General features: G+C 42.6%; 67 protein-coding genes (2 of these 67 cut by a window edge). 23 read left to right on the top strand and 44 right to left on the bottom strand.

Annotated elements, in window-relative coordinates; translation table 11 throughout:
* From VA249_RS22065 to VA249_RS22010, 13 genes are all read right to left on the bottom strand, one after another.
* On the bottom strand, window positions 1-147 hold the start of the coding sequence (locus tag VA249_RS22065) for a hypothetical protein (RefSeq protein ID WP_221072353.1). Its footprint begins 189 nt before the window's first position; the window shows 147 of its 336 coding nt (coding positions 1-147); it begins with the start codon at window positions 145-147; its stop codon lies off the left edge, out of view.
* A 46-nt stretch (window positions 148-193) separates the two neighbouring features.
* Entirely contained in the window at window positions 194-319 is a 126-nt protein-coding gene (locus tag VA249_RS24235) for a hypothetical protein (RefSeq protein ID WP_256997343.1), read from the bottom strand.
* 149 nt (window positions 320-468) lie between these two features.
* Complete coding sequence (locus VA249_RS22060) at window positions 469-696, bottom strand: hypothetical protein (protein WP_176703771.1); 228 nt, start codon at window positions 694-696, stop codon at window positions 469-471.
* A 14-nt stretch (window positions 697-710) separates the two neighbouring features.
* On the bottom strand, window positions 711-1,952 hold the full coding sequence (locus tag VA249_RS22055) for a S8 family peptidase (protein WP_176703772.1): 1,242 nt from the start codon (window positions 1,950-1,952) through the stop codon (window positions 711-713).
* Window positions 1,953-2,027: 75 nt separating this feature from the next.
* Window positions 2,028-2,681, bottom strand: coding sequence for a hypothetical protein (locus tag VA249_RS22050; RefSeq protein ID WP_176703773.1), 654 nt, complete (start codon window positions 2,679-2,681; stop codon window positions 2,028-2,030).
* Complete coding sequence (locus VA249_RS22045) at window positions 2,671-3,894, bottom strand: DNA sulfur modification protein DndB (protein ID WP_176703774.1); 1,224 nt, start codon at window positions 3,892-3,894, stop codon at window positions 2,671-2,673. The genes VA249_RS22050 and VA249_RS22045 overlap by 11 nt, the downstream gene beginning before the upstream one ends.
* 55 nt (window positions 3,895-3,949) lie before the next feature.
* A complete protein-coding gene (locus VA249_RS22040; protein ID WP_176703775.1) occupies window positions 3,950-6,871 on the bottom strand; it encodes an adenine nucleotide alpha hydrolase family protein in 2,922 nt (973 codons plus the stop codon).
* A gap of 326 nt (window positions 6,872-7,197) precedes the next feature.
* On the bottom strand, window positions 7,198-7,650 hold the full coding sequence (locus VA249_RS22035; RefSeq protein WP_176703777.1) for a hypothetical protein: 453 nt from the start codon (window positions 7,648-7,650) through the stop codon (window positions 7,198-7,200).
* Between the two features lie 78 nt (window positions 7,651-7,728).
* Window positions 7,729-8,061, bottom strand: coding sequence for a hypothetical protein (locus tag VA249_RS22030; RefSeq protein ID WP_176703778.1), 333 nt, complete (start codon window positions 8,059-8,061; stop codon window positions 7,729-7,731).
* 67 nt (window positions 8,062-8,128) lie between these two features.
* A complete protein-coding gene (locus tag VA249_RS22025; RefSeq protein WP_176703779.1) occupies window positions 8,129-8,626 on the bottom strand; it encodes a hypothetical protein in 498 nt (165 codons plus the stop codon).
* Window positions 8,627-8,630: 4 nt separating this feature from the next.
* Window positions 8,631-8,867, bottom strand: coding sequence for a sulfurtransferase TusA family protein (locus tag VA249_RS22020; RefSeq protein WP_176703780.1), 237 nt, complete (start codon window positions 8,865-8,867; stop codon window positions 8,631-8,633).
* Window positions 8,867-9,232 (bottom strand): hypothetical protein, encoded by a 366-nt coding sequence (locus tag VA249_RS22015; protein ID WP_176703781.1) that lies wholly within the window; start codon window positions 9,230-9,232, stop codon window positions 8,867-8,869. Before VA249_RS22015 ends, VA249_RS22020 begins: the two co-directional genes overlap by 1 nt.
* Window positions 9,229-9,705, bottom strand: a complete 477-nt coding sequence (locus VA249_RS22010; RefSeq protein ID WP_176703782.1) for an EVE domain-containing protein — start codon at window positions 9,703-9,705, stop codon at window positions 9,229-9,231. The genes VA249_RS22015 and VA249_RS22010 overlap by 4 nt, the downstream gene beginning before the upstream one ends.
* 346 nt (window positions 9,706-10,051) lie before the next feature.
* On the opposite strand from VA249_RS22010, the gene VA249_RS22005 reads away from it, so the two are divergent.
* Entirely contained in the window at window positions 10,052-11,206 is a 1,155-nt protein-coding gene (locus VA249_RS22005) for a coiled-coil domain-containing protein (RefSeq protein ID WP_221072352.1), read from the top strand.
* 206 nt (window positions 11,207-11,412) lie between these two features.
* Here VA249_RS22005 and VA249_RS22000 read toward each other — a convergent pair whose 3' ends face one another.
* From VA249_RS22000 to VA249_RS21965, 8 genes are all read right to left on the bottom strand, one after another.
* A complete protein-coding gene (locus tag VA249_RS22000) occupies window positions 11,413-11,655 on the bottom strand; it encodes a hypothetical protein (protein WP_176703784.1) in 243 nt (80 codons plus the stop codon).
* A 336-nt stretch (window positions 11,656-11,991) separates the two neighbouring features.
* The gene (locus tag VA249_RS21995) at window positions 11,992-12,159 is read right to left on the bottom strand and encodes a hypothetical protein (protein WP_176703785.1); all 168 of its coding nucleotides are present in this window, start codon (window positions 12,157-12,159) and stop codon (window positions 11,992-11,994) included.
* Between the two features lie 328 nt (window positions 12,160-12,487).
* Entirely contained in the window at window positions 12,488-13,141 is a 654-nt protein-coding gene (locus VA249_RS21990) for a hypothetical protein (RefSeq protein WP_221072351.1), read from the bottom strand.
* Between the two features lie 124 nt (window positions 13,142-13,265).
* On the bottom strand, window positions 13,266-14,045 hold the full coding sequence (locus VA249_RS21985; protein ID WP_221072350.1) for a hypothetical protein: 780 nt from the start codon (window positions 14,043-14,045) through the stop codon (window positions 13,266-13,268).
* A gap of 81 nt (window positions 14,046-14,126) precedes the next feature.
* Complete coding sequence (locus tag VA249_RS21980; protein WP_176703789.1) at window positions 14,127-14,801, bottom strand: hypothetical protein; 675 nt, start codon at window positions 14,799-14,801, stop codon at window positions 14,127-14,129.
* A gap of 53 nt (window positions 14,802-14,854) precedes the next feature.
* Window positions 14,855-16,855, bottom strand: a complete 2,001-nt coding sequence (locus VA249_RS21975) for a hypothetical protein (RefSeq protein ID WP_176703790.1) — start codon at window positions 16,853-16,855, stop codon at window positions 14,855-14,857.
* A 25-nt stretch (window positions 16,856-16,880) separates the two neighbouring features.
* The gene (locus VA249_RS21970; RefSeq protein ID WP_221072349.1) at window positions 16,881-17,039 is read right to left on the bottom strand and encodes a hypothetical protein; all 159 of its coding nucleotides are present in this window, start codon (window positions 17,037-17,039) and stop codon (window positions 16,881-16,883) included.
* A gap of 1,268 nt (window positions 17,040-18,307) precedes the next feature.
* Entirely contained in the window at window positions 18,308-20,377 is a 2,070-nt protein-coding gene (locus VA249_RS21965; RefSeq protein WP_221072348.1) for an ATP-dependent DNA helicase, read from the bottom strand.
* 221 nt (window positions 20,378-20,598) lie between these two features.
* On the opposite strand from VA249_RS21965, the gene VA249_RS21960 reads away from it, so the two are divergent.
* Window positions 20,599-21,762 (top strand): hypothetical protein, encoded by a 1,164-nt coding sequence (locus VA249_RS21960; RefSeq protein WP_176703792.1) that lies wholly within the window; start codon window positions 20,599-20,601, stop codon window positions 21,760-21,762.
* Between the two features lie 12 nt (window positions 21,763-21,774).
* Here the strand turns inward: VA249_RS21960 and VA249_RS21955 are convergent, their stop codons facing one another.
* Entirely contained in the window at window positions 21,775-22,209 is a 435-nt protein-coding gene (locus VA249_RS21955; protein ID WP_176703793.1) for a hypothetical protein, read from the bottom strand.
* Between the two features lie 88 nt (window positions 22,210-22,297).
* Between VA249_RS21955 and VA249_RS21950 the strand changes: the two genes are divergently transcribed.
* The 4 genes from VA249_RS21950 to VA249_RS21935 all read left to right on the top strand — a co-directional run bounded on the left by VA249_RS21950 (window position 22,298) and on the right by VA249_RS21935 (window position 25,603).
* The gene (locus VA249_RS21950; protein ID WP_176703794.1) at window positions 22,298-22,975 is read left to right on the top strand and encodes a hypothetical protein; all 678 of its coding nucleotides are present in this window, start codon (window positions 22,298-22,300) and stop codon (window positions 22,973-22,975) included.
* Window positions 22,976-22,984: 9 nt separating this feature from the next.
* Entirely contained in the window at window positions 22,985-24,103 is a 1,119-nt protein-coding gene (locus VA249_RS21945) for a tetratricopeptide repeat protein (RefSeq protein ID WP_176703795.1), read from the top strand.
* The gene (locus VA249_RS21940; RefSeq protein WP_176703796.1) at window positions 24,090-24,761 is read left to right on the top strand and encodes a hypothetical protein; all 672 of its coding nucleotides are present in this window, start codon (window positions 24,090-24,092) and stop codon (window positions 24,759-24,761) included. Before VA249_RS21945 ends, VA249_RS21940 begins: the two co-directional genes overlap by 14 nt.
* A gap of 143 nt (window positions 24,762-24,904) precedes the next feature.
* A complete protein-coding gene (locus tag VA249_RS21935; RefSeq protein ID WP_176703797.1) occupies window positions 24,905-25,603 on the top strand; it encodes a hypothetical protein in 699 nt (232 codons plus the stop codon).
* Window positions 25,604-25,946: 343 nt separating this feature from the next.
* On the opposite strand, the gene VA249_RS21930 is transcribed toward VA249_RS21935, so the two are convergent.
* On the bottom strand, window positions 25,947-26,231 hold the full coding sequence (locus VA249_RS21930; RefSeq protein ID WP_176703798.1) for a hypothetical protein: 285 nt from the start codon (window positions 26,229-26,231) through the stop codon (window positions 25,947-25,949).
* Window positions 26,228-26,428 carry a DUF7220 family protein gene (locus tag VA249_RS24360; RefSeq protein ID WP_420864283.1) on the bottom strand — a complete coding sequence of 67 codons (201 nt, stop codon included), beginning with the start codon at window positions 26,426-26,428 and terminating at the stop codon, window positions 26,228-26,230. Before VA249_RS24360 ends, VA249_RS21930 begins: the two co-directional genes overlap by 4 nt.
* A gap of 165 nt (window positions 26,429-26,593) precedes the next feature.
* Here VA249_RS24360 and VA249_RS21925 point away from each other — a divergent pair, with 165 nt between their 5' ends.
* The 3 genes from VA249_RS21925 (at window position 26,594) to VA249_RS21915 (ending at window position 29,880) form a co-directional block, all read left to right on the top strand.
* Entirely contained in the window at window positions 26,594-27,070 is a 477-nt protein-coding gene (locus VA249_RS21925) for a hypothetical protein (RefSeq protein ID WP_176703799.1), read from the top strand.
* Between the two features lie 272 nt (window positions 27,071-27,342).
* On the top strand, window positions 27,343-28,635 hold the full coding sequence (locus tag VA249_RS21920) for a ParA family protein (protein WP_176703800.1): 1,293 nt from the start codon (window positions 27,343-27,345) through the stop codon (window positions 28,633-28,635).
* A gap of 3 nt (window positions 28,636-28,638) precedes the next feature.
* A complete protein-coding gene (locus VA249_RS21915) occupies window positions 28,639-29,880 on the top strand; it encodes a ParB N-terminal domain-containing protein (RefSeq protein WP_176703801.1) in 1,242 nt (413 codons plus the stop codon).
* Between the two features lie 41 nt (window positions 29,881-29,921).
* Here the strand turns inward: VA249_RS21915 and VA249_RS21910 are convergent, their stop codons facing one another.
* The 7 genes from VA249_RS21910 to VA249_RS21880 all read right to left on the bottom strand — a co-directional run bounded on the left by VA249_RS21910 (window position 29,922) and on the right by VA249_RS21880 (window position 34,727).
* A complete protein-coding gene (locus VA249_RS21910; protein ID WP_176703802.1) occupies window positions 29,922-30,248 on the bottom strand; it encodes a hypothetical protein in 327 nt (108 codons plus the stop codon).
* 58 nt (window positions 30,249-30,306) lie between these two features.
* Entirely contained in the window at window positions 30,307-31,431 is a 1,125-nt protein-coding gene (locus tag VA249_RS21905) for a beta clamp domain-containing protein (RefSeq protein ID WP_176703803.1), read from the bottom strand.
* Window positions 31,432-31,739: 308 nt separating this feature from the next.
* Entirely contained in the window at window positions 31,740-31,964 is a 225-nt protein-coding gene (locus VA249_RS21900) for a hypothetical protein (protein ID WP_176703804.1), read from the bottom strand.
* 16 nt (window positions 31,965-31,980) lie between these two features.
* Complete coding sequence (locus VA249_RS21895; RefSeq protein ID WP_176703805.1) at window positions 31,981-32,778, bottom strand: PRTRC system ThiF family protein; 798 nt, start codon at window positions 32,776-32,778, stop codon at window positions 31,981-31,983.
* Between the two features lie 2 nt (window positions 32,779-32,780).
* Entirely contained in the window at window positions 32,781-33,509 is a 729-nt protein-coding gene (locus VA249_RS21890) for a hypothetical protein (protein ID WP_176703806.1), read from the bottom strand.
* Between the two features lie 57 nt (window positions 33,510-33,566).
* Window positions 33,567-33,764 (bottom strand): hypothetical protein, encoded by a 198-nt coding sequence (locus tag VA249_RS21885; protein ID WP_176703807.1) that lies wholly within the window; start codon window positions 33,762-33,764, stop codon window positions 33,567-33,569.
* A gap of 6 nt (window positions 33,765-33,770) precedes the next feature.
* Complete coding sequence (locus tag VA249_RS21880; protein WP_176703808.1) at window positions 33,771-34,727, bottom strand: hypothetical protein; 957 nt, start codon at window positions 34,725-34,727, stop codon at window positions 33,771-33,773.
* A 119-nt stretch (window positions 34,728-34,846) separates the two neighbouring features.
* Here VA249_RS21880 and VA249_RS21875 point away from each other — a divergent pair, with 119 nt between their 5' ends.
* Both VA249_RS21875 and VA249_RS21870 read left to right on the top strand, forming a co-directional pair.
* Window positions 34,847-35,269 carry a DUF6559 family protein gene (locus VA249_RS21875; RefSeq protein WP_176703809.1) on the top strand — a complete coding sequence of 141 codons (423 nt, stop codon included), beginning with the start codon at window positions 34,847-34,849 and terminating at the stop codon, window positions 35,267-35,269.
* Window positions 35,262-35,444: a hypothetical protein gene (locus tag VA249_RS21870; RefSeq protein WP_176703810.1), complete on the top strand. Its 183-nt coding sequence runs from the start codon at window positions 35,262-35,264 to the stop codon at window positions 35,442-35,444. The genes VA249_RS21875 and VA249_RS21870 overlap by 8 nt, the downstream gene beginning before the upstream one ends.
* Here VA249_RS21870 and VA249_RS21865 read toward each other — a convergent pair.
* The 12 genes from VA249_RS21865 to VA249_RS21810 all read right to left on the bottom strand — a co-directional run bounded on the left by VA249_RS21865 (window position 35,441) and on the right by VA249_RS21810 (window position 43,397).
* A complete protein-coding gene (locus VA249_RS21865; protein WP_176703811.1) occupies window positions 35,441-36,226 on the bottom strand; it encodes a hypothetical protein in 786 nt (261 codons plus the stop codon). The two genes, VA249_RS21870 and VA249_RS21865, sit on opposite strands and share 4 nt — an antisense overlap.
* Window positions 36,227-36,277: 51 nt before the next feature.
* The gene (locus tag VA249_RS21860) at window positions 36,278-36,853 is read right to left on the bottom strand and encodes a hypothetical protein (protein WP_176703812.1); all 576 of its coding nucleotides are present in this window, start codon (window positions 36,851-36,853) and stop codon (window positions 36,278-36,280) included.
* Window positions 36,854-36,857: 4 nt separating this feature from the next.
* Window positions 36,858-37,586 (bottom strand): hypothetical protein, encoded by a 729-nt coding sequence (locus VA249_RS21855; RefSeq protein ID WP_176703813.1) that lies wholly within the window; start codon window positions 37,584-37,586, stop codon window positions 36,858-36,860.
* Window positions 37,577-38,617: a hypothetical protein gene (locus tag VA249_RS21850; protein WP_176703814.1), complete on the bottom strand. Its 1,041-nt coding sequence runs from the start codon at window positions 38,615-38,617 to the stop codon at window positions 37,577-37,579. The genes VA249_RS21855 and VA249_RS21850 overlap by 10 nt, the downstream gene beginning before the upstream one ends.
* A 17-nt stretch (window positions 38,618-38,634) precedes the next feature.
* Window positions 38,635-38,817: a hypothetical protein gene (locus VA249_RS21845; RefSeq protein ID WP_176703815.1), complete on the bottom strand. Its 183-nt coding sequence runs from the start codon at window positions 38,815-38,817 to the stop codon at window positions 38,635-38,637.
* A 3-nt stretch (window positions 38,818-38,820) separates the two neighbouring features.
* Window positions 38,821-39,039, bottom strand: a complete 219-nt coding sequence (locus VA249_RS21840) for a PRTRC system protein C (RefSeq protein WP_176703816.1) — start codon at window positions 39,037-39,039, stop codon at window positions 38,821-38,823.
* A gap of 12 nt (window positions 39,040-39,051) precedes the next feature.
* Entirely contained in the window at window positions 39,052-39,681 is a 630-nt protein-coding gene (locus VA249_RS21835; protein WP_176703817.1) for a hypothetical protein, read from the bottom strand.
* A gap of 459 nt (window positions 39,682-40,140) precedes the next feature.
* Window positions 40,141-40,671, bottom strand: coding sequence for a hypothetical protein (locus VA249_RS21830; protein WP_176703818.1), 531 nt, complete (start codon window positions 40,669-40,671; stop codon window positions 40,141-40,143).
* A gap of 4 nt (window positions 40,672-40,675) precedes the next feature.
* Window positions 40,676-41,080 carry a hypothetical protein gene (locus VA249_RS21825; RefSeq protein WP_176703819.1) on the bottom strand — a complete coding sequence of 135 codons (405 nt, stop codon included), beginning with the start codon at window positions 41,078-41,080 and terminating at the stop codon, window positions 40,676-40,678.
* A gap of 74 nt (window positions 41,081-41,154) precedes the next feature.
* Complete coding sequence (locus VA249_RS21820; protein ID WP_176703820.1) at window positions 41,155-41,478, bottom strand: hypothetical protein; 324 nt, start codon at window positions 41,476-41,478, stop codon at window positions 41,155-41,157.
* Window positions 41,479-41,496: 18 nt separating this feature from the next.
* Window positions 41,497-41,811 (bottom strand): hypothetical protein, encoded by a 315-nt coding sequence (locus VA249_RS21815; RefSeq protein ID WP_176703821.1) that lies wholly within the window; start codon window positions 41,809-41,811, stop codon window positions 41,497-41,499.
* A gap of 65 nt (window positions 41,812-41,876) precedes the next feature.
* Complete coding sequence (locus VA249_RS21810) at window positions 41,877-43,397, bottom strand: hypothetical protein (protein WP_221072347.1); 1,521 nt, start codon at window positions 43,395-43,397, stop codon at window positions 41,877-41,879.
* 329 nt (window positions 43,398-43,726) lie between these two features.
* Between VA249_RS21810 and VA249_RS21805 the strand changes: the two genes are divergently transcribed.
* From VA249_RS21805 to VA249_RS21750, 12 genes are all read left to right on the top strand, one after another.
* Window positions 43,727-44,317 (top strand): hypothetical protein, encoded by a 591-nt coding sequence (locus VA249_RS21805; RefSeq protein WP_176703823.1) that lies wholly within the window; start codon window positions 43,727-43,729, stop codon window positions 44,315-44,317.
* Window positions 44,314-45,222 carry an ABC transporter ATP-binding protein gene (locus VA249_RS21800; protein WP_176703824.1) on the top strand — a complete coding sequence of 303 codons (909 nt, stop codon included), beginning with the start codon at window positions 44,314-44,316 and terminating at the stop codon, window positions 45,220-45,222. The genes VA249_RS21805 and VA249_RS21800 overlap by 4 nt, the downstream gene beginning before the upstream one ends.
* Window positions 45,212-46,879, top strand: a complete 1,668-nt coding sequence (locus tag VA249_RS21795) for a nitrate ABC transporter substrate-binding protein (protein WP_176703825.1) — start codon at window positions 45,212-45,214, stop codon at window positions 46,877-46,879. The genes VA249_RS21800 and VA249_RS21795 overlap by 11 nt, the downstream gene beginning before the upstream one ends.
* Window positions 46,880-46,891: 12 nt before the next feature.
* Window positions 46,892-47,689 carry a vWA domain-containing protein gene (locus tag VA249_RS21790; RefSeq protein ID WP_176703826.1) on the top strand — a complete coding sequence of 266 codons (798 nt, stop codon included), beginning with the start codon at window positions 46,892-46,894 and terminating at the stop codon, window positions 47,687-47,689.
* Between the two features lie 3 nt (window positions 47,690-47,692).
* Window positions 47,693-49,216, top strand: coding sequence for an OmpA family protein (locus VA249_RS21785; protein WP_176703827.1), 1,524 nt, complete (start codon window positions 47,693-47,695; stop codon window positions 49,214-49,216).
* Between the two features lie 9 nt (window positions 49,217-49,225).
* On the top strand, window positions 49,226-49,999 hold the full coding sequence (locus VA249_RS21780) for a hypothetical protein (RefSeq protein ID WP_176703828.1): 774 nt from the start codon (window positions 49,226-49,228) through the stop codon (window positions 49,997-49,999).
* 5 nt (window positions 50,000-50,004) lie between these two features.
* A complete protein-coding gene (locus VA249_RS21775; RefSeq protein ID WP_176703829.1) occupies window positions 50,005-51,156 on the top strand; it encodes a toxic anion resistance protein in 1,152 nt (383 codons plus the stop codon).
* 67 nt (window positions 51,157-51,223) lie between these two features.
* A complete protein-coding gene (locus tag VA249_RS21770; protein ID WP_176703830.1) occupies window positions 51,224-52,252 on the top strand; it encodes a putative urea ABC transporter substrate-binding protein in 1,029 nt (342 codons plus the stop codon).
* A 15-nt stretch (window positions 52,253-52,267) separates the two neighbouring features.
* Window positions 52,268-53,089 (top strand): ABC transporter permease, encoded by an 822-nt coding sequence (locus tag VA249_RS21765; RefSeq protein ID WP_176703831.1) that lies wholly within the window; start codon window positions 52,268-52,270, stop codon window positions 53,087-53,089.
* On the top strand, window positions 53,082-53,483 hold the full coding sequence (locus tag VA249_RS21760) for a hypothetical protein (protein WP_176703832.1): 402 nt from the start codon (window positions 53,082-53,084) through the stop codon (window positions 53,481-53,483). The genes VA249_RS21765 and VA249_RS21760 overlap by 8 nt, the downstream gene beginning before the upstream one ends.
* Window positions 53,476-53,826 (top strand): hypothetical protein, encoded by a 351-nt coding sequence (locus VA249_RS21755; protein ID WP_176703833.1) that lies wholly within the window; start codon window positions 53,476-53,478, stop codon window positions 53,824-53,826. Before VA249_RS21760 ends, VA249_RS21755 begins: the two co-directional genes overlap by 8 nt.
* 51 nt (window positions 53,827-53,877) lie before the next feature.
* Window positions 53,878-54,612, top strand: a complete 735-nt coding sequence (locus VA249_RS21750) for a hypothetical protein (RefSeq protein ID WP_176703834.1) — start codon at window positions 53,878-53,880, stop codon at window positions 54,610-54,612.
* A gap of 50 nt (window positions 54,613-54,662) precedes the next feature.
* On the opposite strand, the gene VA249_RS21745 is transcribed toward VA249_RS21750, so the two are convergent.
* A protein-coding gene (locus VA249_RS21745) for a hypothetical protein (RefSeq protein WP_176703835.1) crosses the window boundary here: on the bottom strand, window positions 54,663-55,055 show its 3' portion. It continues 135 nt past the right edge of the window; only the last 393 of its 528 coding nucleotides appear in the window; its start codon lies off the right edge, out of view; its stop codon occupies window positions 54,663-54,665.

The following is a 55,055-nucleotide window of genomic DNA, read 5'->3' as shown; positions in this document are numbered from 1 at the left end:
GGCAGTTAGTTCCGTATTTACAGTCATTGGTGGGATCAATCTAAAACCATCAACCTTTGCTGTTACATGCGCTTTAGTCCCATCATAAGTGACCTTTACATCGATGTTTGCTTTTGACGTTCCCTCATATTCCACTTGCTTATTCAAAAATGTGCCAAGAGGGATAGGGTCAGAGTGGCTGTGGCGAAAAGTCTTAATGATGAGCCGTTTTGTAGTCAGCTGGGTCGATTTGACTCATTTTTTCTTTAATGGTGTCAGATGCGTCAATACACCCTGATAGAGCTGCAACTGTGGTGATGGCAAGTAAGGTAGGTTTCATAGTCATAGTCCGGTTGTGTAGGTTCACTACTACAAGCGAAAAACAAACAGGACTATTTTAATTGAAAATTTCCGTTTGAAAGGTGGTTGGATATGTCGGTAGGTATAGATTTATCTATAAAAAAGGGCTGGAAAATCCAGCCATCTCGTTTAAATAGCGACTCGTTTAGTATCAAGCGCCACTTCTAAAATTGCGGGTTCCGCCCTTAATCTTTCAAGATCATCCTCTTGAATGTCAGCGGTAAAAACCTTGAAGCGTTTCATCATCGCTTCATTTTTAGCTGTAACGCCTAGCTTGCAAACAAATTCAGGTAACTTTTCATCATCAATATTGCACTCTGAGAGCGTTTTTGTGTTGAGCGTTATATTCACTTGCATGGCAGCATACCTCATCAATTAGTCGGAGCGATAACCAGACCAGCACCATAGTCTACATGCTCACCAAGGGCTTTCGCTTTACTTTTAAGTATATTGGATAACTCACGGGGCGTCATGCTTGGATTTTGCTCAAGGTAGAGTGCGGCAACCCCTGCAACGTGTGGCGTCGCCATGGATGTGCCGGAAATCGACTTGTAGCCCCCGCCAGTCCAAGCGGAGTACACGTTTGAGCCCGGTGCAGAGATATCCAGCGTTCCAATATCGTCCATTTCGGCACAGCTGTAATAAGCAACGTGGTTTTCCTTATCAACTGCTGCGACCGCCATGATTGAATGACAAGCCGCTGGGTTACCCACAGGACTGACAAACTCAGGTCGTTCTGACTCATTTCCTGCAGCAGCAATGAATAGTGCACCTTGTGGGTCATCGAGCATGACTTTAGCGATTTGTTCATAGGCGCTTGGGTAAGGTTCACCAACGGCTCTTGTCGTCCCTAAGCTCATTGAAATAACGCGAGCACCCTGTTCTAGCGACCAATGGATAGCCTCCAGAATGTCTGAATCGTATCCACTACCACTGTCCGACAGCACTTTACCCACGATCAATTCCGCATCAGGGGCAACCGAATAGCGATATTTACCTTTGGAGTTAGCATGACCTGCGACAATCCCACAACAATGCGTGCCGTGTCCATTAAGGTCGTTAACCGATTCGCCATCAATAAACGATTGAGCATTGACGCCATCTTCTAGTTTTCCATAGAAATCAGGATGGTCTAGATAAACACCCGTATCAAGCACCGCCACTTTCACGCCTTTGCCTGATACATCGCCACTTACCCCAATGTTCTCTAGACACCAAGACCACGGCAGTGTTGGCGCACAAGGAGTATTTTTGGATTGATTGAGCTGTAATTGAAGCAGATTGGCTGTATCAATAACGCCTTGAAGATAGCCATGTAAGTAATCTTCACTGGTTTGAACAATAGTGCGTTTTTCGTTAGGAACAACGGCAATGACCTTGTCATTGTTTTTTAACGTTTCAACCAATGTTTTATCAGCAACGACGGTCGCCACCGATAGGCGCTTGTAATACTGACACACCGTATTGCCAGTGGCGTCTTGCACAGTCTTTTTTCCAGGCTGATGCTGAATGGTCTTTACGTCTTGATCACCGATTTGCTTAATGATCGCTTCATTTTCCTGCGACGGCTTATCAAAAATGACGATGTGCGTCGGCTTAGTTAACGTTGCCATAAGGCGTTTCTCCTTGAGTGGTTTAAGTAGTATTCAACCATTGGGGAGTAAGCCGACAAGTTTTGGTGGGAAAGCCTATTTCCAAGCGATAAATTTATCTTCATTTATCAGCATGAAAAATTCGTTCTTCTTCCTCTCGTAGATCATCTCTAATACACCAACAAATTCTTCACGATGGCGCTTAAGCACAATTCTTGCGAGATTTTTATGGATAGAGAATACTTTGCTATCGTAGGACTGGTGAGCCCGTATGTGATTTTTTAGGTCTTCCTGAGTGTCACTATCTAAACATGTTAATACTCTCTCGACAGTAATGACCTTGCCTGCGATGAACGTGTTTGAGCAAACACCATTCTTATAGATGTTACTGTCTTTATTGAGGTTTTTGCACTTGTGTATGAAGTCGTTGGTAAAGGTGGCTTGAGTGGCAAGTTGTTCGTATTTATTGAGCAGTTTTAATCGAATGACTTCTTTATGTATCTCGATGTCAGCGGCGCTAGGGATCGCGGATGCAATAACACCTACTGGCTTTTCTTTCATTGGTTTATTCGTCGTTTTGCAATACTCTTCATACACCAGCACGCCCTTAGAAGTGAGCTCTAAGCGAAGCCTCCGACCATCAGCAAAAACGAGGTGGTGAAGCTCGTACCTCTTGGCGAGTTCAGAGAGTTCATTAAAGATCCCTTTGAGGGTTTTGGCTACTATTGGTTGGACTTTCTTACGTAACATAGGTTTTCAGGCTCCCTGCGTTCTTTCTTAGTTCCGAAAATTCCGTTTCGACATCTTTTAGTTCATCAGGTAACTCTAATCCCAACTGATTGATAATGTAAGCCGCTACTGCTTTGCGATTAAAGGCTTTGTCTTCAAATTTACCTCTAAGTGTCAGGCAGCGACCAATGTACTCAGGATTGCTGACAGAAAAATCGACACGATTCACGTTCTGCACGAGATCGCCCCACTCCGCGCCATTAATACGGTAAAGAGCGAACACCTTAGCCACATAGCCTAGCGCCTTGAGACACACGGCGGTACATAGAATAGTTTGCTGTTTTGTCTGATTGAGTGAATCAATATCGCCAAATAACCCATTGAACTGTTTATTCAGGCGTAGATATCCAAAGAACGTACTGACGAAATCTAGCCAAATCGCTTGCTTATCGGTGTCTTTGAGCAATTTGTCGGCAGATTTGTTAGTTGTACCCGTTGTCAGCTTAAAGAATTCGACGGCTTGGTTAAGCGTCCAAATACAATCGCCTTGATCAAGCTTGGATTTATTGGTTACTGACGCCTTTGTGAAGTCGATAAGCGGGCTTAACCACTCAATATTATTGACCGTATTTTTCACAACCGTGTTCAGTGCGCTGCGATGATCCATTGCAGTGATGATGCTCTTATTGGGTTTGGAGAAAGCGCTGTTTAAGTCACAGAAAACCTGCATGTCTTGGTCGAGGCCTAGTGACTTCACAATTTTTAAATCGACAAAATCATGGCTTAAGTCCTTGCTGTCTGCTTCACAAGCCAGTTCAAATCCACGGTAGCGCCCCTGACCGTCTGTTAGGTAACGAAATAGGTTGGCATCAATGGTCAGTTTGACCACATTCTCTAAGTCAGTCGGCTGGGTTTTCAAGTCTTCGACAATCGCAACTAGCTGAGGGAAAAGGTACAGGTCGTTTTCTTGAATGTATGAGGAAATACCGTTCTCTCTCGCCTTAGTTAACTCTCGCTGCAGTCGAATGCCTGCGCCGTTATGCGGTAAAGTCGGTACTAACTTAAAGTGATGCAGCAGTTGTGGGACGGGCACTTTAGCCGCGTAGGTAATACGTCCGCCCTCTTTACCGACCAAACAGTTCAGCTCTAAAGGCTTATCAGACTTGAGTTGCTGGTACATGCCAAGTAGTTCTTGTAGTTGCGACTCTGTGTATTGCGTGTGCTCGGTGTTCATATAAATGCCCTCTTGATGTGATACCCTATCATCACTCAAGAGGGCAAGCCGACAATTACAGTCGTAACTGTCCCACATCAATAGAAGCGAGGTTGGCTGAAAAGGCAATGGTGGCTTTTTTCTTCGCCTGACCAGTCATCTTCTTGATTGATGCAATGGCATGGTCCAACTCTGCATTGATATCGGAACTGTAGCTTTCAATGAGCAGTCGGCTCAGTACAAGCGATGAGTGTGCGTTCTCGGGTAGACATTTCAGGCTTTGCACTTGAGCAAGACCGCTATTCACGCTTTGAGTAAAGAAGTCTCGTCCAGCCTGCTCAATCTTTGCTTCGGTTACTGGGCATTGGTATTCACTGTTCGAGCGGAAATACGAAGTAAACACTTGGCTTGATATGAAGTGTCGCTGAATCATTTTTAGATACGCATTACTGGTTTCATTGAGTAGGTCAAAGCGTTTGTGGTCAAACACTTTGATTCCGTTATTGAGCATGATTGTTGAAACAACCGAATTAAACACCGCTTCGCTGATATGGTCATGGTGGAGTTTGTGCATCTGCGCCATTAACTCAAGTTGGAATGCGCTCTCATCCGTTTCTCTTAACGCCTTTACTGCTAAGGCGTTGGTGCGGCTTTGATTTCGCTGAGCTTTTAATTTCAACAGGTTCTTGGCTTTCATGCTTCGGTAAGTGTTCATGTCGACCAGCTGTAGGATTTGGGTGTCTTTCGGTGCTTTTCTTTGATTGAACATTTCTACTAACTGCTGATTAGAGAAGCTATGCAGTCCTACGGAACGGAAGTAATTAGTGCGGGACATAATGCGCCGTGACGACACTTTGGCACTTTGACTGAGCATAAGAATGTTCGACTCAACTAACCAATTAAAAGCTTGCGTACTAGAGGGTATAAAAATCGTTAAGTGCAATTTTTCATTCATCGCACATTCCTCTTGCCACTGCTTCTTCAAACGTGGTAATTCAAACTGCATCAGCTCGTAATATTGATTAAGGTTTACGTCAAAGCGCTCGTTCTCGGTCATGGCTGAGAACTCAATAGCATCGAGACTTAACACTTTCTCATGTTGAGGAACGAAGCCGTAGACCACTTTATTGCTCGATTCCTCTAGCAGAGAAGTTTCGGGGCGAGATTTAAACGCATAGCTGTTGACTCGGTGACTGGTTCTTTCAATCTTCCCTTTTCTTCGCGCTACTCGGCGTTCAGAACGTTCGTTGCGCGCCTTACGCTTACGATTTGCTTCACCAGAAATGGTAAATAGCGGGGTCGGTTTTATACCCTGCACCGTCAAATACCCATCTTTCACTTGAGTGATGTACTCCGGCAATAGGCGTTTCACTTCACTCTCAGTAAAGCGAGTGCGCACATACGATTCGGTGATCTGACAGTTAAACTCACGGTCAAAGCCAAGTTGTGCCAGTTCAGAATTGAACTCCGCGTTGTAGCTCTCAAATGGCACTGATGGGATAGCCATGATTGGTGATGGGATTGGTGACTCTACCATCTCGTCAAGATTAACTTCTGGGTACTCGATGCGCTCACCTCCCTCAACCGCCAGATAGATCATCAAAGCATGAAATTTAGGTACCGCAATGCCATCTCTAGCGTGAATGGCACTGAGGTAGATTGCCAGTTCTAGGTTGATTGGCTCAATGAGAGGTTTAGTAGCAAACTCGGTATAAACCGCAATCAACTCTTCTTTCTCTTGGTCAGACAGAGTTTCATCGGATTGGATATCTGAAATGGTGTCATCTTCGTGTGCTCGACCCGCCTCCACCAGCGCCTTGAACGTTTCTGCTCGCTTCTTTTCATCGAACGTCAGCATCGACAGATACCAGATCATTTGAGACAGTACCTCGCCGCTAGGCGTGTTTGGTTGTAGGCATATAGCTTCGTCGTTCGAGTAGTCCAGCGCTTTAGAAAGGTAACTTCTATATTGAATGTCCCCACTAACAAACTGGAGCCAGTTCCTAACTTTATTTGAGTAAAGCGCATAAGCGCGGTGGCGTTTAGTGCTTGCTGCCGCTTCCCCTGATCTGTCTCGCGTTGATTTAAGGCAAACAAAGCAACCTGTTCTTGCTGAAGCGCCGCATGCGCCCGGGGCTTCACCTGCTGTTTTCTTGGCAGTCGTTGGGCACGAACTTTTTGAGGTTGAGTCTTTATAAAGGTGATAAAGAAATGTGTTTGAGCAATAACCCATCACATCATGTTCTGACTCAATCATAGGACGACCGCTCATTGGCTTAGCCATTTTGATAAGCGACCAAATATCATCATCACTCATGTGTTGAATTGGCGCATAAGTCAGCTGTTCCATATCAAGAAGTTCTTCCGCTGAGCGAGCTGGCGTCATTGTTGAGATGCTTTGGCTGCGACGTGTAGATTCTTGATGTCGTGAGCCGAGCAGCGTCACGATGTTTTGACTTGCGTACTTTTCTTGTATTTCTTTCTCAATGATTGCCGCTGTATCGACTTTCATAATCACGCTGCAATCTGAGTTCGCGCGCGCGCTGCAGAGTATTTTAAGCCCAGACGCGTACAGGGCTGCCCATTGACTAGCAAGTGGCGGTTTACCAATGGTTAGCTCTAAATTGATGCCTAGAGCCTTGCAGGTCTTCTTTAAGCCTCTTACTGAATGCCAGCAGTTCAAGGTAACAAGAGGATTTTCAACGCCAGTATCAATGCTATGACATAGGAACGGAGTCGATTTCTCGATAACGCCCTCATCAATAAGTTCTAAATGTGCCTGCAGAGCCGCCATTTTGGTCACGCAAGAATCTTTAGCAAACGAAGTAGCAACGGTGCACAGGAAGCGTGACTTGATCACTTTGATGTCATCCACAGCCTTTCTAAATAGCCGGTACGCTTCAGCGTGCATCGCTTTGCGTTCTTTGTTGGCATCAAAAACTTTAACCGTGATGTCGGTTTTAGTGATATCAATGAGTAGGTCGGCTGGTATATCCATGTTTGAAAGCCTCTGAGGTCTAGATGCATCTTATTACACAGTGACTTTGCATGCCGACAAACAACCTATCGTTCACAATATTTGGGTAGTTGAACTTAGAGCAGATAAACAGCAAACCTTAACCGCTTAATTGACTTTGACGTTGAATGCCTTTTTGAAACGAATCGACTCGGATATTTCACTCGATAATTCAGCGTAAAACTCCACGCCTAAATATTCGGGCTTTATGCATTGCAGAAAATGCTTATAAACGTCGACATTTGTTGGTTCCATGTGCGCAAGGAATGAAAAACTTGGTAGTCGCTTATTTAGAGCGGGTATTAATTTTAATTATATTTCATAACCTTACGCAGCCACCTCGTCATTTCAAGCTGCCAAAGCTTACCCTTGCGTGCTCGACGTCTTGATAATTCAGATGACATATTGCGTTTCAACATATCAATTTGACCTTGTGCCGTTGAGTCTGGGCATTCTTTGGCGATGAATTTTAGTACGCGAAACAGAAATGCAGTACCAATACGGTTTGAAAGGTAGGCATCATTTAAAATGCTTATTTGAGATTGATAGTCGATAGAATTGGAATAGCGTCGTCCTCGAATGTTTGATTGAAGAGCTCTTGGTAAGGTGACCAACCCCTGTTTATTGGCGAGATCACGAATTGGTCTAAGAATTTCTATGCCATGTTGAGATTGAAACTTATTATTGAAACTGAGCTGGTACCCCACCCCTAGATGATAGAAACGGTTACCAAGAGGATTTTTCGAGCGATGCGTATTCATAATATTTACCTTTGCGATTGGTGATGAGTCTTCTGAAGTATCTCTATCTGAACATAACAATTACAACCGACAATTTTGTTAGCCGTTCTTCCACACAAAGACGATGCCAAGATCAACGTTTAGGTACAACGTGACGTCGTTAATGGTCGCTTCAACGGCATTAAATGCAATATGGCTAAGTGCAGCATCTATCGCACCTACACAGTAGACAAGATCAGCCTCGACAAATGAGCTGTCGCCAGTGTTGGTATCGATCAATCTCACCTTTGCATCTTCAGTGTGCATCCAATCTCGCCAATCTTTACCTAGATAACTAAAAGCGGTGATGGCCTGTCCATTTTCTCCACTTGTCAGCATTGAGCCCTTAGCTTGGCACCGGCACTCGGTCTCTGTGCATAGATGGTCAAACATAATGTTGTCCTTGTCGTTGAATGAATTTTATTGTTTAGATTAAGTAGTCAAAGCAAGCCGACACGCGTTAGCTGATACCCAAGGCATTAACAAAAATGATGCCCAAGGCGTTCACAAAAATTCTGACCCAAGTAATCAATGAGCTGATAATAAAAATGCCTGAAAACAGAATGATGAATGTGGTTGATAGGTAGTTCAAATTGCGCATTAGATACCCAGGCGCCTCCCTCTCTTGAATGTCTGAAATTTCCTGACATCGAATGGAAAACCGATCACGTTTATCAACGTCTGTGATTAGAGGAGAGTATTGTACAAGCCACAATCTCGCCTTTTCATAACCACCTTTAGCAGCCTGGCGAATCATTGCGACGCCATCATCAAACGGATAGATACCTGTATGATTGCCAGCAACGATTGAAATGCCTAACAAGTAAGAGGCTCTGGTATCCCCAGTTCTCGCTGCAAGACCAATAAAAAATGCAGCCGTATGATTAGCTCTAATTGATAGGTAGCTATTCCCTATGGTAAGCAGTATGTATTGAATTAACGAGAGTAGTAATTTCATAGTCTTATTCCTCTGCTGATTTCTGGATTAAGAAATGGATGCCATCTTTTTGCTTAACTTCGTTTACCAGCTTCCAGTTCATTTGATGCACCAAGTGTTTCACTCGCTCGGGCGCTAAGGGTTCGTTAGTCACGACATGTGCCAGCTCGTTGTCGTCAATTTGTCGAAATAAGAATCGACGTATTACCACAGTCAGATCTGGACATCTCACGTCTCTAGCATCTAATTGCTTAAGCTCCATCACTTCATCTCCTCTGGTAAGTTTTCTAAAATAGCTCTTAATTCCTGCCCGTTTGGTGATTCTTTGCAATGTGACATTAAGGTGTAGATCGTCACATCTCGAGTTTCTTTCACCACTTCGCTTGCATAAGGTAAAGCGACGGTAATTCGACCAGTGCAGTAAATACCTAGATAACTGGCTAACATCCCGAGTGTTGAAAACTCTCGTTGTGAAACCACGCCTAGCTCCGGAGATAATCGGATATTTTTGAATCGATTGTGGTATCTGATAGGGATACGTTTCACTAGCGATTTCAAAGGGCAATCTGGCGCAAGAGCACTTGGCTTGGTGCGTTTCTTTTTTGAACGTAGGTAGTGAGTAATCATGTTGCACCTACCTGTTTTCTGTCAGTAAGTAGCTTAAAGTCGTGCTCAGTAAGTTGGAGTACCCCACCAACCAACACGGCTCCCCACTTGGTTCTATTCTTAGGAATCATGTCTAGGTGATCTAATAAGCGAAAAATGCTACAGGGACGTTTTAGGTTCTTAAAAGACTTGAGCTCAACAACTAACGATGGGATGTCATCCAGCATCAAAGGGTAGGTGTCTTTATCACGTTGAGACCACTCTCTGATTGCTGAGATTTGTGCCGTTGCCACGACGTTCTGAGACTTTTTCTCTTTACCACCGATGTAAATCGCTACCTCATCACCCACACCGACTTGTTTACGATTGCGTGTGTTTTGAAACAGAGTCCAGCCACCCCACTTGGATAGTGCTTCGACCGATTCTTCACCGGACATGAGCTCGCCTTTAGGACTGAAACCCTCTTTCTTTATAAAAATGAAATGTTTCTTCATGATAACTTGCTCCTTTGTTCAATTTCATAGTGACATTGCTTCTTAAGCCGACAAGCGAGCAGCCTTAACACAAGAGAGGTTTTGAGCAGAGATGTGTCGTTCTGACAAAACGACGAATGAGAGAAATAAAAAAGCTACAACCGGTTATCGTGAGAATCGGGTGTGGGTTTGTTGGTTAGGTGTGTTCGCGCATCAATTTAAACAGATTGGTAAAGACCAACCAAACCGAACAATTTGCGACCGAACAAACAAGAACGAACAAAAAACTTGTTTGTTCGGTCGCTTGTTCGGTCAATATGGTGATATAATTTTTCTCAATTTCGACAGAAACTTAGATACTGATGCTATGACCACGAACGCACAATTAAACTCCAATAGACCAGAAAGTTCTATTGAACAACGTCTGTTCAAGATTGCCGATCAGATGCTCTTGGACGGTGAGAAAGTTACGATAAGAGCCATTCTGGATAAGTTTCCTGATATTAGTAGCACCAGTACTCTAAGTTCCGCTTACACCAAATGGCGTCAACAACAAAAACAGCAACGAAATTCGATTGAATGCCGGTTGGCATTTTCAGGCACTTTTAATGCAGCCATTGCAGTAGAACTCTCTCGTCTGCTTGATCTCGAAAAGTCGCAACTTGATGATGAGCAATCTGATCTGCTAGAGCAAGTTGCTTTGCTGCAGCGTGAATTACACCATAAAGAAGATCTACTCAATGAGGCTGTTGAAACCATAACCGACCAGAAAAATGAGCTCTCTAATCTGAGAGCAGAATCTGGCTTGCTTACTCATCAGATAACAGATCTAAAACTTCAGAATCAAGCTGACTTGGAGGAATTAAAAACGCAGCAACAGCAAGCTTTAGATGATCAGAAGAGACATTATGAGGGTGTCGTTAAACAAAAGCAGGAAGACATCACGAAGCTAGAAACACGTAATGATACGCTTGCTGAATCAGCGAAAGAGAACGCAACTCTGGCGGCTAAGCATCAAGTATTAGAAGAGCAAGCGATCAACAAGTTGGAGGCTGCGGAACAGGCTATAGAAGATCTTAAAGAGCAACTCAAAGAGGTTCCCACGCTACGATCTGACTTGAATGTTGCAAATGCTTTACGAGAGTCGAAAGAGGTTGAGTTTACGACTCTTCAAGAGCGTTATGAAACTCTGCAGAAATCCAATACTCAACTAACCAGCCAAGTCGAAGTAAATCGCACCAAGCTTGAGGATTACGAGCAAAAAACGAAAGAGCTGTCTGAACAGTCTTCACGTCTGAATGATGCACGAACACAGTTAGCGACACTATCAGCCAGTGAGCGCGCGTTGACTCAAGAAGTCACACGACTAGAGAATATCGAACAAGAAGCTTCTGATTTGCGTGGCCAACTTACGGCGACTCGAGAGCAGCTTACGACTGCGGTGAACCAAGTCTCAAAATTGAGTGAAAGAATTGGTCTGCAAGCCTCAACAAAGATTGGTGATTCAGACAAGAAAGACTAATGCCTTTGGTTATTACTTTACCTTATTCTGAGAATAATACTGCCCCACTACCAAACCTAGTCTATTCTGCTCTTGATTCGAGGTCAGTGTGCGGGTTTGCGTCAAGTGGCGCGCCCAGTTCAAATTCATTTTGACCTTGCTTCATAATGGCAGCCTAAGCTTAATCTGGGTTTTGTCGGTATCTAGTTCAATTATGTCAATCCTGCCTAGTAATCGTTCTCAGTAGCTTTACGCAATCTTAGTAAAGTACCTGTTCCTACTATGTGAGTGATGCCGGAAATGACAAATGAGTGCACCGTTCGCTGTGTTACGGGCAGGATTTTTTTATATTTAGGCGAAACCTGAATGATGTCACCCTTATTTGCGGGTGAAGCTAGAGTGAGAACGTTGGTATCGAGATCGACAGTATGGCCTTTCTCGAAATAGAAGTCGTATTTATATCCTAACATTTGGAGCCCCTTTCATCATTTTTCAGGCGCGGAAACCTCGGTCTTCAGGCCGAGGAGCAAGCGCCCCTCCATATTTCTTTAGTGATAACTGTAGCCGTCTGAGGCATGTGCTAGACGGCAATGTTTACGGCGACTCGTCCTTGGTGTTTACCTTGCTTTGTGCCTGATGGTACAGTTGCCATTACGATGTCGCCGGTTTTGAATCCCTGCACCACGCTGCTTTGCTTGGCTTATGTGCGTGGGAAACCGTATTTGTCAACGCGACAATCTGGCGTGAGCCGTAAAGCTCAGCAGTGCCATTATTACAGTTAGACATATTTTCAACACTGTGCTCCTCTATTTGATATCTGGTAGATCAGCAAACTCACTACTTTCCATTATCCACCGTCCCTCTGTTCTTAGGTCAGAGCGGTTAAGTTGCTTACTTGAATCTAATTCACTCTGCTCCACGACCTCAAATCTCAATACTTCTACTTCAGTCAATTTACGAATCTCTACAGACATGATTTTGTACTCCGTGAGTTTAAGGAAGCAAAAGAAAAACCAGACCAATGCTTAAGAAAATTGCATCGAACGCCAAGACAACCCATTTTGCTTTCTCAAATTGATTAAGGCGCTGGTAGTGACATTTGCACCAAAAAGTAAGGTTGGTTCCGATAAAAAATCCTGTCATGGCTATAAAATAGATATTCCATTCCCACTCTAAATCCATCCCTCTAAGTGAGATATATATCACCCCTGTCATCGCTAAGGGGACGAAAATGAGCAGCATGTAGAATGGATACGCCAACTGCTTACGTATTAAGTTAATCGATTTTATGAACTCCATCTCTTATGCCCCCTTAATTTCATTCAGTTGCATACAGTCAAGCATTGCTTGTACATCGAAGTGTCTATCACTAAGTACCGGCAAGTAATGTTCAAGGATTCGATTAGCTCGGGTTTGTGTTTTTCGGTCTATCTTGTTTTGGTAATCATCATCCGTTTTAGCTAGCCCTTTAGACCATTCACTGCCCCCCCAATACAGTGCTTGCTCAATGAGCTTCTGATTGCATATTATCGACTCATGCAGGAAATTCAATTTCATATATTCAAAGCTGCGATGCTCGCCGTTGATGAAATCAACATGGCTTCCATTTCGAGTCGGAACGTTCATTCTTATCAAATTGCATGGAGAGTGATTAGCCTTTACTGGTAATCGTGCTAAAGCGTGTTCCATAGATTGATTGACGATGTAAAACACTTTGTTCAATTTCACTATACGAGCCAAATCGACTTTATTCACCGCTTCTTGATCAGCCAAGTTACCGATTTTTTTTTCTAAGGACTCTTTGGAAACTGTAAGGCGAACACTTAATTGCCCAAGATGGTGCGCAGCCATCCAGTCGTTGTAACTAAAACGGTCGATGGACTCTAGCTCTTCTTTACTTAGTTCGTAGCCAACCTTAATGCCGGACCAATATGCTCGCTTTTGAACTGAAGTCATATTCGGCTCTGGAAGATGTAGTCTTTTACTTGGATCTGGGATACGATTTATGATGGTTTCTAACATATACAAGCGCTCTCTTATTTATTTGATAAGAGAGTAAACTTGACTTAGAAGCCGACAATCAAAGCAACTGCATTTTTCGTAGCGGCTCGATGACGCAATCTTGGTTGTTGTCACGACTGTAAGCAGTAAGCGCTATCACACGTTCATCTTTGCTCATACTTTTACCCAAATCGTGGCTGAATTTAAGCATTTCAATAAAATGGCGGTTTTGAGTGATCCCTTTAAAGAAGCCCTCCTCCCACTTACTGTTTGGTTTAATTAACGACCAAATGGGTTGGGTTTCTTTGTTGTATTGAAACAGGAATTCAACCGTAAACGGGTTATTTTCAATTCGGCTTGATAGGTAGGTTGAGAACGTAGAAAACATTGTGTTTGCAATCGCAATGCAGCTAACCGCTAAGGCATATTTTTCACTTGAAATAGCTCCGGCATGACACTGAGCAGCCATGTCATTAGCATTGGATATAACCTGCGCAAAGATAGTGTTGCGCTCGCTTTTTTGGGGCTCTTGCGTCAGTAAGTAGGTTTGCACCTGAAACCAATAGTCTTGAGTTAAAGATATTGATTCCATATACCCAGCTGGAAACGCTACGTTGTAGTTTTCAATGATGGATTCTTCAATATACTCAGCATGCAATCGCTCTAATGTCTTAACCTCATAACCGGCATCAGAATGAGGACCTAGCTGATACCAACGATGATCATTCAAGATTAAGATTTCTTGCTTATAGCCGGTCTCATTCATAGATCGCTCAATCACATTGAGTTTGGTGAGCTCTGACAGAATGCTCTCAATCTCATCTAACGCATTGGTAGAGCGCAATTCCAGGCATATCATATCTGGCGTTCTTATTGACACGACGTAATTTGAGGGCATTAACATCTCGGCACTCCTTATCCATGATTGACTGCAATATTGTTACGAGTTCAAGAAAGTTGGGACGTCAATTTGCCAATCTTTAGTGACTTGGTGGGTTTTGATTTCTCGAATGTTTTTTCGTAACTCTGCACGCTCCCCTTTTAACTTGGCAATATGATCTTCAAGTTCAAGGATGGTCGACTTCATTTCACCAAGTGTGTCAGCTTGCGCGTGATAAGCCTGCTTGCTAATGAAAGACAATAGAACCGCTTCCTCGTCGTGAATATCAAAGCTATGGCGAAAGAAATCAAACAATGAAGCGTTAAAGCCTATGTGTCTTTCGTCTACCGCCCCCCTCACAACTTTAAATCGCGTGTCACGTTTGCAGACAATGACTCCCCAATTATCTGGGATTCTCTCAAGAAGCTTCTTACCAAAATCACATTCACGCACAAAAGCATAACGATATTCACCCAAAATGATGTTATTAAGTTTCTTGCGTAGGGTTGGGTCGCTTGCTTGGTCAATACAAACAAGCGCAACACTTCCATCGAACGATCCCGTTAAATATCGAAAGCCAATCAGATCAGGTAATGTCTTAGAATCCAGTTTTCGGCTTACTGAAGAAATAATGTCGCTACGACTTAAGCAGAGTTGGCAGCCGTGACCGGATTTGGAAGATGGAGTTGCTAACCAGTTTTTTCCCGCATGCTCTAGTCTTGCTTTAGATAACATAATGAGGTCCCCTATTTCAGCGTATACACTAATAAGCGAAAAGGTGTTTGTGCCTAAACGATCTTCGTCAACTTCTGCTCCTGGTACCAACCTTGAAACTTATTCGTTACCAATTTTTGCGTCTGCTTAAATTCATCAGATAGAAATGCGATTCTCTTAGTCAGAAATTCAACCACATAACGAGGTTCGACATTTTCCTGGCGAGACAGTAATGCAATTTGATCTGGTTTTATGTGTGGAATTACCAGCATCTTATCCATTTTAAGAGCAAGGTAGGTTCGCACGTCGATTTCAGGTAGATGGGTCCAGTTGCTGATATCTGCGGCGATGTTTTCAATTTCATTCGCAGACATGTAAGGACTGATAAGCCAAGCCTTGGTATTGACCTCATACACCATGAAATATTTCGATATTTGAATGTTGGAAGCCATACGTTCGATCACTTTAAGTGAGTCAGGCATGTGACGGCTTGATTGAGATTCGTAAAACTCGTTGGTCAGCATTGGTTTGTTGTTCCCGCCATTGCGATACGTCGCCCCAGACTCTTCAATGAGTTCCTTGTTAAACACTTGGAAGTAGACTTTATCGTTTACACGCTGAGAATCACGGTAGCCGTTGATGTTTGTTATCTCAAAACCCATCGTAATACCGAAAAGGTCCAATTCAACAACGCGGTGGTTCTCGTTGCCATCGACGGAGATATTCTTAAGTAAAATGTTTTGATAAAGGTCTTTGTTGGCTCCTTTTGGCTTTAGTATCAACCGAAGTGCTTTAACCAACTCATGAGACAGAATTAGAGCCTCGTTCTTATCTTTAACCTGAATCCAGTAGTCTTGGATTAACTCAAGAATATTTGCTTCACCGTAACCAGATTTTTGAATGTACTTTCTTCTGTCTGAATAGTGTTCTTGCCGAACTTTCTCGTACAAGCGACGTACCATTAGCGGTAACTTCGGTAAATCAGGGTGTGCAATGCCGTATGCACTTATGTTTTGCAATCGGTCGTAAAAGCTAGGCTGCCAAGTGATTACGCAGAGCTTGAAAGGTTTATCATAGTCGTGGTTAATGCGATCTTGCGTGGTAGCATTTTCTTTCAGTTGCCCTTTGCTCTCCGTTTTGTTCGGATTGATAATATGGAACTTATTAATCAGTTGAAGATGGCTTTTAAGACATATTTCTTCGTCGTTAGCCGTTTTCTCAATATGAGTGAACTGCTTATTCGTGTGATAAGCTCGAATGATAGAGTGATTGATTGATCGAAGTACAGATGGTCCTCTGGATAGCCCTTGGCGCTCAGCAATCTCTTCGACCCAAATAGGTATGAGCACTTTACTTAGATCAGTAAGGTCGTCAATTTCACCCTTTTGCTTTTTAAACTTCAGATAATCAATGGTGATGTCCTGAATCCGGCGCAGTACATCCTCGTCTTCTTCATTAAACACGCCATACACACTGGTCGCTAAAGCCGTTTGCTTCTTACCGTATTGGTAAAATTTACCCTCGCGACGTTCAGAAATGATATTGGCTGGTGGAAGCGTGCAATTTGATGCCATCAGTTCATAGTCAGTACCATAGAGTGATTCTAACGTGATTGGGCTCGGTGAATATGAGGGCGCTCTAATGTCATCGACACCACTTTGCTCTAATACAGTCGTTATGTACTTTTGGGCAGCTCTTCCCTTAGTAGCAGGCTCGAAGAAAGGTGTTTCAGGATAATCAGCATTGCACAGAAATTCATAACATTGCAGCCGTGGATCAGACACGTTGAAGCAGTCATGTGCGGGGATAAGTGTTACAAATCGACTGTGATCTCGTAGCATGCGCAAGTAGCGATATATCGAGGAACGTTTTTGCTGGTACTTTGATAACAGTTCGTTGATTTCAAAGAACTCACGCTTATCGCCTGTTTCACGCTGATACTCAATATAGGATTTCACCAACTGTAAAAATCGGTGAAAACCTACTTGGTTTTTAGTCGATTCGATCAGTGAATCTAATGAGCGAGTTGCCGAAGCAGGCACTCGAATCACAGGAGAACATATATCAGTCATCATGCTAACCTATCACCAAGCCGTGCTGCTATGATTTTAGCTTGAAGTATGTGGTAACATTGCACATAACTGGGCTCTGCTTATGAGTCGTTACACGTTCTTGCTGAAGAATGTCACGGATACGTTTACCAGATTTAACGACAGGAACACGAGCCATCTCTTTGATCAGGGATGGAGTTTTTGTCATGTTAAGACTTATGCGTGTTATGCGTGAAACTGATCGTTGAGTGTTCATCCTTTCTCTCTCAATGTCCATTTTTTTTGAATTTGGTGATCATATAAATCCGTATAGGTTTGCTCATAAATCACTCAATCAAATGTATGACACCTTGAGGAAATTTATCAAGTCGTCGTTTGATGTCGAATTTCCCCTGTTTTTAGGCTTATTTGCTCCGTTATGGCTCAAATTTGATGATTTATCACTACGAGAATTAGGTCAAATCCCTTTATGTTAATTATTTAGAAAATCTCTTGATCCTTTATTGGTTTCCAAATGGTTTATATGATCAAATGATCTAGCGAAACTGCTTATGTGGATAAGGACGTAACTAACTGCTTTTATAAGCTAATTTATTTTAGTTGTTTACAGTTTTCCGGAACGATGGATCAAGGCAATATCGGAAAGATGATCATGGAAAGGTGCTAATCCAATATTTGATTTCTGCTAATCCAATTCTAAAACCGCAATTTCAGATCACATCTTTTAAACATGAAGCAAACAGCATACTCACAACATGTCAACACCCATATCCACAATCAATAGTTTGCCAATAACTAAGCTTATATATCTTGAAAATAACTCTGAGTAAGTTGCATTTTTGTGATAACTGTCACATTAAATCTATGTAGCGATCACCTTTCACTCTGTACTTTCACTTTTTCTCGGTGTGATATTCCCATTCTGTCTCGCTGATTTTGCATTGCTTTGTCACAACGTCAGTAAAACCAGATCAGTCTCTTCATTTTTGCATTGCTTTGCCCGATGGCGGAGGAATCGGTGTCCTGATCCTGCCTACAACCGCCCTATCTAGTTTGTCTTTTCAAAAGTGCATTACTTTGGCACTGATAATGCAAGCCTACCCTATTAGTGAACAGCGCTACTGGTGAACGTCGATCTTTGCAAGGGATTATTGCTAATCTAATTCTTAAAGTGATAAAGCTCTGTTTGGTTTGAAGATAACTAGGCTTGCCACCCATTGCTAATCCAATGTTTAAAGTCACGATGGTGAGATAAGTCTAAGTAGGTAGTGTGGGCTTGGTTCACCCTGTGCTAATCCAATGCTAAGACGAACCTGTAGGTTTTGTTTGGCTCTTTAGGTAGGTTTGAGTGTTCTGAACTGGTGGGAGTCTGTCTGATTTTGCATTCGTTTTGCAATTTGCTGTTTTTATCCACAATTTCTGTGAGTAATTCTGGTAAAAGCAGCGAATCGAATCGTTCGCTGCTTTTGTTACCTGCTAAAACGCTATCTCTTTAGGTAACTCGGTGGGCATTGTTTCTTGGGATGGTTTTCGGTTTCTTCTTCGTGATCCCGATGATGCTTTATTCGCAACAACGCACTTTGATTTTCCTGAGAAGTCGGGCAAATGTGAAAGCAGAGAGCTACCGTATTTCTTGGTCACTATTCGATTGTCAGTGATAATAATTTTTCCACGACACTCGGACGTTCTGATTAATCGCCCACAATATTGCGTCAGCGTGTTGCTCGCAATGGGTAATGTATAGTGGTAGAAGCTGTTTTTACCGCTTTTTTCGACTTGCTCTGCTTTAGCTGAATTTATTGGGTCGTTTACCGCTTTGAAAGGCAATGCGCCAATGATTACGGTATCTAATAGCTCCGCTGGTAGATCGAGCCCAGTTCCAAAACTGCTTAACCCAACAATCACTGATTTGTGACCACCCTCAACATCCGCTTTATGGGTATCTAGTAGTCGCTCTCTCGAATCGTCACCTTGAAACTTAAATGAAATACCATTGAAATCATCGTTCCAACGCATTTCTTCCTCAAGCTTATTCACTTGGTTATATGAATTGAGCAAAATTAGCCCTGCTTGAGTGTCACTAAGTAGCTCTGGCAAGGTATTAGCAAACTTAGCGATATAATCATCATCTGAGGGGTTACCGATGCTGTCATCAACGATAAGAGTACCTTGCTTGTTGAGGTCAAATGGAGACTTCAAAATCAGCTTCATCGGCTGCCACACTTCATCATTGTGCAAACCAAGTTGCTTCATAAAGAAATCAAGCTTTCCAAGTGCAGCCAGTGTGCCTGACATAAAGATGGATTTAGCGGTTTTAAATTGGTCAAAGAATGGCTCTAGTCGCATTGGAGCTGCTTCATAAGTGACCAAAGACGCAAATTCTCTTGTCTCAAGAGCAGTCCAGTCGACTGGTTTAAAATCCCCTTTTTTAGAAAGTTCGTGTACGCCTACTGCTTGCTCAAGCAAGTAGATGTAGTAACTCACTTTATCCATCAATTTCGAGTGTGAACCATTCGAATTGTCCTCTTTGAACGCTTCTTGCAGCTCGTTAAAAAATTCAAAAAGGTAATGAATATCTCCATACAATTCGGCAAGCTCTGCTTTAGGCTCTGGGTGCTTATCTAAACGTAGAGATAAGCTGATCGAAGTTGATTGGTACAAGTCGTCAGACTGTTCAGATAGTCGAATGGATAGTGATTGCTCAAAGTCGTAAATGCTATCAATGAGTTTATCAATGCTGCTGTCTAAGGTAGTGATGATCTCGTTATAGTTTGGATAGATATTGAGTACATTGGTTTTCCATTCATCAAACGTATCGGCTTCAAAGCACTTACAGATGCGTGATAGCTGAAACGATTTCTGCAACGATGAAGTGATAAGTTCTGGTAATTGATGCGCTTCATCAAAAATAAATACCGTTTCTTCAATGTTGCCGATCAATTCGCTATCTGAGTCTAAGAGAGCAAATAGCATGGCGTATGTCGTCACGACCAATTGTGAGCTTTGCGCTGCTTTACGCATTTTCACATAGGCACATTTATCCGCATACGGACAGCTTTCAATACGGCACTGATCGCCTCTATATTTAATGTCGTTCCATAGTTCGTCTGAAATTTCGATCTTGCCCTGATAAGTATCTCTGATCTGATTCCAGTCACCGTTCAACGCATCGTCTTTCAATGATTTTTGGTACGGGTATTGGTCGTCAATTTTATTAAGGCATACGAAGCGGTCTTTACCGATTAGTCCAATCGCTGTTAAGTCTGGAAATAAGGTTTCTTTTAAGCGAGGAATATCTTTTGTAACCAACGAATTAATTAACATAACGTTAGGAGTGCAATAGAACACTCGCTTTGCGCCACTTTTAAGAACAGGAAGAAGTGCGCCAAGTGTTTTGCCTGTACCAGTCGCAGCCTCTGCAATCAGCGAATTATGCTCTGTAGATTGTAAAAGAGAGTCGATTGAGTCCATTAACTCAAGCTGCTCTTTTCGAGGTTCAAAGTTAGGGTTGTATGTTTTAATTTGCTCTAAGAAAATGGAAGTCATGTCTAAGTCCTCTTTTAAACGCATAGATAATTTAACCCTGACTTGAGAGCCGACAAGATGTGAGGTAATTTTCGATGTAGAAACTAAACTTCTTCTTGCTAAGTGACACTCCTAACCGTTGGTTTTTCTTTGTCGCAAAAATAAGACAAGATTTCTGCTGTTACTGTATATAATTACATGTTCAATTAACGATTTGGTCATCTGGATGATGAGGTAGCACTATGGATAGTCAAGCTAACCCAAGCATTTATCGCAAAACTCTGCTATCGCATGTACTATGCCTCGTAGCTGTTACTGTGTTTTTAACAGGGTTGTTTTTTTATCATATTGATTATGACCGTAAGGTGCGCCAATTTACTGAGTTGACAACACTGAGCTACCTTTTCGGCAGAATAGAAGAGCCTTTACAGATTGACTTGCAAAATCACTCTCGTCGTTTCCTATTGGACTATTACTCTCAAATAACAAGAGAAATTAATGAACTCTCATTAGAGCGTAATAACAGATGGAACTGGGGGAGTTACGATCTAGATACCAAGATGATATCTATGCTCGAAGATAACTACCTGTCGTATGGCAATTTCTCGCTCGATGATCTCCGTTATTTATGGGATCAGGATAGAATTACTCTTGAGTTACCAGTTATCGATTATGAGTCAATAGAGCTAATGATTGATAAAGTGACCACGACTTTTGAATCCCGTTATTCCATTACGGAGCCTTATTCCGTCAAGTTTGATATTAAAGAGTTTGATCCTGCTACGCTGTCTGCGGTGTACTTGATAAGTGCGACCTATGGGAATATGCACTTCTCCGATGCGGTATCACTACCAATCAGGATGCATCGCTTTACCATAGACGAATTGAATAACCTCAAAATGAGCATTGATGGGCTTTATAACTCAATCTACATTGTCTCGGATATAGGCAAGTCATTTGATTTCAACTTCCCTAGTCTCAAATCACTACCAGATGCTTACCAAGGTTTACCACCAGAAAAAGCATTGAGCTTAGCTGAATTGGAAATCAAAAATACCTACATTAAGTATTCTCCACCAGCCGAAGTGATCATGTTGCTGATGTGCATTCTTTGCACGATTGCTTACATCTTTATTCGTGTTCCAATTATCGAAATTGGGTCAGTGAAGCCATCCCCTCGCAGCTATATCAAAGCATTTATCATCGGGATTCTGCCATTTTCTTTAACCACAGCGGTGGCTTTGTTTACCTACATTTATATCACACCTTACATAATGTATTCACAGTGGTTCTGTATCGTCGTTGGTACCATTGTCGGCTTGCAAGGGGTTGTGTTTAGTCACCGATTTGGTGTTTATATGTGTCTTAGGAGGCAACTCGATACTTGCGCCAACCATGAGGCATAAGTGTTCGTCCCGTTAACGACTTTTCATTGAGTTAAAATGGTCGATGTCTAATTCATTTCGTCGATACCACAATTCTATGGTTTTAAGCTGGTCTTGTGTTGCATTGATAATGCAATGCCTGCCAGTGATAAACCACGTCATATTGCTGAGTTTGATCCAACCACATTTCTCTAGTTCTGCTTCAGATTGAAACCCCATTTCCAACATCAATGCTTGGTGACACTGGTATCTGCACGCGTGCATGATACCTGCCGGACACAAAAAGCCGTTCATCGCAATCAGCTTGTTGTCGATAACATCCATGCCGATCGGTAAGGCATTATCAAAGAGCCTCATCGTCTTAGTTGGTTCAATCAATATTGGCATTTCCATTGGTTTGATGTGATGACAACTCAAGGCTTGATACATACGACCAAACAGTTCTGTCTTATCTAATTTTTTCGTCATTCCTGTCTCCATTTATGCTTTCCATACCAACTATTAGCGAAAAATTGTTTTCGCTAATAGTGGTAAATAGCCAAACAGGAGTGGACGAATGGATACCGATTCCTTGATTCATCAATTAAGAAATGACGAACAGAATTTCCGAAAGCTGAGTTTTATACACAAAGGAAAATACTGTATTCACAAATCAGGGATGGTGGTCTCACTTAACCGAGATACACCGCGAGTTATTGAACCCGTATTTTCGATGCCAGAGGGTCTGTCAGTTGTATTGTACTGCCCAGAGCCTATTCGATTTTACGTGGCGAACCTCGTAGCGCATTGTTTTGGTTTAACCTCCACCTTGCGTGAAAAGGTCTTCTTTGAAGATGGGGATGTCACCAACCCTGTACTAGAAAACTTAAGCACAAAGAACGGTTCAAGTGATGCTGAAACATCATTTTGTCAGGAGGAGTTGCATTCCGAAATCAATAACATGCTCGAGCGCCACGATAGCGGTTTGAGAGAAGTCGTGATCACTCAAGACTTCATTGAACACCTAAAACGTTTGTTAGATCTAATTAAACACAAAATAGACCGTAAACAAATCTCAATTGCTGAGGTCCAGGTAGAAAGTTTGGAGAAATGGTTTGACAGCAATTGGTTCCACTCGAAGTCCAGGTCTACCACATTGCTCAAAAAAGAACTTGATGCGCTGATTAATGAGATTCCTACCCTAAGCGCCCAAGAAATAATCAAGCAGTCAATCTATCAATTTTACGATCTCTAGGAGAGAGCTATGATCCCAATCCTTAAATCGATATTAATCTCGTCCGTCATACTTACCTCGTCACAGCTTCCTGCTTTTGCATCTGAAACCGATGCGGATATCACCCATATAACGAAAGAAAGGGTGTACCAAGAGTTCGGCAAAATTAACAGTGGAAATGCGGATTACTATGTTATTGCTCAAGCCTACCAACGTGGGTTGTTCGTAAAGCAGAGTAATGAGCTGGCCATTCGTTATTATCGCGAAATGGTTGATCACGAGCCATCAAAGCTAGCTCTTATCCACCTATACAGTCAAAGTAGCACATTAGACAGCGAGCAAGCGTTGTTACTGATACAAGAGTTTGATAAGCCACAAGAGAAAGGCTTAGTCGCGATAAAGCTCTATCACGAAATACTATCAGGTTTAGATCTTCCGATTGATTACATCAAAGGAGTCATCCAAGGTCAGTCAAAATCCGATGGTTATATCTATCTCGCACTCGCACACTGGTACTACAACCAAAAACAATACAATGAGGCCTACCAATTCTTGAGTGAAGCAACAAATCGAGGCTTGAGCTCTTCCTTGAGCCTTGAAAAGCTCAAGGGTGAATTATGGTCACCAAAGTTACTGGGGTTAACGGTATCGAGCGAACCGTTATCAAAGTTGCTTTCTACACTTGATGAGTCGGAGGTATTTGAGCGGTCTGACAGTAAAGGGCACAGTTTAATTCCTTACACTGCGGTAAGAGATTCGGTCTACAAAGGTGTAATAGTGGAGCCGGATCCAACCCATCAATCGGTAGCCGGTATTCAGCTTATCTTTTCAAAAGGTTCCGAGTTCAAGCGAGCTTACCAGTCTATGCTGCACAAGCATGGAGACCCTCGCTGGGTTGTGAGTAATAAAGTCGATTATCTAGTTTGGTCAGACAGCGGTTTCCATATCTCCATGACCGTACCTCAATCAGGCATCAGTTGTGATCATCTCGATGACATTCGCAGTCTCCCTCGTCAGCAACGGATTCATATCAATAATGGTCGTTGTCTTACACACAAAGGAACGAAAAGTAAGAGCTTATATATCCAATACAATTTTCCAGTAGAAACCACGAGCAGTTCACAAGGAGTTTATCATGTGGAATATTAAGTTGATCACGGCTTTGTTTCTTAGCTTAGTTCTAAATGCCTACGCTTATGCGGATACTATTTTACTCACAGGTGTTGTCCGTTACGCAGAAAAGCTTGTTTACCAAGGTAAGGCGCAAATGCGATACGTAGTTGAGGTCGAAGACAGTGCTCATAACAGTTGGACGCGCAAATATGCAGATGTAAGAGTCAAAATGACCGATGTAGCTATTCCCCTACTCTTCAAAAAGAATGACTTCCTCATCGTGTCGGGCCAGGCTGACATGAAAGATGTCGATGTGCTTCACTCAGACCTGATTCATAAAACGGATGCAGTAGAAATGACCAATGATGACCTGCTGCCAATCTGGATGTCTTATTACCGTGAGAAGCTTCAAGCCGATCTTCAGCTTGCTTTAGACAATTTTGAATCTACTACGATTGATAAAATCTACCCTGTGCAGTTTGCTTTTCGATTAAGCCGGGATCGCGATAATTACACGTTCATTGAGTACAACGGCCTAAGAGACCACCCACTGATGCCACTGCTTGAGTTTCAGATGCAACGTTCTATGTCAGGCATGGATTCTCTGATACCTGAAATTTTTTTCGATTTTTTTAAAATTTCTATCGAAAATATGAAAGTCACTGTAGAACGAGATAGACGGACGATTTCTTAGTGAGTTCAATAAGTTACTCTCAATACAAGTTGAGTTACTGTATTTCTGTCAGAATGACGAATTTTTGTCTAATTTAGGGGGTTTTCAAGAACAAATTTTCGTTCTAAGTTAAGAACACACCCCAATTCTGAAAGGCAAAAACAATGTTGAATACAGCTGCGTTAATTTTGAAAGATATTGAAGACCAGGCTCGTATTGACCTTGCGAGTGAGTTCATGGAAGCCTGGCTTGATGCTCATGGTGAGGCGTTCATAAAAGAGCATATCTCGGAGTTCAATCACTCTGAGCAAGATCTCATTGGTCAACTTATCACAAAAAGCGCACCGATCGTCATCGTCGACAAAGTAGTGCTGCACTTCTACGAAACGATGAACCTTGCCCAGCAATCTTGCGAGAGACTGTATCGTGACATGGCAATGGACCATTACAGAAACGGCAAACTATACGCTCACACTAAAATTATCGAGCATGTCGATCCATGGTATAAGACACTGCCAGATAGAATCTCAGGCCAGCATTACAAATTAGCCATTGAGTGGCTGCACATTGATGCACCATACGCGCTGTATGAGCTGTTCGAGGAGTCCTTTAGGCTTGTGCTTGAGGAAATGCCAACAGAGCTCTTTAAAGACCTGTGGATGCACGATGCGTTGCTATTCAATAACCCAAAGTCTGAGTTATTAATGCCAGTTTACGCTGAACGCATTTACGAAGAGATCCTTTCTCACTTCGGCTTTACCATTCGAGAAGAAAATCAGCGCATTATCTGGGCTTGTGTGCAAGACAAAGAGGTGTTGAAAAATGCCAAGTTGTCAGTGCAGCAACGCATGCAAGATAAGTAGTGCTATGTGGAGCGCTTCACTCAGTAATGTGAGTTGAGCGCCCGCTGTGATAATGCAAGTATCAGTTAAGCTTGGCTGATACGTTTCAAAGTATTGTCGGATTAACAAACTGCCAAAGGAGTGTCCGAAAAAGTACGCCTTGCCTGCGCTACTAAAACGCTTTTAAATGTATCGGTTCAATTTCTCAGCTGCAGCAGGGCAACTTGAGCAATTATACCCAAAGTGTTGAGGTACATAGGGGTACTTCGTAAGCTTACGATCTAAATATTGCATAATGTGAGATGGCATATACAGCCCGTGCTCTAACACAGTATGACTCATTGCTACCGCTAACTATGCATTCTCAATAACACTCTTCGTTATCCATTGCCGCGTACTCAGCTCTACTTTCAATAAAATACGTTTCAGTCTCTGAGCGTTGAATAAGCGGCAATATTTCGTCTGGCTTTTCAGCATACCCAACAAAATCATACGCATCGGCATTTCGGTGGGGGCTTACTTTCGCATAAGTGCCAGTATTTGTATCAACCATCGTTCCATCAACGTCTATACCCCAAAGGCCAAGACCGAAAATTTCCTTGAAGCCTAACTCCATTAGCTTATTTTCAAGCTGCGTGAAATTTCTCATTTTATCTGCCTCTTGCTTACGTAATTAAACCCACGTCTAACCACATAAGAACGCAGTAAAGACAAGAGAGTGAACACTATGGTCGTTGACACGTTATCGAATAGCGTTAGTTCGTGACCTATAGCTGGAAACCAGATCAGCTGAACCGATAAGCTGATAACAAAGCCTATACCTATGTTCGTAACTGCTTCTACCATCGATTGGGTTTTGGTTTGGCTCATAACTACATGCTCCCTTTTATTTATATTAAATAGCGAAAAAGTAAGCTGACAATAAGCATGTAGGTGAGTTCGTGAGGGGGAAACTTGTCGGCTAACAGGTCGAGGTTATGGTTAACGTGAATGAACAAGAGGACACACGTTATGTTACCAATACACCTAAATAATTCGACGTTAGTGAACCCAAAACGCGTCGGAAAGCGCATTGCTCAAATGCTTGAAATAGCTTCACAATCTATTGTTCTACCCCAGGGGCACTGGGTATCCATTTCAGATAAACTCGACATAACACAAGCACTAGATTGGTATCACAGCGTAACGATTCAGTTTGGTGACAAGTTAAACAGACAGAGGTTTGACGGTGAAATCAGGCTGTTTATGGATGGTAGCTCTAGCCACAGCGGATGCCGCTCTCGTGGAATGGTATTTCTACGATATGGGCGCCCTTTTAACTTCGAGTCTAAAGACTTGCTTGCCCAAAATGACGATCGGTTTGTCTATCAGTCAACATTGGCTGCAAGTCTTAGAGAAATGGTGAATCTGGTAAATAAGGCTGTGGCTATTCAAGAAGAGGAGCTGACTGGATTCTGGCCAGCAATCACTAAGCATGAGTTGGCATGATTCAATTTCCATTCGTAATAACGCAGCCTCAATGATCGATTAACAAAGTAAGTGATTGATTGGGTCTTCGGACCCATTTTCCTACCTGAACATCCCTCACTCTGCCAAAAAAACACCTTTTTGTTTGAATTGTGAGCAATCTAACCAAAATAATCAGTATATATAGTAGTTTACCTTTGAGTTTTATCTTTAAAGGACTAATATTACCCACACACACTAAAATAGCACCAAATAACGAAATAGCCGTTTCGTCATATTTTTAAGGGGTAAGCATGGTTGATTTAGATTTGATCGACTCGAACGCAGAAGCCAGAAAAACAAGGTTAGCGGGTCTTCAGGAAAATGCAGATTTTCAAGCGAAAATGAATGAAGCGTACCCTCAGGTATCGTTCCGTGAATTTACACGAAAAGACTTTTATGAAGCAGTCGGTAAAGCGAACACATCAAGCTTGACCAGCGCTATCCCTCAAATTCGACAAGTTATGATCGACACTCATGGCGAAGATGCCGCTGAAGATGCGACTGGCTATCAGTATGACAAAAATGGGGCTTATCATTACACCTTGGAGCAAGTGTACAAGGTTATCGAAACGTGCCGTAAAATTGAGAAAGAAGCGAAGCGTAAGAGTAAAGGTAAAATCGTTAAGAAATTCAGACGACATCGTGCGCACATTCTTTCGGTGATTAACCAAAAAGGCGGCAGTGCGAAAACCTCTACTTCGGTGCACATTGCTATTGCAGCTGCCATTAAAGACTTCGCAGAGTGTCGCGTGCTCTTGGTCGACTTTGACCCGCAATCTGGCATTCATAAATATATGGATGGCCGATACATTAATGACACGAGAGATAAGACCCTTTTCCGCTATTTAATGGGGGGATATGATGATCTCTTTAACCCACAAGATAGAAACTCAAGAAAAGCCTTTATCATGGAAGAGATCATTCGTGACTCGCTTATCCCAAACCTCAAGTACACTCTTTCCCTTTCTTCTGATAATGAATTTGAGGGCTTCCTCACAGACCTTGAAAAGCAAGATGAGGGAGATTACAGCGGCAAAAGTGTGGTGAAGTTGGTCAAAGAGCTGTTCTTTGACTTTGTCAGTGAAGAGTTTGATTTGATTGTGTCGGACGGTGCGCCACATAACAACACATTCATCAAATCACTAATCTACGCTTCTGAACATATTGTCATTCCAGCCCCAACCAAAGCGATGGATGCAGACTCTACGATTCAGTTTGGTCGAGAGGTGAGAAAACACTACGCAGAGTTTAAAGAGCTATTCGATCACCCAGGTTTGCAATATTTAGACGTATTGCCACAGATGTATAAGAGTAGCGATGCTTCAAACAGTGTGTTGCTCGATTACAGTAATGTCTTTGGTATCCACGTATTTCCGCATCAAATGCAGCGTAGAGAGTGTTACGAAAAAATCAGTAATGATAGCCAAACACTCTATAACTACGTCCCAAAAGACTGCGACGATGCGATGAACAAAGCGCTCGACGACTGGAAAGCGTTTAACCTACACCTATATAAAATCTACAGTAAAGAAGCGGTGGTTTAACTTATGTCTTCACAACAGAATGTAAATGCGGGCCATTACCGACAGTATCTTCAAGCCGCAACAGATGAAGAACTAAAAGCCATTATTGACCTATTACCCACTGCTAAGCTGAAAAAAGAGCTGAAACGTAGTTTTGAGGGGCTTCAAACTGATACTCGTATCCGACAGGGCGATCAGACTAAGATCGAAAATCAGCTGCGCAGCTTCGAGTCGAACAAAGACTTTGTTGCTTTGAGGGAAACGCTTGTTCAGCGTAGAACAGAACAGCTAAGTAATGTTCAAAAAGAAACAAAAGAAGCGATTAAACAAGGTGCGAGTGAGATTTCGTACACGTTATTCAACCAACACGGTGAAGCAGAAAAATTTGATTTTGTCCTAGAGGAAATTCCTCGAGATGAAGCGTTAACTATCATTAAAATTTCGCCACTTAACGCACGTACAACAGAAATACTGCCACCTCACGTTGTAGCTGATGTGATGTCGACTTTGCCACATGGACAAAAAGAAGCCGCATTTGGTTATCGTGTGGGCAACACTATTTATCTGTTTGATGGTTTGCGTCGTATTTCGGCTTATCACCATATTGATACTGACAGACCGTTCCGTATCTATGTAACGGACAAAGAGCTAAACCTATTCCATTACCAATCCTACGATTTGATGGACTTAGCAAAACTGGCAAGAACGCCACTTCAGAACCTAACACATTGGTTAAAACTGGCTGAAATGGCAGGCGTAAAAATTGGTAAGTCGTTCACTAAAGAAGAACACGCATCAGCAGAAGATACTGAGAGATTCTTCGACTCCGTTGGTGTTTCGTACAATACCTACAAAGCGTATGCGAATTTTGAAACGATCAGCCCAGAACTTATTGCTATTACCCCTGACCAACATCGCTTAAGCAAAACTCAGCTTACAAGCCTTGTTCAGCAGCAAAAAGCAATCACTAAGTCGAACCAACCTCTTGAAGAAGTGATTGGTAGTTACTCTGATTCTGAGAGTGCGAACAACAAAGAGTTTATTGAACGTTTTAAATCATTTGTCTCTAGCAATGTTCTTAATAAACAAGAACCTCAAAAAACCACAGAGACGCTTTATAAGAGTGGTTCTAAAGTTGTGAAGAAAACAATGGTAAAAAATAATAACAAAACATTTGATGTGAGTATTTCTGCTAAACGAATATCAGCGAAGAATTTAGAAATACTAGAAAAATTGATTGGTACGTTTACTGACGATTTGGACTAAAAGTAAGCCCTTGCATCATCGCAAGGGCTTTTTAATGTGATTTACAGCAAAGTATAAATGTGGCGGTCTATCTGTAGCGTAGCTTCAATAGTCTCAATGTGAAAAGGCAGTTCTATTTCTGCACTTGCGGATTTAGATAAAGTCACCAAACTCTTGTTGTAGGGTTGCTCCGTGTATGGGTCAAACTCTACTCTCACTAAATCATCCTTATCACCACGCAAGATCGTGGCTTTCAGAGTCTCAAAGCGGTATTTAAGACCATTACATCGTATAACCACGTCACCAATATCTAACGGTTGTATATTGCTTTGGTTACTTACTCTTAAAAGAGCAAAGCTCTTGTCGATGACACTGTTTATTTCAATCATAATTTCACCTATTGGTGCTGCGCCCTACCCTTACTGCCTTTGGTAGAGCGCACCGTCCTTATAGTTTGTATTCAAGGAAGTGGCTACGAGTCTGGTGGGTGTCGTCTACTGGCTTAACAAACGCCCATTGATGGCTATTCACGCCAATCTCAAGCGTTTCCCCACTAAGTTGCATGGTAACGTCTCGAATCATGCGTAGTTGCAGGTTGAAGCTGCTGCTGTTGCCTGTGGTGAGTTTGGCATCAAGCACTTCCTTTGAATCGCTGTTAGGGTCTTTTAACGTGAGTTCGGAGTTATTAAATTCCATCACGATCCCAACCTTTTCGGGTTCTTTTACCCCTGCTGCGAATCGCTTGATTGCGCTCTTGAGTTCACTATGGTTTACCTCGCAAGCAATCACTTTATCAGCGTGTGTTTTGCTTTGGAGGTCTGGGTAATTTTGTGAACAGATTGAAGATGTGATAATGCCAACTTGAGGTACGATTAAGCGTACTTGGCTGTTATTGAACATCAACTCCACATCACGGTCATAGTAGTTTGAAAAGTTACCTAAAAGGTCAATAAAACGTTTAGGCATAAGTAAGCTAGGAGCACCAGACGCTACAGTGTCACAGCTAAAGAATGCTTCACAACACTTTAGCCCGTCAGAGGAAAATAGCGTCATATCATTGCCGTTGAGCTTCATTAATACTGAGCCTAGAAACATACGGTCTGATGGTAGCTTATTTAAGTTTTGAGTCGCAGCCCAAGCAACAGAAGTCAGCGCATCTTTAAGAACTTCCAATTTCACTTTGATGTGGCTGTAACCATCTAAGAAACTCATTGTTGATGGAAAACCGCCAGAGTCTAAAATTTCGATGGTATGGCGTGATTTGCCCGACTTTAAAATGAGTTTGTTCTTGTCTTTGTTCGTGGTGATCGTGATGCTTTTCTCGGCATCATAGGTTTTCACTAGGTCAAAAATACGCTTGGCATCCACCACAAACGGTTCAAATTCTTCGATTGAATCTGCAACACAATATAGGTTAGCTTCAAGAGAGTTGTGGATTGCAGACACTTTCATGGTCGTCCCTTGCGCCTCAAACTTTAAACACTCTGAGTAACTTTTGTCAGATTTGCCTGTGCAGTTGGTAGGCGTTGCGATCCCTGCTAACAGGTTTACTTTTTTGATTGTAATTTTCATACTGGCTTTCTCCATTGGGGTTCAGTATTTACTGTAAGGTACATCTAAGTGCCGACAACTAAGCTCGATATACACCTTTCTGGCACGACACAATGCTTTGTTTTACTAAGGCTGATAGTGTGGCTTTCAAATCCTCTTGGTTACGATGTTCAAAGTGGTGAGCTAACGTTTTAAATTTCAAGCCGTTTGGGAATTGGCTTAGGTGGTCAACGATTGGCGAGTTTTTGCACACTTTGCCCTTATAGTGCAGACCTAATTTTTCGCAGGCTTCACGGACGCAGTAAGTGCAATGCCCACACCATTCATGGCTATACACCTGTGTTGTTGGTTCTCAGAGCTTTCTCCAATGCTAAAAATAAATATGTGTCAGCAGACTCACTGCACAATGGAACGGTTTTGCCAAAATATCGTTCCCCATGTTTCAAATGACACTTCTTATTAGAACAGGCTATCAGGTATGAACCTGTTAGCTCGCTGAGTGAGAATTTGCGTAATGGGCATTGGTCAGCATCAATGAGTAATACGTTAGCCATAGCAACCTCCAAAGGCTTATGCAGCCTTACGGTCAAATCCAAAGTAGTTTTGCCAGATCTGAGGGTTAATCGGTATCGTGTTGGTTTCGACACCGTTCTTAAAATCAAAATAGATAGCGTGATAGTCCAAGCTGCCGTTTGTGATGAATTGAGTCAGCATTTTTCCTGCAAGGTTGGCGCACATCGCATTAACCAACACGCCTTGAGCGTTAAAGCTCTCGGCTGCGCTACAGCTACGTTTCGGGTTATCGACCACATCACGGATCTCTGGGTTTAGGTCAACAACCGTTGGTATTGAGTTGCGTACTTTTGATGAAAAGAGGTGCGAGATATACACATTTCCGCTTTCTTGCTCGTTACCTAAATCTATCCATAATGCTTTGCTTGATAGTTTCGAGCGTTGGGCTGCATCGTGTAGGTCAACTCGAAACTTCGCTGAATCAACACAAGTGATCACTATGTCGTAATCCTTAATCATCATATCGACCACTTCTTGCGGTTCTAAGTGTCGCTCAATGGCATCCCATTGAGTTTTTCTTCCATATAAATTGAATCGGTTTACAACCAAACTCGCTTTGTTATAGCCCACATCGTTTGCCCAGAAATTTTGTCTAAGCGTGTTGGTTTCACTCACTTCGCTCCCATCAGCAACAAGCATTTCAATGCCATGACTGTGACCAGTTTCCAACAAGTAGCAATTAAGGCGATAGATGCTGTTAATGAGTGCTGCGCCATTTCCCCCTGCGCCAATTTGTAAGATGCGAATCGGACGTTGTTGCAGCTCAAGTGGGCAGATTAGCTTTTCGATAGTCATAATTAGATCTCCAATAGGCGGTTAAGGGTGTAATTCAAAGGAACGAGTTTTTCTTCATCAAAGTGGTCGTTCCCACTGGTTTTGATTAGGTATCGGTTTAGCTCTGTGGCTGATACATCTTTAAGTGGCATGGCGATGTGTGTACTGTTTGAAACTGAACAAAATGCAATATCAGTCAAATCTTCCATTACAGTGTCACTATCAATGTCTGGTCGTTTGTTTGAGCCAAAACACAGCGTAGAGTTGTCATACGAGTTTGGTATTACCGTTTTAAATAACTCGGTGTCGGGTGTAGGACGCTCATTACCTTTAATGGCGTAGGTACTGAGCTGACCATTGGTGTAGAACATCACATGAGCAGCCATTGGGATTAAAAGGCTTTTCTTAGTGCTTTGAAATATCATGCGATGCTTCATAGGAGGCACATAAAACATGATTTCCCCTGCCCCTCTGTACAACACTCGATTATCCAAAAACTTTCGGCTAGAGGCTCTCTGAGTTCGATGTAGGTGTGTCGATAGTTGCTGTATGACAGACGCTAGATTCACGTTCTTAGGGCAACCAATCGCTCCATCACGGACGCTATGCTCAGTCATAAACATTTGACTGCCACGACTGGTTTCAACTTCATGTAGCAATAGTGCTGAAACCGTTTCGACACTCTTGAAAACCGTTAGGTCTATGTGAGCTTCATTTCTTGAGTTTTGTGGTTCTAAATATTCAAGTTCCATTTTGCTGCCTCTTGTGATTGCTTAGTTTTACTTTAAGCTCCAATTCAGAGCCGACAATTAAGCAGGAGGTAATGTACTTGGGTCTATTTTCAGTGGTAGGTGGCACACTCTGGCTTTGAGTCTAAAGTCTCTTATTGAACCTAATTTCACTGGAATGACCGATTGACGCTGTGTGCGCTCTTTTATGAGCATCGTTTTGACCGATTCATATTCGCTGTCAAACAGATTGGATAGGTTTTGGTCAGGCTTTGGCATGATGATTTACCCCGAGATTTTGTTGAAAAATCCGATCAAATTTTCCAATAGAATGGAGCGTTCCATGAACGCTTTTAAATACGCCTTAATGTCACTCTCTTTACTCGGGATCAGTCCGATAGCGACAGGACTTGGATCTTCACAGTAATACTGCCAATTCGATTGAATGACCTCGTACTCAATCTCATTTGACGTTAATAGAATGGTGTATATCGTGTTGGTTGAACGGCACTCGTCAATGATCAGTTGTGGCACGTTAGCCTCTTGCATATCGAGCGTTGCTTTTTCAATGGCGGTAATGATGGTGTTTAACTCGGTTGCCAATTCTTCATTCACCAAGTCAGCGAACGCAGCCCAAGAATCGTTTGGGTCACAAATATAGAGTGCCTTTAAGAACGATTGATACTCCGCTACGAACTCAATAAACGATTCGTAATCATCATCATCGAGTTCATCGACATAGCTCTCCATCACACGCTCGTACTCTCTCTTAGAAAGAGGTTTGTCTTGCTTGAGTGCTTTGATAATCATCTCCTCATCACTAAACGTGTAAGAGATTGAATTACAACAAACCCCTCTTAGCGCACTGAGTAGCCGAGCCATAGCTATGCCCCACAGCTTCTGCCACGGTTCTAGTAGCTTGCTAACTTGGAAATCAATGTATAACGGTGCATCGCTGTATAGACGTAAGTGAGGCTGAATATCAGAACTGTCATCACACAGAGATAGCATTTGACCGTACCCCATCGAAAGAGAAAACTGGTCGCTAAATATCAAGCTAGAATCAAGCTCTAGTTCTAGCTTGCCATCCTTGATCCCCAAGTGCTTTTTCATGGCGGTATCGCAGCGAGTGATATAATTATGTTTGTCCGACCCCTTAACAATCGATCCGCTACAAACAAATTGTTTTGCTGCTTGCTGAGAGTCAGTGAGAACATTCTTTGGAATAGTGAGACTGAACATGAGATACCTCGTCTGTGTAAACTGACTCAATCATCCCTCGAAGTTGATTGCCGACAACCGCCCTACCCTATTTCTTTTTCGCTTATAGCTATGATTCAGACAAAACGTGGAGCAGGATTATGAAAAAGAAAATTGAAGCGGCGTTTGCTGCAAAACAGACGGGGTATATTCTTTCTCTCGCGACAGAGGTTAACGAAACGCTAAGCAAAACGTATGGGAGTAAAGATTCCTACAATCACTCCGAAATTTCGGCATCGTTGACAGAACATGGTTTCCCTACACAACGTAATGCCATCAATCGTTTTAAGAACGACCCACTCATCGCTCATGCCATGTTTATGAGCTGGAATGAATTTCTAAAGCACTACGCAGACGGAGGCTATCAAGTTCAAGACTTCCTATATCTGCGTCAGAGCATCGCCAAATCACTGTTTAAAGGTACAAGCTGGCATAGTGAGAGAGACAGCGTGCTGATATCTCCCGAGGGGTTGAGGTTGCTCTATCAAGCAAAACTGTTTGTGGTAGAAAACTCGAATGATTGAGATATTTGAGTGGAGTACGGACGGAGGCTCATACAAGCAGAACGTTAGTGAATATGCCTACTCAACGTACTGCCAGAATCTAGAAAGCCGTGGCTATAAACTGACGATTCATGCCATTTCGGGTTGGCGTTTATATCGAAACGATAAACACCGAATTTTGGTGTCTGAAACCTAGCCAGCTTTACACTCAAGGATGGGAGTGCTGCGTAAATAAGCAATAAGCTGCTGGTGGCTGCTCTCCCGTCTTTTGTTCTCTGAACGCATTTTTTCTGCTTTGCTATTCGCCAGGTCTTTTAATGAATGACAGAAAACCTCAATTTCAGACAGCACGCTTTCTGACAGTTCAACTAAAACTGAATCAGACAAATTCACAAGCTGCTCGAATATGGATTGAGAGTAAGTGAATTTAATATCGGGGATGCACTCTTTAAACTTGGTTTTACTCAACTCTATAGCTTGATTAGAATTTCGATTTCTAAAACACGGGAACAGTTTGCAGGCTTTATTGTTCAATCTGATATAAGTGATCACGGCAAGCAATTCGTAATAACGATTCTTATCGGATTCGGGCATTTTTATGTTAGGTAGCCTCGGTATGAAATTATCACCGTTGGTTTCGAGCGCTTGAATGTATGCACAAGCAGAAATAACAAGCTGTTCAAACGATTTGTCCACAAAGCTATTTTGCCAAAAAATTGAAGATTCTGTTCCTACTAGATTTGGCAATGAACGTGGAGGAATGGTGAATATGAATGTATCACCACACTCAACGTAACACGCAAAGCCATGATGCGCAGGTACATTGATGGGGCTGTCGAGTAACTTATTTCTGCGTTTAATTACTTTGGAACATATCTCCATGCTCAAGCGGCCAACAACGCGATGTTCAATTTGAGTCAGTTTGACGTGATCGACATAGTCTACACAGCTCAAATTTATGATTTGCCCTTTTTTCATAATTCACCATATTCAGATCTCTATATGGTCTTATAAGCGAAAAGGTTTAAGCTAGATTTTGATAGGGTATGTATTGGTTGAAGTGAACTTACCTTGCAGCGTCGCTTTCTGGATCACTTTTACAGCAGACGTTATCAGCACTGCCCACTGCTCTGCATGACACGGTTCACATTCAAAAACCAATTCGTCTTCACTCATTATCTTTATTTCGTCATTACTTAAAGCGATGTATCGAACGGATTTGTTCTCATATCTGGTGGCGGAGAGCTGTGGGCGAATCATCCTCAAGTCGTCTATGTAGTCAGATTGAACGATGACATAGACGAAGTTTGCCATGTGGTATCGTAAGTTATTAATACTATGCTGATCTATTCTGAAATCAGGCTGACCTAATTTAAAGCGATTGATAAGCGCTGTGTTGGTGTTCAGACCTCGCTCAAACTCCAAGTAATACCCTAGCCCTATGTGGTGGTCACTTACACGCTCAGAGGTTGAAGCACACTCTAGTAGCGAGAGTGAATACTGATAATTCGTCAAGACTTGAAGATACTTGTACAACAAGCAGCAGTTCTGCATTGCTAGCGATTTAAACTCTGAGCTGCCATGTAACAGAATCGAGAAATTCATAAGACTAATCCTCATTGAAAGTTAGAAAGCTGCCTAGCGTTACTTTACTGTCCAGTAACCAACGTTTTGGAAAATGTGCCTTATGATTCAGTCCCAATATCTTGGCCTGTATATCTTCATTCCCTATTTTCTCAATGACGTTAAACTTTAAAGAAGTCCCCACTGAGCAGAAGAACGCTTCTGTCCAATGCTCAATATTTCTCACGTCGAGATCTCTATTGACGTTCACAGACCCTAGACACAATCTCCCGTTTGCTTGGTACACATTGAAAGTCGGGCTGTAGAACAATTTGGTTGAAGCTGTGATCTGTGACCGTTTGTTTTCTTTAACGGCATAACCACCAAGTGTAAAGCCGCCTTTTGCGCTCTTGGCGTAAAGGATGTGCGCTGGCATTGGTAGTAGGAATTGTCTGTAGCCAAGTTGGTGGTTGTGATCAAGAAGTCTTATCAATCGAGATTGGCTTGGTACATAAAACGCTATTAGAGTTTGGTTTGATACCAATACGTTTTCTGAAAGCAGTTGATTGCCGCCACTTGGGACACTACGTTTTAATGCGTCAAAGTGAGAGCCACGCATAACTGTGCCTGCTAGCAGTTCCCCTTGCTCTGTTATTTCGTGGGTGGTTACGATATTACTCAAATCGTGCTGAGAAGATTTGTGCACCACGTAAGCGATGGATGGTCGGTACGAACTTACCGAGTATTCTTTCTTGTGCTGTGTCGTTACTTGCATGTTGGTTCCAATCCTTTTTCTATGGCGTAATCGTTGTAATGATCGATGCAGCGTGCGACCTGACAAATCTCACCGAGTGTGATGCGTAGGTATGACTCTAATTCCTTTCGATTGTCCAATGCGATAGATTGAGCGACTTCCTCTCCATTGGCGCTTCCTTGTGAGGTCAGTTGGTCATACAAGGCTTTTTCAATGTCTAAGCCAGTATGAACGAAACTATGAAAATGCAGTGGCGCAAAATCCGCTTCCTCGAAATAGTCATTAATGGATTGGAGATCAGCGTTAAGTTTACTTAGTTCGTGCTTTACAGAGTCAATTCCCTCTACCAAACGAATAAAATGAGGGTCTTTTAAATCAGAATTGTCTGGGGCTATTTCTTTTTCTTTAAAAGCGATATGAGTCCCATCCTCGCCAAACGCTTGCTCATACTCTTGAGCTTGCGCTACTAAATCAATTATCGTTTCTGGTTCTAATCCATGTTCTTCATTTAAGGCGTGGCATAGCGTGTCGGGTAAATCCTCCACCGTAAGTTCTTTACCATCTTCACGTTGAACGTTAGCTTCATAAATGGTGGGTAGGTACTCTCTCTCTGGGAGATAGCTATATTCCATTGCTTGATCTATTATCATGGCTGAGTAGCTAACTGTAGATAGCAGTTTGTAGACGAGATACTGATAGCTACTATGACTCGTATCTAATTTAAAGCACACCTCTTTAATATCGTAATCAGCGTATAGCGTTATCGTACCTCTGCTTTCGTGATCGTTTGACAATCCATCGACAACAAGCGTCATTGATTCAAAAATGTCTTTGGCATAGTTGCATTTGATTCCCACAGATAATTCATTAAAAATTGACTGAGCCAGTGTTTCAGCTTGGCTATCAAGATTATTGAAGTTTTCAGTATCTAATAGGCATATCAGAATCGCATCGTTCTCGCTTATCTGCTCACACTGATTTGTGATGAATTGCTGCATCTGAATGTTGGTTTGGTGAATCGCTTTGTCACTTAGGGTGGGAGTGAATAACATGGGGTTACTCCTTACACTCACATACACGGAGGCAGTAAGTTTTTGTTTTTGACAAAATCTGTCAGAGTGTGGTCTTTGCTATTGTCGCTCTCTATCTTTTCCAGAGAGCCACCAATGGCATTTACTGTCGCCATTGGTAGTTCGTCTGCATCTTGAAGATTAGAAAGCAATTCGCTCACTCTATCTTCTAAACTTTTCATTGATCACCCTTTGGTGCCTAGAGACTTTTTAATAATTTCGAACTCAAGTTTGCCCTCGTTATCGTTACCGACACCGATTTCTGCAAAGTGAAGTTCTGGGTACTGCTTACCATAGGCTTCAAGCAGAGCTTGCTTAACATCCGTAATTTCTGGGAATAGATCTCTTAGCACCATACCGCCATAGCGAAACTGTCTAACTGCTTGTTCGATAACTGCACTCATAATCGTGACTCCTTAAAACATGGTTACTTGGTCTGAAAGTTCAGGTTTTTCTGATTCTTCCGCTTGTTCTGTTGGCTCTTTTGACGCATCAGGCGTTTCAACTGGCTCTTTAGTTGGCTCTGGCGTTGGTGCGGTTTCCGCTACAGGATGTTTGGTTGTTTCTTTCTTAGATGCAGGGTCGGCTTTTGGTGGTGCGGATTCTGCTTTTGTAGGGGTGGCTGCTTTATCTGTATTGCTTGCTGTTGACGTATCAAGCATAGGCGCAGGGTCAGGCTGTTTAGCATTGGACTTGGCACTTGCCGTACCTTTGCCTTTGTTCGCTGTGGTCTTTTTCGCAGGTTTAGTCGCAAGAGATTTGATCACTTCATCTAGGTTTGATGAAGCGGTGATTCGAGCTTGTGTTAAATCAGGCAAGCTATTACTTAGAGCTTCATCAATTTCTTCGGGTGTACCAGTGATGCGGATTGGCGAGTTAAGAGCATTTGCGATAGCTTCAACTTGCTCATCCTTGTTATCAATCTGCGTTGTAACTGGCATGATGAAAAGCGAGTAGTGGTTTGCAGCAGGGTCGATACATTTAACTGTAAGTTCCATGCCTTTCGATTGCTCGATGAACTGAGCCATACTTGTTACAAAATTCATAGTTGTCGTCCTTTGTTTGCGTGACAGTTAAATATTCGCATGACCTTTTGAGCCGACAAGAAACAACAAAGAAAAAATCACTAAGTATTTTTGTAAGGTTTAAGACAAGGACAATTCTGACAGAATGGTGAACATTCATATTCAGTATCCATTTTTTGTTTCGTCCCAAAAATACTGGTATTTTTTTGTAAGGCAAGCCAATTAAGCCTAATAATATCAGTAACTTAATGTCAATTTATCCGTCCCAAATAAATTTGTATTTTCGTCCCAAAAATACTGGTATTTTTTTTGATAGGAAAAAGCCCTGAGCCCTTATGTAGAAAGGGTTTAAGGGCGATTTTTCTGTCCCAAATAAATTTGTATTTTCGTCCCAAAAATACTGGTATTTTTTTGATAGGAAAAAGCCCTGAACCCTTATGTAGAAAGGGTTTAAGGGCGATTTTTCTGTCCCAAACTTTTCTAGTCAAACAAACTTGGCTGACGCTGATTGTCTGACGTTAAATGTTCTAGTGGATTGGTTTTGGTCTGTTTCAGCTTTTCTTTGAAAAACTCAATCGAGTCATAAAGCGTTGATGGAAGAACGTTACTTATCAAGAGAGTCTTTCCGCCTCTATTGCCAACCAGTTCAAGTAGGCTGTACCCGATCTTATTAATATATGCACTCGTAAAGTGGTGTGGCTTACCATTAATGCAAATAACAAACTTCGGTAACGTCTTACCAAGGTGTACGTCCATTTCACTCAACAGAGCGTGCTGAGCATCCATTGCCAAACGTTCTGCGTAATTACGCTCTAGCTTGTAGAGAAAGAACGTGACCATTTCTGGTGAAACGTCTGTGTCGAGTTTTAGCTGAGACAAGTAAAACTTCTCTTTGTCAGATTGATACTCATATTTCATTGCCTCAAACATTAGCGGCTTTAAATCATAGATAAACGCTGGTGGCGGTAACGTAGCGTAATCGGTCTGAATGTGCTTTAAACTAATATCCATAACTTCAGCTCTCTGACTGTGTGTTGAGGTAAGTGTTGAGTTCGAGCTTACTGTTAATCTGAGTAAGATAGTTCGGATCACCGTTGGCATAGTATTTCAGTTTCGGTGGATTGATGAGTAATGCGTGATTTTGCTTATTTAGTCTCGTATTGGAACGATTGATTAGCGCATCAAGGTAATGTTTATCGTTGAGCGAGGGATGCAAACTCAGAGAGTAAACGTGTGGCTGGTAACTCAGTAAACGCACGACGGCTCTATCAAGTTCAGGATACGAGGTAAGTTCATAATTCGCCGCTAATATAATTCTTGCTTTAGTTTTCTTTAATCGTCTTAGCGTGATTAAGGTAGCCGCAAGGTTATGATCTAATATTTGATAGAGACAGATAATTGGCACAAGTATGGTTTGCATTAGCTCTAGTCCATTGTTGATAAATCCGTTTAAAAAATTACGTCACTTACCGAAGCCGACAAGTGACGAAAGTTTTAAGAAGATTCACAGTCAATACATCGCAATTTCTGTGGGAACTTTTCTAACCGCAAGGGCTTAAGTTCAACACCACATTCAATGCAGGTTTCATCAAAGTCGGGGTTCTTATTTAGATAGACTGTCACACGCTGTAATTGCTTTAGAGTTTCATGCTTCTGATTGATTAGTGATTGCAACCTGTCACGTTCCTCGTTGAGTGATGAACGGTCAACTGCGTCATTGCACTCTTGCTGCTCAAGTGCGTGGTACTGGGTTTCCAGTTCCTTTATCTCACACTTTTTTGTCTCTATTTCATTTGCTACACGTTTTTGATGTTCCATAGCTCAATTCCCTTTTTATTATTGAGAGTCACGTACACGTTTCACCGCTTGCTCAATACAGCGCATCTTCTCTGCGGTCGTCAGCGTCGTATGACTTAACAAGCCCAGCCAATCATTTAATATCGTGGTGAAACTGGTGTTCATTTCTGCGTATGTACCGACATCAAAATCAAGTAGCTTGTCGGTGAAGTAGGGTGTGGACTGGTCGATGCAAGTATCGAGATCCGAGATCTGTTTGAGTATTTCGTCTGAATTTGGAACGTTTATGCTTGTGTCAGCATTTGCGTTAAGCGATGCGCATAGAGCAAAAATTGCAAGGGATGACTTTTTCATTTTTTCACCTATTAGTAATGCCGAAGTTCGGTCATTACTAATAAGCGAAAATGATTTTGGGGAAGTTATAGCGTTTGAGTTACCGTTATTAAGGTCGAATTGTGTTTTCTGGCAAGACGAAAATTATCTTGAAAGCTACGGTATTCGTGACCGAAAAACGCTTTCTTTTCGTCAGAGATAGCTTGTTCAAACCATTCGTATGAACCGATTAAACTAGAAATTCTGTTGTACTCCACCCCTAGTTTAAAAAGCAGTCTATCAAGCAGTTTTGAAAAGTCTCTAGCTTTAATAATGCTTTGGTAGGAGAGGGCGGCGGCAAGAGTAGGGCAATTCTGATATTCATCGAAGCTACCATCCATCTGGTAATCTTCCCTCAACAGATACTCAATGAGTTTATGGTCGTCCACTCGATATTCAAGTTCAAAGTCATCGAAGAAAGCCCCAGCCCATTTCAAGACGGTACTTTCATCGAAGTGAGCATACAACAACGGCGCATCGACGTACTCAGCTTCTGCAGGCTCTGTGGTCAGTGATGGTAGCTGACGAAGATAATCCCAAATGATTTCCCAGGATGAAGATGGGGCATTAACTATCTTGCTAGACATTTGCTCGTCAAATTGAGAGGCGTTGATGGCATGCTTTAGTTGTTCCAATTGTTCCCACTGATTGAGAGTCTCTGGGTCTGGATAACGTCTTTTTTCATTATTGACTTGTTCTATTGCGTTTCCTTTCACAATGAGGGGATGCTCAGCACATAGCTTAAAGTACAGCTCAGTTGATACGAGCGCTTTTAATCCGTCAGAAACACTCACGCCTAGAAAGCTACCCAAGTGAGGCACAGAGAAAGGACCAGGCGCAGATAGTTTGACTTCAGATAACGTGAGTAATGAACTCACCAGAGATTGGGCGTCTATAAGGGTTTTACTATAGGGGGTTAACACTATATGAGAAGCTTTGTGAACAACTTTATTCTTTTCAATAGAAATGCCCAATGGGTTTTCATTGAAAACAGAAGTGGTGGCTATCGCAGTGTAGAGTGGTATAGCGAATGAACATACTGCTTTAAATGCCTCTTCTTTAGTTGTCTCGTCGAAATCGATATCAAGAAAGGCTTTGTTATAAGCATCGAGGGTAACCACAAAATATTCCTCGTTACGCTTGATGGTTTCCCACAACCTTGGAGCCAGGCCTAGCGAGCGGTAGTTCTGCAATACCTCATCACTAAGTGGGGCATTGTTTATCATCGAGCTGTAAAACAAGCCGGCTTCATCAATGAAAAGTGGTTTGCTCTCTGGCTTGGCAAAGTCCAACTTAGAAATTAAACCAATCGAGTCGGATGATGACAGCTGAAATTCGTTTACTAAACACTGATTCAGTTGTAAGCGTTGTTCGGAAGAGAGCTTCTTAGTCCCATCTGATTTCCTACTTAAACGTTCCGCTTCTTTGTAATCACGATAACCAAATCCGTTCTTTAGTAAAACGTTTTGAGCCACTGATAGTTTGATAGAGGTAGGGCTGATCTTTATTACAAGCTTAAGCCACTTCTTGACGCTTTTTAGTTGGGGGGTACTCAGTTCTATTCGCATAGACATATCTCCATACTTGGCATTAAAGGAGGGACTAGCTGCTCGATGCCAATCAGTAAGACATACACGCGAGGTTTCTTGGGTTGGTTGTCATGGACTTTGCTTGCTAGCAGCGAGCTCACCAAGGGAACTTCAGTAAGCATAGTAAATTGAGCATAACAAATAAACCGATTCAAGGTTTGGTGAGGGGGTCGGTTCAAATTACGTGAGGGTCGGTTCAAATTGCGTGACCCTATTAGATTAAAGTGGTGACGCAGATCACATTTACCCCTAACAAAGCTCCCCCTATGAGGCGATAGTCATTAACAGGAATGACGGAGACGCATCATATGGAAAATCGAATTAACACCATTGATTACTTGAGCCTGGCTAAGTGTGAGCCAATGTCTTTAGCGAACTACTTACCAATGTCTTTAGTAAAAAAAGCGCTATCGCTGAGTAATCTCGATGTAGAAAAAGCTAAATGCAATGGTGAACTTTCAGTTGATCACATGACGTCTGAAAATCTATCAGTGGCGATGGTGAGACTAGATGAAGCGGTCGCACTTTATGACCAGAAGCTCAATCGAATTGCGAATATAAAAGCGGTGTTGATTGAGTGCTGGCAAGAAAGAAGCATATATTCCCACAGCGAATTTTTCACTAAATTAGGGTTTGATTACCGTAATCCATCAGACCGTAAAGCAATTCAAGAAGCGTTAACCGCAATTGATAAAGAATGCTGTCAATGTGGCGTTCTGCTTTCATCACTCCTCTACCTCGTCCACGACGATCTACCACCTAAGCAATATTTTGAAAGAGCTGTCGAGCTTAATATTGTTCATATCGACGATATTCAGACAATTGAGCAGAAACGCAGTTTTTGGGACGACCAGTTATTAAATGGTTGGAGCTCGAACCTAGCAGGAGTACAAGCATGACTCTCCAACCTTACTTGCTCACTGCAGATAACGTTACAAAGCGATACGGTGATAAAACTGTGCTTAAGAACGTCAACTTAGCTATTCGCAAAGAGGAATTTGTCAGCTTAGTTGGTCCGTCGGGTTGCGGTAAAAGTAGCTTGCTACGCATTATTCTTGGCCAAGAGAATGCCTGTGAGGGTGACATTTATATCAACGGTCGCTTAGCGACTGAGCCATCTCCAAATCGTGGCGTAGTCTATCAGAAATATTCACTTTTCCCGCACCTGACTGTTTTAGATAACGTGCTGATGGGGATTAATCACCTCGGCATTAAAGGTAAAGCCTCAACAAAATCAGAGTGCATTGATTACGCAATGTACTACCTAGAGCGAGTTTTACTTCAAGACGCTGCACACAAACTGCCACACGAACTTTCAGGTGGTATGCAGCAGCGTGCCGCAATTGCCCAGGCTTTGATAGCAAGTCCAGAAATTTTATTGATGGATGAACCTTTTGCGGCATTAGATCAAGTATCACGAGAGTTGCTTCAAACCTTTCTCTTGCAGCTGCATGAAGAACTTCGTATGACCGTTGTTTTCATCACGCACAGCTTAGAAGAAGCGGCATACCTCGGCACTCGCCTGCTTGCACTGAGCCAGTACTACGACGGTTTTAATACAGACTCAGACCATGGAGCAACGATCGTTGAAGATGTTTGTCTCGATACGCTAGCGCGCTCAACAGATATTAAGCGTAAACCAGAGTTTATTGAACTCGTCACTCGCATTAGACGCACTGCATTCGATCCAGACGTGATTCAGTCAGTCGATGATTTCAATCTCACTCACCCAGATTCATTCACGATCGAAAGCACAAACACACTCAAGACATTGACTCAAAAGGACTCGACAAATGAAGCTTAAGTACTCACTACTGACACTTGCGTTGGCGAGTGCAGCCGCACAATCGGTTGAACGATTACCAGCAACACCTATTGAAGATACGGTTATCGCCAGTTCTGGTTCCGTTAAAAAGTCGACAACTTACAATATGCCGATCATCACTTGGGGCGGTGACGTGGCAACAATTTATGCTAACGGCGCAAAGACCACTTCTAATGGCTCTTTAGTTGCGACAACCCCTGTTCGTCTAGAGCTAAATCGCAAAGACCGATTCCAAGATCAGATCCGTGAATACATGAAAGGGGACTCTCCATTTCTTCGTGGCACGATGTCGATGATTAACTTAGCGGCGGCTGCGGTTAAGGGTAATGATGACCTGACACCAGTGGTGATATCGCAACTCAGTTGGTCAGAGGGTGGGGATGCTCTGGTTGTTAAAGGTGGACTGAAACCCGCAGAGTTATGTGATAAGTCAATTGCGATTAATGCGTTTGGGCCACACCTTAATTACGCAAACCGCGTGTTATCTGATGCGGGATGTGATGTAAGCAAAATTGATTTCTTCTATACACGCGATCTAACCGGTACCGAAAACACGCCAGCCGAAGCACTGTTTGACTCAAACGTTGATGCAGCATTTGTCATTACACCTGATGCGCTTGCTTTAACTAGCGGTGGTAACGTTGGTAGTGGGGCAGAGGGCTCAGTGAAAGGCGCGTCGATTGTGATGAGTACCGCTAGTGCATCGAGAGTGATTACTGATCTTATTGCGGTACGTAAGGATTTCTATGACCAAAATAAAGATTCGCTTGATTCACTAGTCATGGCACTTTTGAAAGCGCAAGAAGCTCTCCCTGCAGCTGTAAACGCACCGATGCTTAAGACGGATGCAGCAGAGCTATTGTTTGACTCAAAAATGGCAGTGGATGAAATTGAACCGCTTGTTGGCGATGCTTATATCTCCAACTTTCAAGATAACCAAGCTTTCTTCACTGGTAACACTGCGCGTAACTTTGAAGTCATCAAAAACGAAACCGCCCAAGGTCTTCTCGCAATGGGCGCGATCAAAAGCCCAGGTACCGTTTTAAAAGCCGATATCAACTACCGTCTTCATGCCAACGGTTATGCAGCAAAAATTGAGCAACCAAGGTTTGATACCAAGTCTTTAAGTGCGGTTGTCGACAAGAAACAAAAGCAAAATACGCTGGATAACGACACGCTCTATTCGTTTGATGTTTACTTCAAGCCCAACCAACGTGGGTTCGACTCGTCACTCTATCAGTCTGAGTTCGAGAAAGTGATTGAGCTTTCAGGTGCATACTCGGGTTCTGTCATTCTCATTGAGGGGCATTCAGACCCTATGGGGTATCTCCGTAAGGCCAAGTCAGGCTCTAACAACGTCGTGCTAAACCGAATGAAGCAAGGGTTGAAGAATTTGAGCCTCAACCGAGCGACCGAAGTTCGTCAGTCTGTGATTGAAATGGGTGAAATGAACAAACTCTATCTCGACCCGTCACAATTTACGGTTATTGGACACGGCATCTCGCAACCAAAAACGGGGATCTGTGGTGATCAACCTTGCGCGCCAAAATCGGAAGCACAGTGGCTTTCGAATATGCGAGTGACGTTCCGACTTCTGAATGTTGAAGCAGAAGAAACCGCCTTTAGCCCACTTTAAGGAGACGTGATAATGAAACGTTCAATTTTATGTATGACGATTTCCCTAGCACTTATCGGTTGTAAAGAGCAGAGCAATTCACCATTAAATCCTCAAGCGCAAGCTACAAAGGACGTCGTTGAAAGAGTAGTGACACACCAACAATCGGGTTACGGCTCAGTTGGGATTAACAACTCATGGCCAGCGGTTAGTGAACAAGATATTGAAGTGAGCAATAACCTACTCGCCTCCAACTACTATTTGGTGCTAGACGGCAGTGGTTCAATGGACAGAACCAGTTGTGGGGCAGGGCAGCGCCGCATTGATGTAGCTAAAACGGCTTTATCAACGTTTGTGAGTTCACTACCAAACGATGCTCAAATTGGTTTGTATGTCTTTGATGGACGTGGCGCTAATGAGCGTGCTGCGCTTAAAGCGGGTGGCGAACATAAGCAGTTTGTGATTGACCAGATAAAGTTAGTGGAGCCCAACGACGGGACGCCTCTAGGGGCGAGCTTAATCGAAGCTTACAACTCACTAACAGCCCAGGCTAAAAAGCAACTAGGTTACGGCACATTTCATAGCGTCATCGTAACCGACGGTGATGCAGGTGATACCGGCTTAATGAATCGGATGGTAGATAAGATTGTTGGTGAAACTGCCATCAACTTACATACGATGGGGTTCTGTATAGGCGCTAGTCACGCACTTAATCGTCAGGGTTACGTGAACTACCAATCTGCATCAAACGCCGAACAACTGCTTGCTGGCTTGAGCTCAGTGACCGCAGAAGCCGAAGCGTTTAATGTCGACACAGAGTTCAAGGAGTAGCTTATGAGACTCGCGATGGCAGGCGTTGCACTAGCGGTTGTTGCAGCATCAATGATTGGGGTTAACGTTTTTCTAGAAGATGCGGAAAACGAACGTGACATCAACCTGAGTGACAGCGGTACATTCAATCACAGTTACACCATGGCAATGGATGGTTGGATTGGTTACTCAATACTTTGTTCAAATACCTTTAAGAGCCGTTTACGTGACAATCAAATTCGTTGGTCTTGTGAGAACGACGATGCCGACTTGGAAGACCGCTTTAAACGCTTAAAAAATGGTGATATCGACTTTGCGGTAACGACGGTAGATGCATACCTATCTCTTGGTCAAGATTATGATTTCCCGGGTGTGGTTATCGCTGTTATTGACCAATCAAAAGGTGGTGATGCCATTGTTGCTTGGTCCGATGAAGTAAAAACAGTTAACGATCTTGCTAATGCAAATGGCAAGATGGCTTATATCGCAGACACGCCAAGCGAGCATTTCTTACGAGCTATTCGTTCTCACTTTGCTCTCGATAAGAAAGGGCAAACCCACACTAAAGGCACCTCAGAAGAGGTCCTAGCAGCAATTAAGAACAAGGACGTTCACTCCGCTGTATTGTGGGAACCGTATGTCACTAAAGCACTTGCTGTTGATGGCATAGAAAAAGTCATTTCGACGGCGGAAGTACAAGGCGTGATCGTCGATATCCTCCTTGTTAATAAATCAGTGTTACAGCACGACTTCGAGCAAGTTAAAACGGTATTAGACCAGTACTTCCAAACCGTAGATATTGGCCGAGTGTCGCCTAACACTTTGATAAATGACGTGGTGAAGACGACCGGTATCGAAAAAAGCGAAGTGTCAAAAATGATGTCAGGGGTTGAGTTCTCAGACTTCAATGACAACGCCATCCACTGGTTTCCAATGCACACCATCAATGGCAACCCTTACACTCGCGATAGCTTGTACGACGTGATCAATCGAACCACCGATCTACTTGGCACAAGCGGAGTGACCGTGTCACTGCCAGACAATAACCCTTATCGCTTAATTGCCAGTAAAGCCCTTGGTGAAATCCTCACTGACCGGAAAGCGGCGGGTACATTCATCGAACCTGAGCCAGAGCCAATCGTCTTTGAGAAATTGTCGGATGCTGAGTGGGATCAGTTAAAGGTGGTGGGTAAGCTCAAAACGCCAAACGTGCAATTCTCCAACGGTCGAAGTGAACTGAGTTTAACGGCAAAACAAACGCTGGATGCAGCTGTTGAGGACCTTAAGCACTATCCGTCTTATCGACTCCTAATTAAAGGGCATACATCAACATCTGGTGATGCAGAAGCCAATTTAGAGTTATCGAGCAATCGAGCGAAATTTGTCGAGCGTTACTTCACGCTGGCTCACGGCATTCATAAAAACCGTGTGAAAGCGGTCGGTGTCGGGGGCAACGAACCGTTAGCACGAGAGCCTGGTGAAACATTCCGTGCATTTAAGTACCGACTACCGCGTGTCGAGCTCATTCTACTTAGAGATGGGTTTTAAGGAGGCAGTATGGATATTTGTCGCAATGAGATTGAATCGCTTTATAAAGCGAAAGTGATCAATGACTCGTTATCTCATGCACTGATCATTGCAACGCTCGCTAATGCGCTAGGCCTGTTTCTGTTTGAATCCGTGAGATGGTTCTTTGCAATCGCGTTTGGTTTGTTTTTAGTAGCGACGGTCTCTAACTTCGTGATTCGGTTTTTAATTAGAAGCCATGAGTTAAGACTGGAAATCGCAAATCAATTACAAGCTGAAGCTATCACTAAACGTGAAGCACTGTCTCAAGAAGTACAGGCAGGCTTGGCAGAGTTAAATGAACAACCAGCTATCACACAGTTTGAACAGTTAAATGAAAAGTTTCAGTCATACCTAACGGTTTTGAATCTTCAATTTAACGACGGTGAGTTAACCCACCGTCGATACCAGACAGCTGCAGAACGCTTGTACCTGAGTTCAGTGGACTCATTGAAACAATATCTGCTTCTCTCGCATGCAATCAAAGGCATCGACATCGAGAGACTGACTAAACAGATTGAACAAGAGCAAGACCAATTAACTCTCGTTCAGTTGAGTGAACGCCGAAACCTTTTCAACGAAACCACCGAGCGCAAATCAGACATTCTCAAGCTCAATGAGTCAGTGATGACTGCGCTTGATAAAAGTACATCTGAGTTGGCCAGTATCACAACGAAAGCTGAGTCAGAACAAAGCATTGAGGACAGCTTACAAGAAGTGCATACGCTGATCTCTAGAACACACTTATACGACCAAAAAGGATAGTCCCCATGAGTAATGAATCGACAGCGGTAAGCATTGAAATGCCAGAGCAACAAACCCAGGAGTTAGTTGAATTGAAACCCGAAGTACAGGTAAAGGCGAAAGAGTTTGTTGCCAACCTAACCTCAATTAAGGCGCAAGATCTTGATGCTCAAATGGAAGCAACGAACCAATCGAAAGCCTTTGGTGGACAAGTTGAAACGGAACTCAATAAGATGTCCAAAATGCTTCAGCAACCGATGTCAGTGTTGATTGACGATGCTGAAAGTGGCGGCGATGTAGCAACCGGTCTTCTGGAGCTTGAAAAGGTGGCTCGTGATATCGACCCTAATAACTTCGATTTCCAAACTCTATCAGGTTTTCGTCAGTTTCTATCTTTCCTTGGTGTCCCAACCCCACTTCGTACCTGGATTGCGAAATTTTCAAGCGCTGAGTCAGTCATAAAAAGCATCGAACAGGGTTTGCTAGACGGAAAAGATCAGCTAGAGCGAGATAACACCACGCTTCGTGAAGATCAGCTCGCTTATCGCAAACAGATTCACGTTCTAGATGACCATATCGCTTTTGCAGCAGAAGTGGTCAAGCTCATTGCTGACAAAGTGGATAAAGAGAAGAACCCTGACAAAAAGCGATTTTTGCAGGAAGAAATTCTGTTCTCATTATCGCAACGTCATCAAGACCTTTTGACTAGCAAAGCCATCTACACCCAAGGCTTCGTCACCAGCCAATTCATTATCCGAACCAATGAAGAGTTGTGTCGCTCTGTAGATCGCGCCATCAAGCACACTCTTACTGCCCTTGGTATTGCCTCAAGCCTTGCAGTGGCGCTGGCTCGACAGAAAAAGGTTATTGCCGCTGTCGATACAGCCAAACGTGTAACTGAAGATATGATCACTCAAATCAGTGAGCAGCTTCTTACGCAAGGTGTCGCCGTTCTTAACCAAAGCCAAGAGCCGTACATTCAGGTCGAGGTGATGAAGCGAGCGTTTGATAACACCATTAATGCAATCGACGAAGTATCGAAGTTTCGCGTTGAAGCACTTGGTCAGATGAAAACCGAGATCGCGACACTTCAAGATATGACCAGCGATATGGATAAAGAGATCAACCGAATTGAGCAAGGGGAAGCACAACGCAGCAAGTTCCACGTTGAGCTGTAACTAATTCCTTGTCCTTTGCAGCCAGTTAGCTGTCGGCTGCCTTTTTAAACGAAAACGGATATTTGACATGAAAAAGGCAATTCTACCTCTACTTACCACACTTGCTTTAAGTGCAGGTGTTCAAGCGAAAGAAACGTATTCCGTGTGTTACTCAACTTATGTAGGTTGGCAGCCGTACGCACTTCTAGAGTCCACAGGCGCGCTTCAGCGAGCAGAGCAGAAGTATAACGTTGATATTCGCATTGAACTTGTACCCGACTACATAGAGTCGATAAACCTCTACACTCTTGGGCAATATGATGCCTGTGCGATGACCACACTTGATGCTCTTACTATTCCTGCTGTTTCAGGCGTAGATAGCACAGCTATTATCTTTGGTGATTACTCAAACGGCAACGATGGCATTGTAATCAAAGGTGGCGAGTCGGTTAGCGACCTCGCTGGTAAAGATATCCATCTCGTTGAATTAAGCGTCTCTCACTACTTATTAGCGCGAGCCCTTGAAAAAGCCGGTCTTTCTGAGCGAGACGTAAATCTGGTCAATACGTCGGATGCAGATTTAGCCGCAGTGGTGATGGCTAAACCTGAATATGCAGCAGTGACCTGGAATCCACCTTTAATGACGGTGCTATCAGATCCTGAAGCCAATCTTGTGTTTGATTCATCAATGATTCCCTCAGAAATTATGGATGTACTCATCTCTCGAACCGATGCACCAGAAGCGTTCAAACTAGCGATTACTGAAGCATGGTATGAAGTGATGAGTTTACTTCGAGATCCACAAACCGCAGAGCCATTAATTGCTGAAATGGCAGTAAATTCTGGTACGACGGTCAGTGAATTTAAAGCACAACTGGCGACGACACGTTTGTACTTTGACCCAACTGAAGCGACTGAGGCCATGGAGTCGGACAGCGTCAAGCAATCAATGGACTTTGTTCGTTCATTCTCTTTCTCAAAGGGTCTGTTTGGGCAATATGCACAATCAGCAGATTTTGTTGGCATTGAGTTCGCTGATAGCACTATCTTGGGTGATCCAGCAAACGTAAAACTTCGTTTTTCTAGTAAATACATGGCTGACGTTGCTGGAAACTAGAGGGAGGGTACTGCGATGCTTTTTGAACTTCATAAGTCACCCAAATCTTGGGTTAAGTTAGTTTTGGCATTACTGCCATTTGCGATTGCAGTCATTGCTTATCAGGTAGGCTCAGAATATCGATTGTCTGAGAACCCAAGAGACAAGATTTTACCTGCGTTTTCGCAAATGTTTGAGACGTTCAAATCAATGATGCTGGTACCTGACCGACGCTCAGGGGAACTTGTGTTATTAACGGACATTCAATCGAGCTTAACCCGACTAATGACAGGTGTTGGCATCGCAGCCGCTATCTCATTAATTTCAGGTCTGATGATTGGTACGTATAAAGGCGTCTATGCCCTAGCAAACCCAGCACTCACCTTTGTCTCGATGATTCCACCACTTTCTTTATTACCTGTTTTATTCATTGTGTTCGGAGTGGGTGAGGCAGGCAAGATCGGTCTCATAGTGATTGGAGTTACGCCGCTTATTACAAGAGATTTGGTCTTATATATACGCTCTCTACCTGTTGAATTGACAGTAAAAGCTCAAACGCTTGGGCTCAATCGTTTTCAGATCGCCTATAAGGTGATGCTGCCATTAAGTATCCCAAAGTTGATCGATTCCTGCAGATTATCTCTTGGCGCCAGTTGGTTATTTCTTATCGCTGCAGAAGCAATCGCCTCACAGTCTGGACTCGGTTACCGTATTTTTCTTCTACGTCGCTATTTGTCAATGGATGGCATCGTACCTTATGTTATCACGATAACGATAATCGGCATCACCATAGACCTGCTGTTGAGGTTAATACTGACAAGAACCAATCAATGGTATGCAGGAGAATCTCATGACTGATAAAGCACCAGAATGCGACCTGTATAAAGCAATTCGTGAAAATAGAGCAGCACGGGCTGAGTATGAGGGCATTGAAAATACCTTGGGCAATTTTATTGGTTTTAGTGCGGCAGTAACTGGGATTTGGATCGCAATTGGATTGGTGACATTCATAAATTTACAAGAAGTCTCAGCTATTCAATATGAATACATGATCAAGAATTACGGATGCGCAACTCATGGTATTTTCCAGCAAGTTCTTCAAGATGGCACCGTGACCGTGACGGAGTTCATGAGTTTACCGACGCTGGAAGAAGCTGAAGCAAAAGCCAAGCTTTTCAATCAAACTCTCATTTGTTCAGAAGACCAACTTTTCGACTTGCAAGTTCTTGAAGAGGAAAAATTGCATGAGTAGCGATTACACAGTAGATGACTATGAGAAAATAACAGCACAGCTTAAAAAAGGTTCAAGAAAATTTAAATTTTATTCTGTACTTGTTTTCTTGTATGCATCGATTCTATTGTCGGCGTTCTGTTATTTTTACCTCAACCCTTTCAATGAGATAGAGCACGAAGATTACTTGGAGCTTTACCGTAGTGTTAGCCAAGTAGACTGCCTCCCAGATAGTGTTAAACAAGCATTGCATAATGGGAAGATTACGCATTGGGAATACTTCTGGTTTGATGATATTGAGAGCTTTGGCACCAAAACAAAGCTTCACGGGCTACTTATCAATGGCAGTCAGTGTCAAGGGTAAAAGATACATTTAACAATTCATATTTAGCTTAAGCTAGTGAGAGAGGGAGTTATGATTTCTTTAGATCAATGCAATCGCGAACTGCTAAGTTCAGATCAAACAGCTAATATCATTACGTTAGTGAATAGTAAGCATCCTACTTGGTTACTCTGCGATCAATACCGCCTATATCCGATATTGTTGAACTCACAAGTTAGAAATTATCTCAGTGTGGTTGAAGCTCAAGAAGCCGTCAGCTTTTTGATTCCCTCCAGAGTTGTCCATAATTCTTCAGTTGAAAGAGATGGAATGTTACATCTTCACTTTTATCGATTTTCCGATAGGGAAGAGAGACCATTTATTAAATTAAGCTATCTATGTCCTCAAACTGAACAAGAAACATCAACCACTGAATGGTTATCTCGCTACGAGGACTACGAAGAAGTTTTCCCAAGTCTCGTATCACATATGGAGTCTAAGCTTGGGTGCAGTATTGAGCTGTTAACCAATCATCAAGATTTGAAACCAGAATACCTTTCAACATTGCGTTTGTACTCACCTCGCTTAATCATATATCGCGTTGGTGACCAAACGCTGGATTACTATGGCCAACTAAAAGCCACAGCTGGGGTCGAGGCAGAAGCCTTACTAAACGTTATTGACGAAGTGATTACCAAGCTTATAGCAAGTTACCCAGGTACGACTTTATACAGTGATGAAGCAGTCTCATTCATCACAGATGAACTAGAGCCTTACCTTGAGCCTATAGATCTTACACAAATTAATTTTCCTTTCGTAAATGGTTAGATTGATAGAAAAACTTGCGCGTGTTACATCGTCACGTATTCGCGCAAGATTTAAGCACCTAAAATTAAGTCTAAGGCATCTTCAAATCGCTTGGCCTCTTTCGTGTTCTTAATGAAAAGAGGTAGATAAGTAAAAGTCGGTCTGTAAGTATTGCCTGGTGTTCGCTTTAAGTTTCCTGATTCCAGATATTTTGAGATTGCACGCTTAGCTGTGCTTAGTGAAATACCTAATTTATCCACCAGTTCATCACGTCTAAATTCTTTAGATTCGTAAAGTTTACATTCAATCAATCCCATGACTGGGGACTCATTCTTATATATCAAAGTTAATGCCTCGATATAATGAGCAGCTTCCATAGCCGACATGCCCTGGTCCAAGCTATCGTAATCAACAGTTTCCCATGCATGAAGTGAGCTGTTGTATTGAATGACATTTGGGTACTT

The organism is Vibrio alfacsensis, from assembly GCF_019670485.1.
In the GTDB taxonomy this organism is placed as follows: domain Bacteria; phylum Pseudomonadota; class Gammaproteobacteria; order Enterobacterales; family Vibrionaceae; genus Vibrio; species Vibrio alfacsensis.
The sequence above is the reverse complement of the archived record's forward strand: the minus strand, read 5'-3'. Positions and strand labels throughout refer to the sequence as shown.

What these genes read in the sequence shown, in the direction of transcription:
- VA249_RS21935 (WP_176703797.1), top strand. Translation starts at nt 24,905, where the DNA reads ATGTTGAATACAGCTGCGTTAATTTTGAAAGATATTGAAGACCAGGCT.
- VA249_RS21830 (WP_176703818.1), bottom strand. Translation starts at nt 40,671, where the DNA reads ATGGATATTAGTTTAAAGCACATTCAGACCGATTACGCTACGTTACCG.
- VA249_RS21910 (WP_176703802.1), bottom strand. Translation starts at nt 30,248, where the DNA reads ATGATTGAAATAAACAGTGTCATCGACAAGAGCTTTGCTCTTTTAAGA.
- VA249_RS21930 (WP_176703798.1), bottom strand. Translation starts at nt 26,231, where the DNA reads ATGAGAAATTTCACGCAGCTTGAAAATAAGCTAATGGAGTTAGGCTTC.
- VA249_RS21825 (WP_176703819.1), bottom strand. Translation starts at nt 41,080, where the DNA reads ATGCAAACCATACTTGTGCCAATTATCTGTCTCTATCAAATATTAGAT.
- VA249_RS22060 (WP_176703771.1), bottom strand. Translation starts at nt 696, where the DNA reads ATGCAAGTGAATATAACGCTCAACACAAAAACGCTCTCAGAGTGCAAT.
- VA249_RS22050 (WP_176703773.1), bottom strand. Translation starts at nt 2,681, where the DNA reads ATGTTACGTAAGAAAGTCCAACCAATAGTAGCCAAAACCCTCAAAGGG.
- VA249_RS21940 (WP_176703796.1), top strand. Translation starts at nt 24,090, where the DNA reads ATGTGGAATATTAAGTTGATCACGGCTTTGTTTCTTAGCTTAGTTCTA.
- VA249_RS21775 (WP_176703829.1), top strand. Translation starts at nt 50,005, where the DNA reads ATGAGTAATGAATCGACAGCGGTAAGCATTGAAATGCCAGAGCAACAA.
- VA249_RS21890 (WP_176703806.1), bottom strand. Translation starts at nt 33,509, where the DNA reads ATGGAACTTGAATATTTAGAACCACAAAACTCAAGAAATGAAGCTCAC.
- VA249_RS22055 (WP_176703772.1), bottom strand. Translation starts at nt 1,952, where the DNA reads ATGGCAACGTTAACTAAGCCGACGCACATCGTCATTTTTGATAAGCCG.
- VA249_RS21810 (WP_221072347.1), bottom strand. Translation starts at nt 43,397, where the DNA reads ATGCGAATAGAACTGAGTACCCCCCAACTAAAAAGCGTCAAGAAGTGG.
- VA249_RS22000 (WP_176703784.1), bottom strand. Translation starts at nt 11,655, where the DNA reads ATGTTAGGATATAAATACGACTTCTATTTCGAGAAAGGCCATACTGTC.
- VA249_RS21995 (WP_176703785.1), bottom strand. Translation starts at nt 12,159, where the DNA reads ATGTCTGTAGAGATTCGTAAATTGACTGAAGTAGAAGTATTGAGATTT.
- VA249_RS21965 (WP_221072348.1), bottom strand. Translation starts at nt 20,377, where the DNA reads ATGACTTCCATTTTCTTAGAGCAAATTAAAACATACAACCCTAACTTT.
- VA249_RS21840 (WP_176703816.1), bottom strand. Translation starts at nt 39,039, where the DNA reads ATGAGTGCAGTTATCGAACAAGCAGTTAGACAGTTTCGCTATGGCGGT.
- VA249_RS21880 (WP_176703808.1), bottom strand. Translation starts at nt 34,727, where the DNA reads ATGTTCAGTCTCACTATTCCAAAGAATGTTCTCACTGACTCTCAGCAA.
- VA249_RS21835 (WP_176703817.1), bottom strand. Translation starts at nt 39,681, where the DNA reads ATGAATTTTGTAACAAGTATGGCTCAGTTCATCGAGCAATCGAAAGGC.
- VA249_RS22045 (WP_176703774.1), bottom strand. Translation starts at nt 3,894, where the DNA reads ATGAACACCGAGCACACGCAATACACAGAGTCGCAACTACAAGAACTA.
- VA249_RS21955 (WP_176703793.1), bottom strand. Translation starts at nt 22,209, where the DNA reads ATGACGAAAAAATTAGATAAGACAGAACTGTTTGGTCGTATGTATCAA.
- VA249_RS21915 (WP_176703801.1), top strand. Translation starts at nt 28,639, where the DNA reads ATGTCTTCACAACAGAATGTAAATGCGGGCCATTACCGACAGTATCTT.
- VA249_RS21795 (WP_176703825.1), top strand. Translation starts at nt 45,212, where the DNA reads ATGAAGCTTAAGTACTCACTACTGACACTTGCGTTGGCGAGTGCAGCC.
- VA249_RS22015 (WP_176703781.1), bottom strand. Translation starts at nt 9,232, where the DNA reads ATGATTACTCACTACCTACGTTCAAAAAAGAAACGCACCAAGCCAAGT.
- VA249_RS24235 (WP_256997343.1), bottom strand. Translation starts at nt 319, where the DNA reads ATGAAACCTACCTTACTTGCCATCACCACAGTTGCAGCTCTATCAGGG.
- VA249_RS21900 (WP_176703804.1), bottom strand. Translation starts at nt 31,964, where the DNA reads ATGGCTAACGTATTACTCATTGATGCTGACCAATGCCCATTACGCAAA.
- VA249_RS21895 (WP_176703805.1), bottom strand. Translation starts at nt 32,778, where the DNA reads ATGACTATCGAAAAGCTAATCTGCCCACTTGAGCTGCAACAACGTCCG.
- VA249_RS21885 (WP_176703807.1), bottom strand. Translation starts at nt 33,764, where the DNA reads ATGCCAAAGCCTGACCAAAACCTATCCAATCTGTTTGACAGCGAATAT.
- VA249_RS21905 (WP_176703803.1), bottom strand. Translation starts at nt 31,431, where the DNA reads ATGAAAATTACAATCAAAAAAGTAAACCTGTTAGCAGGGATCGCAACG.
- VA249_RS21760 (WP_176703832.1), top strand. Translation starts at nt 53,082, where the DNA reads ATGACTGATAAAGCACCAGAATGCGACCTGTATAAAGCAATTCGTGAA.
- VA249_RS21800 (WP_176703824.1), top strand. Translation starts at nt 44,314, where the DNA reads ATGACTCTCCAACCTTACTTGCTCACTGCAGATAACGTTACAAAGCGA.
- VA249_RS21850 (WP_176703814.1), bottom strand. Translation starts at nt 38,617, where the DNA reads ATGTTATTCACTCCCACCCTAAGTGACAAAGCGATTCACCAAACCAAC.
- VA249_RS21815 (WP_176703821.1), bottom strand. Translation starts at nt 41,811, where the DNA reads ATGAAAAAGTCATCCCTTGCAATTTTTGCTCTATGCGCATCGCTTAAC.
- VA249_RS21780 (WP_176703828.1), top strand. Translation starts at nt 49,226, where the DNA reads ATGGATATTTGTCGCAATGAGATTGAATCGCTTTATAAAGCGAAAGTG.
- VA249_RS22005 (WP_221072352.1), top strand. Translation starts at nt 10,052, where the DNA reads ATGACCACGAACGCACAATTAAACTCCAATAGACCAGAAAGTTCTATT.
- VA249_RS21980 (WP_176703789.1), bottom strand. Translation starts at nt 14,801, where the DNA reads ATGTTATCTAAAGCAAGACTAGAGCATGCGGGAAAAAACTGGTTAGCA.
- VA249_RS21960 (WP_176703792.1), top strand. Translation starts at nt 20,599, where the DNA reads ATGGATAGTCAAGCTAACCCAAGCATTTATCGCAAAACTCTGCTATCG.
- VA249_RS21990 (WP_221072351.1), bottom strand. Translation starts at nt 13,141, where the DNA reads ATGACTTCAGTTCAAAAGCGAGCATATTGGTCCGGCATTAAGGTTGGC.
- VA249_RS22030 (WP_176703778.1), bottom strand. Translation starts at nt 8,061, where the DNA reads ATGTTTGACCATCTATGCACAGAGACCGAGTGCCGGTGCCAAGCTAAG.
- VA249_RS21870 (WP_176703810.1), top strand. Translation starts at nt 35,262, where the DNA reads ATGATTGAGATATTTGAGTGGAGTACGGACGGAGGCTCATACAAGCAG.
- VA249_RS22040 (WP_176703775.1), bottom strand. Translation starts at nt 6,871, where the DNA reads ATGGATATACCAGCCGACCTACTCATTGATATCACTAAAACCGACATC.
- VA249_RS21860 (WP_176703812.1), bottom strand. Translation starts at nt 36,853, where the DNA reads ATGAATTTCTCGATTCTGTTACATGGCAGCTCAGAGTTTAAATCGCTA.
- VA249_RS21770 (WP_176703830.1), top strand. Translation starts at nt 51,224, where the DNA reads ATGAAAAAGGCAATTCTACCTCTACTTACCACACTTGCTTTAAGTGCA.
- VA249_RS21755 (WP_176703833.1), top strand. Translation starts at nt 53,476, where the DNA reads ATGAGTAGCGATTACACAGTAGATGACTATGAGAAAATAACAGCACAG.
- VA249_RS21805 (WP_176703823.1), top strand. Translation starts at nt 43,727, where the DNA reads ATGGAAAATCGAATTAACACCATTGATTACTTGAGCCTGGCTAAGTGT.
- VA249_RS21750 (WP_176703834.1), top strand. Translation starts at nt 53,878, where the DNA reads ATGATTTCTTTAGATCAATGCAATCGCGAACTGCTAAGTTCAGATCAA.
- VA249_RS21790 (WP_176703826.1), top strand. Translation starts at nt 46,892, where the DNA reads ATGAAACGTTCAATTTTATGTATGACGATTTCCCTAGCACTTATCGGT.
- VA249_RS21845 (WP_176703815.1), bottom strand. Translation starts at nt 38,817, where the DNA reads ATGAAAAGTTTAGAAGATAGAGTGAGCGAATTGCTTTCTAATCTTCAA.
- VA249_RS24360 (WP_420864283.1), bottom strand. Translation starts at nt 26,428, where the DNA reads ATGGTAGAAGCAGTTACGAACATAGGTATAGGCTTTGTTATCAGCTTA.
- VA249_RS22010 (WP_176703782.1), bottom strand. Translation starts at nt 9,705, where the DNA reads ATGAAGAAACATTTCATTTTTATAAAGAAAGAGGGTTTCAGTCCTAAA.
- VA249_RS21925 (WP_176703799.1), top strand. Translation starts at nt 26,594, where the DNA reads ATGTTACCAATACACCTAAATAATTCGACGTTAGTGAACCCAAAACGC.
- VA249_RS21950 (WP_176703794.1), top strand. Translation starts at nt 22,298, where the DNA reads ATGGATACCGATTCCTTGATTCATCAATTAAGAAATGACGAACAGAAT.
- VA249_RS21920 (WP_176703800.1), top strand. Translation starts at nt 27,343, where the DNA reads ATGGTTGATTTAGATTTGATCGACTCGAACGCAGAAGCCAGAAAAACA.
- VA249_RS21945 (WP_176703795.1), top strand. Translation starts at nt 22,985, where the DNA reads ATGATCCCAATCCTTAAATCGATATTAATCTCGTCCGTCATACTTACC.
- VA249_RS21875 (WP_176703809.1), top strand. Translation starts at nt 34,847, where the DNA reads ATGAAAAAGAAAATTGAAGCGGCGTTTGCTGCAAAACAGACGGGGTAT.
- VA249_RS21765 (WP_176703831.1), top strand. Translation starts at nt 52,268, where the DNA reads ATGCTTTTTGAACTTCATAAGTCACCCAAATCTTGGGTTAAGTTAGTT.
- VA249_RS21970 (WP_221072349.1), bottom strand. Translation starts at nt 17,039, where the DNA reads ATGACAAAAACTCCATCCCTGATCAAAGAGATGGCTCGTGTTCCTGTC.
- VA249_RS21820 (WP_176703820.1), bottom strand. Translation starts at nt 41,478, where the DNA reads ATGGAACATCAAAAACGTGTAGCAAATGAAATAGAGACAAAAAAGTGT.
- VA249_RS21865 (WP_176703811.1), bottom strand. Translation starts at nt 36,226, where the DNA reads ATGAAAAAAGGGCAAATCATAAATTTGAGCTGTGTAGACTATGTCGAT.
- VA249_RS22025 (WP_176703779.1), bottom strand. Translation starts at nt 8,626, where the DNA reads ATGAAATTACTACTCTCGTTAATTCAATACATACTGCTTACCATAGGG.
- VA249_RS21985 (WP_221072350.1), bottom strand. Translation starts at nt 14,045, where the DNA reads ATGATATGCCTGGAATTGCGCTCTACCAATGCGTTAGATGAGATTGAG.
- VA249_RS21785 (WP_176703827.1), top strand. Translation starts at nt 47,693, where the DNA reads ATGAGACTCGCGATGGCAGGCGTTGCACTAGCGGTTGTTGCAGCATCA.
- VA249_RS21855 (WP_176703813.1), bottom strand. Translation starts at nt 37,586, where the DNA reads ATGCAAGTAACGACACAGCACAAGAAAGAATACTCGGTAAGTTCGTAC.
- VA249_RS22020 (WP_176703780.1), bottom strand. Translation starts at nt 8,867, where the DNA reads ATGGAGCTTAAGCAATTAGATGCTAGAGACGTGAGATGTCCAGATCTG.
- VA249_RS21975 (WP_176703790.1), bottom strand. Translation starts at nt 16,855, where the DNA reads ATGATGACTGATATATGTTCTCCTGTGATTCGAGTGCCTGCTTCGGCA.
- VA249_RS22035 (WP_176703777.1), bottom strand. Translation starts at nt 7,650, where the DNA reads ATGAATACGCATCGCTCGAAAAATCCTCTTGGTAACCGTTTCTATCAT.